General features: G+C 49.6%; 52 protein-coding genes, 7 tRNA genes and 1 other RNA gene (1 of these 60 running past the window's edge). 8 read left to right on the top strand and 52 right to left on the bottom strand.

Annotation, left to right across the window (positions count from 1 at the left end; all coding sequences use genetic code 11):
- The 7 genes from A7K91_RS01535 to A7K91_RS01505 all read right to left on the bottom strand — a co-directional run.
- Nucleotides 1–2,064 carry the 5' portion of an AraC family transcriptional regulator gene (locus A7K91_RS01535; protein WP_068678971.1) on the bottom strand. The gene continues 186 nt to the left of window position 1, outside the view, so only the first 2,064 of its 2,250 coding nucleotides appear in the window; it begins with the start codon at nucleotides 2,062–2,064; its stop codon lies beyond the left edge, outside the window.
- A 22-nt stretch (nucleotides 2,065–2,086) separates the two neighbouring features.
- Complete coding sequence (locus tag A7K91_RS01530; protein WP_068678969.1) at nucleotides 2,087–3,265, bottom strand: MFS transporter; 1,179 nt, start codon at nucleotides 3,263–3,265, stop codon at nucleotides 2,087–2,089.
- On the bottom strand, nucleotides 3,262–4,032 hold the full coding sequence (locus A7K91_RS01525) for an alpha/beta hydrolase (protein WP_068678967.1): 771 nt from the start codon (nucleotides 4,030–4,032) through the stop codon (nucleotides 3,262–3,264). Before A7K91_RS01525 ends, A7K91_RS01530 begins: the two co-directional genes overlap by 4 nt.
- A gap of 31 nt (nucleotides 4,033–4,063) precedes the next feature.
- Nucleotides 4,064–4,861, bottom strand: a complete 798-nt coding sequence (locus tag A7K91_RS01520) for an alpha/beta hydrolase (protein WP_068678965.1) — start codon at nucleotides 4,859–4,861, stop codon at nucleotides 4,064–4,066.
- Nucleotides 4,862–4,874: 13 nt separating this feature from the next.
- Nucleotides 4,875–5,756, bottom strand: coding sequence for a carbohydrate ABC transporter permease (locus A7K91_RS01515; RefSeq protein WP_068678963.1), 882 nt, complete (start codon nucleotides 5,754–5,756; stop codon nucleotides 4,875–4,877).
- Nucleotides 5,757–5,768: 12 nt separating this feature from the next.
- The gene (locus tag A7K91_RS01510; protein WP_068678961.1) at nucleotides 5,769–6,671 is read right to left on the bottom strand and encodes an ABC transporter permease; all 903 of its coding nucleotides are present in this window, start codon (nucleotides 6,669–6,671) and stop codon (nucleotides 5,769–5,771) included.
- 72 nt (nucleotides 6,672–6,743) lie between these two features.
- The gene (locus A7K91_RS01505; protein ID WP_068678959.1) at nucleotides 6,744–8,399 is read right to left on the bottom strand and encodes an extracellular solute-binding protein; all 1,656 of its coding nucleotides are present in this window, start codon (nucleotides 8,397–8,399) and stop codon (nucleotides 6,744–6,746) included.
- A 424-nt stretch (nucleotides 8,400–8,823) separates the two neighbouring features.
- On the opposite strand from A7K91_RS01505, the gene A7K91_RS01500 reads away from it, so the two are divergent.
- Together A7K91_RS01500 and A7K91_RS01495 are read left to right on the top strand one after the other, a co-directional pair.
- The gene (locus tag A7K91_RS01500; protein ID WP_068678957.1) at nucleotides 8,824–9,360 is read left to right on the top strand and encodes an RNA polymerase sigma factor; all 537 of its coding nucleotides are present in this window, start codon (nucleotides 8,824–8,826) and stop codon (nucleotides 9,358–9,360) included.
- Nucleotides 9,347–10,795, top strand: a complete 1,449-nt coding sequence (locus A7K91_RS01495; RefSeq protein ID WP_068678955.1) for a hypothetical protein — start codon at nucleotides 9,347–9,349, stop codon at nucleotides 10,793–10,795. Before A7K91_RS01500 ends, A7K91_RS01495 begins: the two co-directional genes overlap by 14 nt.
- 189 nt (nucleotides 10,796–10,984) lie before the next feature.
- Here the strand turns inward: A7K91_RS01495 and A7K91_RS01490 are convergent, their stop codons facing one another.
- The 7 genes from A7K91_RS01490 to secG form a co-directional block, all read right to left on the bottom strand.
- On the bottom strand, nucleotides 10,985–11,377 hold the full coding sequence (locus tag A7K91_RS01490) for a type II toxin-antitoxin system death-on-curing family toxin (protein WP_068678953.1): 393 nt from the start codon (nucleotides 11,375–11,377) through the stop codon (nucleotides 10,985–10,987).
- Nucleotide 11,378: 1 nt separating this feature from the next.
- Nucleotides 11,379–11,672, bottom strand: coding sequence for an AbrB/MazE/SpoVT family DNA-binding domain-containing protein (locus A7K91_RS01485; RefSeq protein WP_068678950.1), 294 nt, complete (start codon nucleotides 11,670–11,672; stop codon nucleotides 11,379–11,381).
- A gap of 148 nt (nucleotides 11,673–11,820) precedes the next feature.
- Nucleotides 11,821–12,186, bottom strand: a transfer-messenger RNA (tmRNA) gene (gene ssrA / locus A7K91_RS01480).
- Between the two features lie 349 nt (nucleotides 12,187–12,535).
- On the bottom strand, nucleotides 12,536–13,018 hold the full coding sequence (gene smpB, locus A7K91_RS01475) for an SsrA-binding protein SmpB (RefSeq protein WP_068678948.1): 483 nt from the start codon (nucleotides 13,016–13,018) through the stop codon (nucleotides 12,536–12,538).
- Between the two features lie 289 nt (nucleotides 13,019–13,307).
- Nucleotides 13,308–13,508, bottom strand: coding sequence for a cold-shock protein (locus A7K91_RS01470; RefSeq protein ID WP_068678946.1), 201 nt, complete (start codon nucleotides 13,506–13,508; stop codon nucleotides 13,308–13,310).
- 411 nt (nucleotides 13,509–13,919) lie between these two features.
- Entirely contained in the window at nucleotides 13,920–17,237 is a 3,318-nt protein-coding gene (gene rnr / locus A7K91_RS01465) for a ribonuclease R (protein ID WP_068679004.1), read from the bottom strand.
- A 301-nt stretch (nucleotides 17,238–17,538) separates the two neighbouring features.
- A complete protein-coding gene (gene secG, locus A7K91_RS01460) occupies nucleotides 17,539–17,775 on the bottom strand; it encodes a preprotein translocase subunit SecG (RefSeq protein WP_068678944.1) in 237 nt (78 codons plus the stop codon).
- A 226-nt stretch (nucleotides 17,776–18,001) separates the two neighbouring features.
- Here secG and murC point away from each other — a divergent pair, with 226 nt between their 5' ends.
- Nucleotides 18,002–19,294: a UDP-N-acetylmuramate--L-alanine ligase gene (gene murC / locus A7K91_RS01455; RefSeq protein ID WP_068678942.1), complete on the top strand. Its 1,293-nt coding sequence runs from the start codon at nucleotides 18,002–18,004 to the stop codon at nucleotides 19,292–19,294.
- A gap of 190 nt (nucleotides 19,295–19,484) precedes the next feature.
- Here the strand turns inward: murC and A7K91_RS01450 are convergent, their stop codons facing one another.
- The 7 genes from A7K91_RS01450 to A7K91_RS01420 form a co-directional block, all read right to left on the bottom strand.
- Nucleotides 19,485–20,264, bottom strand: a complete 780-nt coding sequence (locus A7K91_RS01450) for a sugar phosphate isomerase/epimerase family protein (RefSeq protein WP_156739246.1) — start codon at nucleotides 20,262–20,264, stop codon at nucleotides 19,485–19,487.
- Between the two features lie 164 nt (nucleotides 20,265–20,428).
- Nucleotides 20,429–21,721 carry a phosphopyruvate hydratase gene (gene eno, locus A7K91_RS01445; RefSeq protein WP_068678938.1) on the bottom strand — a complete coding sequence of 431 codons (1,293 nt, stop codon included), beginning with the start codon at nucleotides 21,719–21,721 and terminating at the stop codon, nucleotides 20,429–20,431.
- A 108-nt stretch (nucleotides 21,722–21,829) separates the two neighbouring features.
- Nucleotides 21,830–23,371 (bottom strand): 2,3-bisphosphoglycerate-independent phosphoglycerate mutase, encoded by a 1,542-nt coding sequence (gpmI, locus tag A7K91_RS01440; RefSeq protein WP_068678936.1) that lies wholly within the window; start codon nucleotides 23,369–23,371, stop codon nucleotides 21,830–21,832.
- Nucleotide 23,372: 1 nt separating this feature from the next.
- Nucleotides 23,373–24,128 carry a triose-phosphate isomerase gene (gene tpiA, locus A7K91_RS01435; RefSeq protein ID WP_082967167.1) on the bottom strand — a complete coding sequence of 252 codons (756 nt, stop codon included), beginning with the start codon at nucleotides 24,126–24,128 and terminating at the stop codon, nucleotides 23,373–23,375.
- Nucleotides 24,129–24,152: 24 nt separating this feature from the next.
- On the bottom strand, nucleotides 24,153–25,337 hold the full coding sequence (locus tag A7K91_RS01430) for a phosphoglycerate kinase (RefSeq protein ID WP_068678934.1): 1,185 nt from the start codon (nucleotides 25,335–25,337) through the stop codon (nucleotides 24,153–24,155).
- A 122-nt stretch (nucleotides 25,338–25,459) separates the two neighbouring features.
- Nucleotides 25,460–26,470 carry a type I glyceraldehyde-3-phosphate dehydrogenase gene (gap, locus tag A7K91_RS01425; protein WP_068678932.1) on the bottom strand — a complete coding sequence of 337 codons (1,011 nt, stop codon included), beginning with the start codon at nucleotides 26,468–26,470 and terminating at the stop codon, nucleotides 25,460–25,462.
- A gap of 140 nt (nucleotides 26,471–26,610) precedes the next feature.
- Nucleotides 26,611–27,648: a sugar-binding transcriptional regulator gene (locus tag A7K91_RS01420; RefSeq protein WP_068678930.1), complete on the bottom strand. Its 1,038-nt coding sequence runs from the start codon at nucleotides 27,646–27,648 to the stop codon at nucleotides 26,611–26,613.
- Between the two features lie 233 nt (nucleotides 27,649–27,881).
- Here A7K91_RS01420 and A7K91_RS01415 point away from each other — a divergent pair.
- A tRNA-Arg gene (locus A7K91_RS01415) sits at nucleotides 27,882–27,956 on the top strand.
- 337 nt (nucleotides 27,957–28,293) lie between these two features.
- Nucleotides 28,294–28,797 (top strand): hypothetical protein, encoded by a 504-nt coding sequence (locus tag A7K91_RS01410; RefSeq protein WP_156739244.1) that lies wholly within the window; start codon nucleotides 28,294–28,296, stop codon nucleotides 28,795–28,797.
- 553 nt (nucleotides 28,798–29,350) lie between these two features.
- On the opposite strand, the gene A7K91_RS01405 is transcribed toward A7K91_RS01410, so the two are convergent.
- Nucleotides 29,351–30,208, bottom strand: a complete 858-nt coding sequence (locus tag A7K91_RS01405) for a metallophosphoesterase family protein (protein ID WP_068678926.1) — start codon at nucleotides 30,206–30,208, stop codon at nucleotides 29,351–29,353.
- A 27-nt stretch (nucleotides 30,209–30,235) separates the two neighbouring features.
- A complete protein-coding gene (locus A7K91_RS01400; protein ID WP_068678924.1) occupies nucleotides 30,236–31,018 on the bottom strand; it encodes an HAD family hydrolase in 783 nt (260 codons plus the stop codon).
- 355 nt (nucleotides 31,019–31,373) lie between these two features.
- Here A7K91_RS01400 and clpP point away from each other — a divergent pair, with 355 nt between their 5' ends.
- The 3 genes from clpP (at nucleotide 31,374) to A7K91_RS01385 (ending at nucleotide 33,864) form a co-directional block, all read left to right on the top strand.
- Nucleotides 31,374–31,955, top strand: coding sequence for an ATP-dependent Clp endopeptidase proteolytic subunit ClpP (gene clpP, locus A7K91_RS01395; protein ID WP_068678922.1), 582 nt, complete (start codon nucleotides 31,374–31,376; stop codon nucleotides 31,953–31,955).
- A 196-nt stretch (nucleotides 31,956–32,151) separates the two neighbouring features.
- Entirely contained in the window at nucleotides 32,152–32,934 is a 783-nt protein-coding gene (locus tag A7K91_RS01390) for a formate/nitrite transporter family protein (protein WP_068678920.1), read from the top strand.
- A 15-nt stretch (nucleotides 32,935–32,949) separates the two neighbouring features.
- The gene (locus A7K91_RS01385; RefSeq protein ID WP_068678918.1) at nucleotides 32,950–33,864 is read left to right on the top strand and encodes an L-lactate dehydrogenase; all 915 of its coding nucleotides are present in this window, start codon (nucleotides 32,950–32,952) and stop codon (nucleotides 33,862–33,864) included.
- Nucleotides 33,865–33,942: 78 nt separating this feature from the next.
- Here the strand turns inward: A7K91_RS01385 and A7K91_RS01380 are convergent, their stop codons facing one another.
- From A7K91_RS01380 to A7K91_RS01240, 29 genes are all read right to left on the bottom strand, one after another.
- Nucleotides 33,943–34,212, bottom strand: a complete 270-nt coding sequence (locus A7K91_RS01380; RefSeq protein ID WP_068678916.1) for an HPr family phosphocarrier protein — start codon at nucleotides 34,210–34,212, stop codon at nucleotides 33,943–33,945.
- Between the two features lie 92 nt (nucleotides 34,213–34,304).
- Nucleotides 34,305–35,246, bottom strand: a complete 942-nt coding sequence (gene whiA, locus A7K91_RS01375; protein ID WP_068678914.1) for a DNA-binding protein WhiA — start codon at nucleotides 35,244–35,246, stop codon at nucleotides 34,305–34,307.
- Nucleotides 35,247–35,252: 6 nt separating this feature from the next.
- Nucleotides 35,253–36,242, bottom strand: coding sequence for a gluconeogenesis factor YvcK family protein (locus A7K91_RS01370; protein WP_068678912.1), 990 nt, complete (start codon nucleotides 36,240–36,242; stop codon nucleotides 35,253–35,255).
- A 14-nt stretch (nucleotides 36,243–36,256) separates the two neighbouring features.
- Entirely contained in the window at nucleotides 36,257–37,144 is an 888-nt protein-coding gene (rapZ, locus tag A7K91_RS01365) for an RNase adapter RapZ (protein WP_068678910.1), read from the bottom strand.
- 12 nt (nucleotides 37,145–37,156) lie between these two features.
- Complete coding sequence (locus tag A7K91_RS01360; RefSeq protein WP_068678908.1) at nucleotides 37,157–38,107, bottom strand: ROK family glucokinase; 951 nt, start codon at nucleotides 38,105–38,107, stop codon at nucleotides 37,157–37,159.
- 167 nt (nucleotides 38,108–38,274) lie between these two features.
- The gene (gene trxB, locus A7K91_RS01355; RefSeq protein WP_068678906.1) at nucleotides 38,275–39,222 is read right to left on the bottom strand and encodes a thioredoxin-disulfide reductase; all 948 of its coding nucleotides are present in this window, start codon (nucleotides 39,220–39,222) and stop codon (nucleotides 38,275–38,277) included.
- A 426-nt stretch (nucleotides 39,223–39,648) separates the two neighbouring features.
- Nucleotides 39,649–41,394, bottom strand: a complete 1,746-nt coding sequence (locus A7K91_RS01350; protein WP_068678905.1) for a tetratricopeptide repeat protein — start codon at nucleotides 41,392–41,394, stop codon at nucleotides 39,649–39,651.
- Nucleotides 41,395–41,533: 139 nt separating this feature from the next.
- Nucleotides 41,534–42,484 carry a ribose-phosphate diphosphokinase gene (locus A7K91_RS01345; protein ID WP_068678903.1) on the bottom strand — a complete coding sequence of 317 codons (951 nt, stop codon included), beginning with the start codon at nucleotides 42,482–42,484 and terminating at the stop codon, nucleotides 41,534–41,536.
- Nucleotides 42,485–42,599: 115 nt separating this feature from the next.
- Complete coding sequence (gene hisIE / locus A7K91_RS01340) at nucleotides 42,600–43,283, bottom strand: bifunctional phosphoribosyl-AMP cyclohydrolase/phosphoribosyl-ATP diphosphatase HisIE (protein ID WP_068678901.1); 684 nt, start codon at nucleotides 43,281–43,283, stop codon at nucleotides 42,600–42,602.
- Nucleotides 43,280–44,038 carry an imidazole glycerol phosphate synthase subunit HisF gene (gene hisF / locus A7K91_RS01335; RefSeq protein WP_068678899.1) on the bottom strand — a complete coding sequence of 253 codons (759 nt, stop codon included), beginning with the start codon at nucleotides 44,036–44,038 and terminating at the stop codon, nucleotides 43,280–43,282. The genes hisIE and hisF overlap by 4 nt, the downstream gene beginning before the upstream one ends.
- Nucleotides 44,028–44,657, bottom strand: a complete 630-nt coding sequence (hisH, locus tag A7K91_RS01330) for an imidazole glycerol phosphate synthase subunit HisH (RefSeq protein WP_068678897.1) — start codon at nucleotides 44,655–44,657, stop codon at nucleotides 44,028–44,030. Before hisH ends, hisF begins: the two co-directional genes overlap by 11 nt.
- Nucleotide 44,658: 1 nt before the next feature.
- Nucleotides 44,659–45,258, bottom strand: coding sequence for an imidazoleglycerol-phosphate dehydratase HisB (gene hisB / locus A7K91_RS01325; RefSeq protein ID WP_068678895.1), 600 nt, complete (start codon nucleotides 45,256–45,258; stop codon nucleotides 44,659–44,661).
- Between the two features lie 163 nt (nucleotides 45,259–45,421).
- On the bottom strand, nucleotides 45,422–46,714 hold the full coding sequence (hisD, locus tag A7K91_RS01320) for a histidinol dehydrogenase (RefSeq protein ID WP_068678893.1): 1,293 nt from the start codon (nucleotides 46,712–46,714) through the stop codon (nucleotides 45,422–45,424).
- 52 nt (nucleotides 46,715–46,766) lie between these two features.
- Nucleotides 46,767–47,420, bottom strand: a complete 654-nt coding sequence (gene hisG / locus A7K91_RS01315) for an ATP phosphoribosyltransferase (RefSeq protein ID WP_068678891.1) — start codon at nucleotides 47,418–47,420, stop codon at nucleotides 46,767–46,769.
- Nucleotides 47,417–48,637, bottom strand: a complete 1,221-nt coding sequence (locus tag A7K91_RS01310; RefSeq protein ID WP_068678889.1) for an ATP phosphoribosyltransferase regulatory subunit — start codon at nucleotides 48,635–48,637, stop codon at nucleotides 47,417–47,419. Before A7K91_RS01310 ends, hisG begins: the two co-directional genes overlap by 4 nt.
- Before the next feature lie 332 nt (nucleotides 48,638–48,969).
- Nucleotides 48,970–49,488: an acyltransferase gene (locus A7K91_RS01305; protein WP_156739242.1), complete on the bottom strand. Its 519-nt coding sequence runs from the start codon at nucleotides 49,486–49,488 to the stop codon at nucleotides 48,970–48,972.
- Nucleotides 49,481–50,143 carry a pyrophosphatase PpaX gene (gene ppaX / locus A7K91_RS01300; protein ID WP_068678885.1) on the bottom strand — a complete coding sequence of 221 codons (663 nt, stop codon included), beginning with the start codon at nucleotides 50,141–50,143 and terminating at the stop codon, nucleotides 49,481–49,483. The genes A7K91_RS01305 and ppaX overlap by 8 nt, the downstream gene beginning before the upstream one ends.
- A gap of 49 nt (nucleotides 50,144–50,192) precedes the next feature.
- A complete protein-coding gene (gene lgt, locus A7K91_RS01295) occupies nucleotides 50,193–51,338 on the bottom strand; it encodes a prolipoprotein diacylglyceryl transferase (protein ID WP_082967165.1) in 1,146 nt (381 codons plus the stop codon).
- 70 nt (nucleotides 51,339–51,408) lie between these two features.
- A complete protein-coding gene (hprK, locus tag A7K91_RS01290) occupies nucleotides 51,409–52,347 on the bottom strand; it encodes an HPr(Ser) kinase/phosphatase (protein WP_068678883.1) in 939 nt (312 codons plus the stop codon).
- A gap of 170 nt (nucleotides 52,348–52,517) precedes the next feature.
- Nucleotides 52,518–53,474 (bottom strand): hypothetical protein, encoded by a 957-nt coding sequence (locus A7K91_RS01285; RefSeq protein ID WP_068678881.1) that lies wholly within the window; start codon nucleotides 53,472–53,474, stop codon nucleotides 52,518–52,520.
- A gap of 115 nt (nucleotides 53,475–53,589) precedes the next feature.
- Nucleotides 53,590–54,264: a Crp/Fnr family transcriptional regulator gene (locus A7K91_RS01280; RefSeq protein ID WP_068678879.1), complete on the bottom strand. Its 675-nt coding sequence runs from the start codon at nucleotides 54,262–54,264 to the stop codon at nucleotides 53,590–53,592.
- A 129-nt stretch (nucleotides 54,265–54,393) separates the two neighbouring features.
- The gene (locus A7K91_RS01275) at nucleotides 54,394–55,515 is read right to left on the bottom strand and encodes an ABC transporter ATP-binding protein (RefSeq protein WP_068678877.1); all 1,122 of its coding nucleotides are present in this window, start codon (nucleotides 55,513–55,515) and stop codon (nucleotides 54,394–54,396) included.
- Between the two features lie 89 nt (nucleotides 55,516–55,604).
- A complete protein-coding gene (locus A7K91_RS01270) occupies nucleotides 55,605–56,726 on the bottom strand; it encodes a PucR family transcriptional regulator (protein ID WP_068678875.1) in 1,122 nt (373 codons plus the stop codon).
- A 152-nt stretch (nucleotides 56,727–56,878) separates the two neighbouring features.
- Nucleotides 56,879–56,954, bottom strand: a tRNA-Lys gene (locus tag A7K91_RS01265).
- A gap of 13 nt (nucleotides 56,955–56,967) precedes the next feature.
- Nucleotides 56,968–57,052: transfer RNA gene (locus tag A7K91_RS01260), tRNA-Tyr, on the bottom strand.
- A gap of 38 nt (nucleotides 57,053–57,090) precedes the next feature.
- Nucleotides 57,091–57,166, bottom strand: a tRNA-Phe gene (locus tag A7K91_RS01255).
- A gap of 20 nt (nucleotides 57,167–57,186) precedes the next feature.
- A tRNA-Asp gene (locus A7K91_RS01250) sits at nucleotides 57,187–57,263 on the bottom strand.
- A gap of 9 nt (nucleotides 57,264–57,272) precedes the next feature.
- Nucleotides 57,273–57,348 (bottom strand) — tRNA-Val (locus tag A7K91_RS01245).
- Nucleotides 57,349–57,351: 3 nt separating this feature from the next.
- A tRNA-Met gene (locus A7K91_RS01240) sits at nucleotides 57,352–57,428 on the bottom strand.
- Nucleotides 57,429–57,671: the final 243 nt, after the last annotated feature.

Below are 57,671 nucleotides of genomic sequence, written 5' to 3'. Positions count from 1 at the left end.
TCCTCTATATTGCTTGTATACCTGCGACAAATAGGAGTTCGAGAGATGTACATAATCGGCCAGCTGCTGCACACTAAGAGAAGGATTGGCATAATGAAGCTCGATATAACGGTCGATGATTTCGATTTTCTGCTCCGTCGATTGCTGCTTCTCATCATAATGCGTAATCATTGCCTCAATAATTTGCATGATTTCAACTTTCAGACTATGAATGGTCGAAGCGCCGAGAAGACGCTGTACCGGATTCATATCCATGTAGAAATGCTCCTCCAACGGCGTTTTTTTGATCTCGATGGCATTAAGCACCAAATTGATCAGTCCAAACATCCTGCACTGCAATAGCTGAATCGAGGCTCCATCCGTATATTCGTAATAACCGGTAATGACCTCCAGCTTCGCCTTGGCCATCTCAAAGTTCCGTTCCATCATGTACGACATAAAGTCCTGTTCGGCCCGGATGATATCCATGTGGTGCCATGCCGGAGGCAGCTTAGTATAGCTTTCATCAAAAGGAATCATTCCCGACTTGCCGGTCATTCTTGCATAATCCAGCGATTCCCGCGCCTGAAGGTAGGAGGAAGCCAATGTAGATGTGGCATCACAAAGCTTACTAAGTGCAAATTGAAGGTCAACATCGAAATATCGCTTAATGCTGGTTCGAATCTGCTCCAGAATCGTCGTTATATACAGAGCCGTTGTTGCTTCGTCTATTTTGTCGGACCAGACCACGCCCGTCATGTCTACGTCCTTCCAGAAGTAACAAGCATATTGAGCGCCGAGCAGCTCCATGCCGATGTTATTGAGGCATAGCAGAATGATATTTTCCTGCTCTTGTGACGATAGATTGCCCAGCTTTTTTCCTATTTGCTCCACATGAATGATACAAACCATCCCTTGATTGAAGGACAAGCCAAAGTTATTCCGAAACAAAGACTGGTCCTTGTCGGGTTTAGCGTGCTCACGGATCATCTCGGTAAACTGCTGCTTGAGCAAGGCCTTCTGGTCTTGCTGTATCAGGGACGTTAACCTGGTATTGTTGGCAACGATGGTCTGTATCGTGTCCTGCAGGTTTTCGAAAATATCCCGATCATGACGAATGGCGACATTCCGGCTCAGCGTCAGCACGGGCCGGTAGCGCCGTCGCGTCTCAAAATACACGATGCAGGCCGCCAGAATAAAGCTGATGCCGATATATCCGTACAAGACAAGGCGAAGATCATACACTTCCTTCAAATACTGGTTGACCGGAGCAACCGAGATATACTCCCAATTGGCTTGCGTCATGCTTTGGCTGGTGACTACGTTTTTGTCGATATAGTTTTCGCCGGACTTCAATTCGCCATAGCCGTAAAGCACTGTCGCTGGCAAGTTTCCTGTGGAAGCAATGACCTCCCCGTTGTCTGCGATAATATAGCTGTAGCTATCCAGGGAAGCAGGCATGCTAAACAGCAGCTCGCCAAGGTCGTCGGGCTCCAGCTCAACGATAGCGAGGCTTGCCGCCTCGCGCTGGCCATTTCGGCTCAGCGGACTTAAGAAGTACAGCGTATCCTGCATGACAACAAACGCGCTGCTGGTCTGCCGCTGCGCATAATGAGCCCATTCCTTGCGCTTCATGCCGAATTGGCTTTCCGTGAAGCTATCCGATTCATCGGCTTTCAGCTGGTACGCGCTTATAAAGCTGTCGGAGCCGGCAAAATAAACAAAGCTGTCGCGAACATTGCCATATAAATAGATGCCGCGCAGCTCCTCGCGAGCCTGGTGCAGATTATAATAATCCGCGTTGTCGAGCGGCCTTGTAATAAAGGAGGCGGAGAGCAGGCGGTCATTAAATGCGAGCGCCGAAACATCCTTTTTGATATCCAGCAGCTTCAGATCAATCAAGCTTTTCGTTTGCTCCGCCGCTTGCCTTTGCGCCATGACTACCGCTTTTTCGGTTGTATATAAAGCAATCATGTACAAAAGAAGACCAATAACGATAAAAATCAAGATGACGCACATGGAGCTTATAAACCATTTGCGAAACGTATGCTCAGCGAAAAACAGATTTTTACGCAGAAAATTCATCTGGCCATTCGCCCCTTCGCCATCATCTTGATGTCATTCTACTCTTGCGTATCCGCATAAAAAAGCCGTACCCTATCAGGACCGCCGCGAGAGGCAGTATAAACACTCTGAACATCGACGGGTATCCGCTGCTATCTATGACCTCGCCGGCGATTACCGGCGCTGAAGCCTGCCCCAGATCCGCCCCGATGTAGAAGGTGCTGGTTGCCGCACCCCTGCGCTCGGGAGAAACGGCATTCATAACAGAAGCCTGCAGCGCAGGCTGAACGGCTCCAACTCCAAGCGCCTTGAGCACAGCCGCAATAGCAAATATCGCAACCGGATTGAAAGCGCTTGCCCCGCTCAGCAGCCATAACGCTAATGCGACGCAAATCAAGCCGGGATACAAAACAAACGAAAAGCCCTTTCGGTCTACCAGCTTCCCGCAAAACAGGCGGGAGAGGAGCAGAACTGCGGCGCTTAACGTAAAATACCAGCCGGCGTTCGGCATACCCAGCTCAAGGCCATACAAAGCAATAAAGCTTGTCTCTATTGCATTAACCGAGGATAGAGCAAACGAGATGACACTGAACAGCAAGGCTTGTTTGACAAAGATAGCGCTCCAGCTTAAGGGCAGCGCTTTGCGCTGTTCGGGGCTTCGCTCCCCTCCCGAATCTTGAAGGAATAGCAATGAAATCATTGAAACTATAACACAGAACGAGGCAAAAAAGAACATCGCCTGGGTATTGAAGTAATGAGCCAGCGCCAGGCCCGCTCCGGGCCCGACTGCCATTGCCAGTGTCTGGCCCACCCCGAAGTAGCCCAAGCCTTCCCCCATTCGTTCCTTCGGAATGTAAGAAGCAATGAGCGCCATCGTAACCGTGGTCGTTATGCTGAATGAAACGCCGTGCAGCAATCTTGCCATCAAATAAGCCGCGTCAGAAGCTGCGATGCCGTAAGCCGCAATACACAGGCCATTTAGCATCAGAAAGATAAGCATCAGCCTCTTTTTGCTGAAACGGTCGCAAATCCAGCCGCTGAAGGGGCGAATCAGCATCGCCGCCATCGGCATCGCTCCAATAACGGCGCCTGCGGTCGCAACGGTCATGCCTCTATCGGTCAGATGAACAGATAAAGTCGTCGAAATCATGTAAAAGCTAATATTAAGTATGGCATTCAACAAAAAGATAGCGGTATACTGCCGATTCCAGATTCGCGTCATGGCCGGTAGACAGAAGTCCTGCACCAGTTCATTACTTCGGGCAGCATCCGGCCCCAAAACGTCCAGTCATGTCCTCCCGCCCCCTCCTGCCACATCCCCTCCACACCAAGCTCTTCCGTAATATACCTGTATGTGTTTCGTGCGCTTTCAATGGCCAGATCCTCGGTCCCGCAGCTGGCAAACAGCTTGGGCAGCGGGACGCCTTTGCGTGCTGCCAACGAGGCCAGATGGGAAATATCATGCTCCGTGCCCCTGAGCTCCTCGGCAATTGTGGTCCGAAACAGCTTCCTGTGCACGTCCTCCTGAAAACCGCCCGGCGGAGGATTGCCTAGATCAAGGAAGTTGCCGGCCGACAGCACCGCCATACCGGCATATCGCTCAGGGTTAGTAAAGCCGAATTTATAGGCGCCATGTCCGCCCATCGATAATCCGGCCACAACCTGATCCTTGGGCGCCGTGCTCAATGGGAACATCCCGCCAAGAAGCTCCGGCAGCTCGAAGGCAATATGATCATAATAACGGCCCAGCGGACCATTCGCGTAGAAGCTAAGATCAGCGGTTGGCATCACGACGGCGATACCGTACTCCTCCGCGTACAATTCAACGGCCGTATTTCTCCACCAGCCGCTATGATTGTCGCATGCCCCGTGAAGCAGCCAAAGGACGGGATATGCCGCGGACGGTTCACCGCGCTCCGGTATGACCACAGCTATTTCCGTCTGGCGCGTCAGCATACGTGAATAAAGATCCAATTGCATAAAAGCCATATTCCGATCACCTCTTTAGTTGGTATGGAATTTAGTTGGTATGGAATGATAGAGAGTTCAGAAAAACCTGTATCCACTTATCCCAGAAGGGCCATGTATGACCCGCCTGTTCAGTGTAAAATTCATAGCGGTAGGGATTGTTTTTGATGCCCATAAAATGCTGCCGCAAAGCAAGGCCTACTTCAAATGCATGATCCTCCGTACCAACCGCATGAAAAATACGCGGCAGCTTTTTCCCCTCTTTGATATTCTGAATGGATTGATGCAGCACATCGTATTTCGTCCCCTCCAGCTCATCAGGATCATCGACGCCAAGATGAATTTGTGGCAAGCTCGGCGCGCCTTCTCCGCCGGGCGGAGGCGGATAGCCCGATATGGTACGAAGATGCTCCAGGGGGATGACCGAGCTAGTCGACAGAATACAAGCCGCCGCATAATGCTCGGGGTACATCATCGCCAGCTCCAGTGCGCCGCCGCCTCCCATCGAAAGGCCTCCGATGAAGGTATGCTCTTGCTTAAGCGACGTTTGCGGAAAGAAGCGGCGGATCGTCTTTGGCAGCTCCTCCACGATATAATCGCCGTAATTCGGGCCCAGCGTCATGTTCAGCCACCGGCTCGGACCGGCAGCAGGCATAACGACCGCGATGCCTTTCTCTTGTGCATAACGCTCAATCCCCGTCTGACTAAGCCAGGTCATGCTGTTGCCGCTGCCGCCATGCAGCAGGTACAGAACCGGAACGGGCTCAACAGCCTTATCCGGCATGATAACGACCAATCGGGTTTGCAAATTCAACACCTTGGAATAGGTGAACATTGTAACCAATGCCATGAGCAACAACCTCCTATCCTTTGATTGCGCCAATCATGACGCCTTTTGCAAAATACTTCTGAATAAACGGATACACGCACAATATCGGCAAGGTACTCACCATAACCGTACAATACTTAATTAACGATTTATAGATGCTTATCGCAGCGTTTGCGCCGCCGGAGGTCATATTTGTGTTGCCTTCGATAAGAATCTCCCGCAATATAATCTGCAGCGGATATTTGGCCCGATCCGTGAGATATAGCGAAGCAGGGAACCAGGAATTCCAGTGCATGACAGCAATGAACAATACGATAACAGCAATCGATGCCTTCGACACGGGCAGAATGATCCGCAGAAAAATCTGCATCTCATTGGCCCCGTCCAGCTTGGCCGACTCCTCCAGCGCCGCTGGAACACCTTGGAACGCCGCGCGCAAAATAATAAGATGAAATACATTAATAGCCGCCGGCAGAAGCAGAGCCCAAGCGCTATTGAACAATCCAAGCTTGAGAATCAGCACATAGTTAGGGATCATCCCGCCATTAAACAGCATGGTGAACACGATGAGCAGCATCAGCGTATTGGCCGGCATAAAATAACTGCGCGAGAGCGTAAAAGCACCCAAGGCGGTCATCGAAATACCTAATACAGTCCCGCCAACAACGTATATCAACGTATTCAGATAACTTTTCCAGATCGAGGGGTTGGCAAAAACAATCTCGTACCCCTTGAAGGTAATCTCTCCTACCGGAAAAAACATTAAGCCCTTGTTGGCGTTCAGCTCAACGGGCGAGGAGAGCGACGCAGCCAGCGTATGCCACATGGGCATCAGGCAGATCAAGGTGATCAGCCCTAAGAGTATATAATTGCAGATCAGAAACAGTCGTCTGCCCATATTGCGATCAGATGCCATACTTTCCCCCTCCTAAAACAGTCTCGTCTCCGAATATTTTTTGCTCACATAATTGGCGCTGACGATCAATAAAAGCCCGATCACAGAGTTGAATAAACCTACTGCGGTGCTGTATCCGTAATTATGGCTCAAGATACCTTGCCTATAAATATAAGTGGATATAACATCGGCCGTCTCATAGATAGCGCTGTTATAGAGCAGCAGCACCTTCTCGAAGTTGACGTTAAGCATCTGTCCGAGATTCAGAATGAGCATAATAATAATTGTTGACGAGATACCCGGTATCGTGACATGGATACACTGCTTCCAATGCCCCGCTCCATCGATTTTGGCCGCTTCGTATTGCTCTGAATCAACACGCGACAAAGCCGCCAGATAGATAATGCTGTTATAACCCATAAACTGCCAGATATTCGTAGTGACAAATATGGTCCGGAACATCTCCGGCAAGCTAAGTAAATTCGCTGTTTTCCCAAGCAGCGGAGCGATCATTGTTGTTATTGGACCGGTGGAGGATGTAAAATCATGAATCAGACCGGCTATAATAGCGGTGGAAAGGAAATAAGGCAAATAGCTGATCGTTTGTACCGTCCTTTTGAACAGCCGGGCTCGAATTTCGTTAAGCAGCAATGCCAGAATAATCGGCGCCGGGAAACCAAAAAGCAAATCCAGCAGACTCAAGGCCAGCGTATTTTTCAATACCCGAATGAAATTCGGACTATTAAAGAAGTCAATAAAGTTTTGAAAACCGACCCACTCACTGCCGAAAATACCGGTTTTGGGTGAAAAATTCTGGAAAGCCATAATGACGCCGGCCATTGGAAGATAATGAAACACGACAAAGTACAAAATAACTGGGAGCGTCATCCAATAAACCATCTTATGCCGCTTGTAATTTATATATAAGGCTCTCATGTAATCGCACTCCTTATCAGGGGGGAGGGCCGCCAAAGTCTAATCTGTGACGGCCCCGCCGCAGCAGGTAATCTATCGTGAGTTATAGCGATCCAGAGCCTTCTGGTATACCGCCATCGCTGTTTCAACATTCATGCTTCTAATTCTCTCTACAAAAGCATCATACTTATCGAACTTCTCAATACCCATAATAAATTTGATCTGCATTTCCTCGACATAGTCGATAATATTCGTCATGACGGAATTATAGGTTTTGGATTCCTCATCGTTTAAGGTTAAGGAGGAGCTGATTACATAAGCATTATCATTAATCGAATCATAGAGCTCGGCTTGCTCCAGCAGCCACGGGTCTGTAACTGTGCGGTTGCTGACAACAACGGCCGGCGCATCCGCTATCGACGTAATCATATCAATCGCGGCAAAGCCGTCTTCGTTGGCGTAAACCTTCTCATTGAACCGGTATGTCCCGTCCGGAAGCTTCTCATAATAGGACTCGTCCGGCCCGTAATTGCTTATGTGAATGACGTCCGGCGAGTAGAACAAATCCGCCCATTGCAACGCAAGGTCCAGATTTTTTGTCTTGGAGCTGATTTGCATCCCTGAACGGACCAGCCTGGATTCGGTGCCGACATGAATTTTGTCGCCTTTATTGACAACCGGATGCGGAACGGCAATATAATCCACATTTTTGTCAGGCGTCAGCTCCCGGATGACATTGACAACCGAAATCGGCGCAACCATCGAGCCGGTACGCGGGTCCGGATAAGCAGCAAACTCGGCATTGATGGAATTGAGAGACAGGAAGTCCTGATCGATAAGCCCTTCGGAGTACCATTTGTTCATCATCTCCAGGTACGTCCTGAACCCCTCCTCCAGCGGCGCATAACGAACCTTGCCGTCAACCTGATAGAACGGCTGGACGCTTCCGCCGTAATTCATATAACCAAATCCCAAACCGCCAATAAACATATTCAGCTTAGGGAAGCCGTCGCTGTTGAGCAGGTAAGGCTTCTCAAGACCGGCTTTCTTAAAAGCAGTCAGCACATCATACCATTCGTCATACGTCTGGGGAGCCTCCATATTAACCTTTTCCAGCATGTCCTTACGCATCAAGATGCCGTACCAGGTCGCATCCTGAACATCGTCTTGAGTAAAGCTGGATAAGGAGGCCATCTCTCCTTCATCGGAATAGCTTTCGATCTGACGGACTGAGCTGCGCTCAAGCTCTGTCTTATAGTTAGGCAGCTTGTCCAGATGCTTTGCGACGTCGATCACCACACCATCCTTTAGCAAGCCATAAGCCCCCGTCGGATACACCAGTCCCGCATCAAAGAACAAATCCGGATATTCGCCGGAGCTGATGAGCATTGCGAGATTGTCTCCCTCGGTTCCACTAACCGGAGTAATCCAATCAATGTGAACACCCGTCTGCTCCTCCATCCAGCGTTGGAACAACGTGTCATTCCAGCTTTCCATAAGCGTGCCGATCGAGGAGTGGGTTGGCCGCCAGGCCTTCAAGGTAACGGTTTTGCCCTCGGGAACTAATCGACGGAGCGACGTCGAGCCTTCCTGAGATTCAAGATGCTGCTGCAGCTCCTCCTGAGACGCCTTCTGCTGAGATGAATTGCCCGAGCATCCTGTAAGCGTTGCCATTAATAAGCTGCCGACGACTATGGTCGACCATGTCATGCGTTTGTTCCATGTCATACGTTTATTCTTTTGGTTCATGCTGCTGATCCCCGCTTTCGTTATGTTTTTGTCATTACATCCTGCGCCTTAAGTGTAGGCCATGCAGAATAGACAAGTAAATTCGCAGTATTTCTTTGTTATATCACATTTTTAACGTTTACACCTAGTCGTGAAATCCCTTATACAGCAACGATTCTCAGCGATTCGGCCCATAGCGGCAATGATCATTTTTTTAGTAGCGTAGAACGTTTTTTTCGTAAAAGTACTGACAATAACATCAATAACAACGTAAGTCCATCTACTCTGTAGCGGGCATGAATGACCGACAGAAGACAGATAACGAGGCAAGCGCCGATTATTAGGTTTCGCCTAAAATACCGATTAATTTAAAAACATGTCACAAAACAGCTCTTTGCACTGTTATAAGGGTACAGTCGACTGAGAAATAACAGGAGGTGAGCTTATGGAGGAAACAGATATTGGAAATAGGTTTGTTAAAGGCGGGGAAGATGAGCTGGAAGAGATAATTGCTCTTTATGGTGAAAAACTCCTTCGCTATGCAACGGCGATTCTATGTGATTATCATGAAGCGGAAAATATTGTACAAGAAGTCTTTCTTTCAGCCTATCAAAATCGGAATCATTTTGATGGCAAAAATCTATCCGCATGGTTGTACAAAATTACATATAATCGCTGTTTAAATCAACTGAAAAAACGTAAAATCCTATACTTTCAGGATATTCGTAGTGAAGCCGTTTTACCAGAGAGCGATAAAGAGTTGAGTGATGAGATGCTTCGTGCGTTACAGAAGCTTAAGCCTATGGAACGCGCCTTGTTATATGGGCATATTATAGACGGGCAAAGTTACGAGGAATTATCTCAGCTTACAGGAAGCTCTCCAGTTGCATTACGCAAACAATATCAACGAGCCAAAGATAAAATTGTTAAATATCTTACTATTGAATATGGTAAAAAGGAGTCTAACTATGGACAAATTTGATAGGGAAGAAAAACATATACATGAAAGGCTCTCCAAAATTACGGTTGATCCAAGTAAACTTGCAGAACAGGTAAAAAGCCAATTGCATGAAGGTCATGCAGGCAGTGCTGACATGCCTGCCAGACGCCGCAAACGGTGGACAAGGCCAACAATTGCAGCTATTGTAATGTCGTTCGTATTAGTTGCTAGTGCAACTGCTGCTTCTTTAGGGGATTTTGATTGGTTCATTCAAAGGTTTAATCCTGATTTTGGCAAGATTGTTGAGCCAGTTGGAATCTATAGTGAGGACGAAGGAATTCGCATGGAGGTTATCGGTGCACAGAAGTATGAGAATAGGGCGATTGTTTACCTGTCTCTTCAGGACAGAACAGGACAAAACCGATTGACGGAACAAACTGAGTTTAGAGACGGGTTCACTGTAAAAATGCATGCTGAAGCAAAAGCAGTAACCAGCGATGGGGACGAATTTTTAACATCCTCCATATCATGGAAGAAAAAAATGCTATATTTTAATACAGATACAAATACTATTTATTATGAGTTTAATATAACGTCTGATCCAAACTCACCATTAGCAGATCCGTTGGAGCTCGGCAGTTTCCTTATTTCTTTTAACCACAACACCTATACAGACGCACCTATTTCCGTATCCCTAACAGAGATTGATGATGTACAAACGATTCCTGTTGGAGAAACACAGATTTGGGGTGGCAGTAATATGTCAAGTGATTTCAATTCATTAACAGAAGCGCTTATGCCAGGTAATTATGCTTCAATGCCCCATGGCGAAAAAGATCAATGGGTTTCAAACATAGGTATTATTGATGGAAAATTGCATGTGCAGATAGGATCTATTTTTAATGAAGAGTTTGGTCCTACTGACCCCGCGCTTTCTCTAAAGGGTCCAGACGGCCATTTTATTTCCTATGATTATAGTTTGTTTTTTTTCAGTGATAAAAAATATAACCTTCTTGATAAAGAAAAAAACAATTATGGTGATGCTATTTATAAGCTTGAAGAATTTGTATTTCCTGCAATCAATGAAAATCTTAGTCATTACACTCTTACTTATACAGGTTCCGTTTATTCTGGGGTTGAAGGCAAGTGGAAAGTGGCAGCACATTTAAGTGATACAACTGCCAATTTACGGACTTGGAAAAATGATATTTCAGTTGAAGGTCATCTTTTTGAATATATAACCATCAGTCCATTAGGAGTACAAGTAATCGGCAGCTATACAGGTGAAGATTACATGGCCACTGATATGCTGCTTGAAATTGAAACAATAGACGGTATTATCCCGCTGGAGGGTGGTGGAGGAAGCCAAAACTCTGATAAGCATACCTTCAATGCAAGTTGGAATACGACTGCACCTTTAGATGTTGCCAAAGTTAAAGCAATCCTTATAAATAACACTCGAATACCGGTTAACTAACAAAATCAATAAGCTAAATATTCAACACACTAGTTTAAACAAAGCTTGTTAAACAGGAAACCCTTGATCTTGGATGGATCAAGGGTTTTTAATAGTGAGGTTAGGAGCCCCTGTCGGAATATCGCGCCACGCGGCTGTGTAGGGGTGTAGCTGCAGTTTTAATCCCACTTGAGCCGACGACACTATAAATTATCTGTCCACTGAATGTTCTTTCAAAATAAATGAAGCTGCCTCCAACGAATGAATTCCTTTTGCAATATCTACAATAAATTCCACAGCATATACACGTTCCATTCTTAGATGTTTACCATTTATCATTAGGAATGATTTGGTAACCAAATAAGCTGTCCGTTTATTGCCATTATGGAAGCAATGATTCTTCACCAAAGACTCAAGTAGGGCCGCAGCTTTGTCAAATAAATCTGGATAAGCATCTTCACCAAAAACACTTTGCTGCGGCCTATGTACCGCAGATTCCAGCAGGCCGTGATCCTTCACACCCGCTTGTTCTGCGTCATTCATTTTTTTCATCATGAAGTAGTGGGCTGAAATAACCTCTTCTTTGGTTAAGAATGTTGTCATTTCAGCGGTCCCTTAAGTCCTCAAGGATCCCTTCATCTTCTTCAAAAACATCAAAGAAAGCTTCAAGCACCTCTGGTCTTACATTATCAGGGAGCTGAGTTTGCCGAACCTTTTTCAATACAACTTCACCAAGATCATTTTCAATAAATTCGATCTCATCGCCTTGTGAGACATTTAACTTTTCAGCCAGACTTTTTGGCAAGCTTACTCCCAAGCTGTTGCCCATTCTGCCGATTTTTCGAGAATAACGCTTTACATTCCGTCTATCATTTGCCATTTTGATCACACCATTCATTTTCATTCTCCTTTCTATATTATGATCGACATTTAAAAAGTTATACCTTATAACTATTATTACTTTTATAACATATTTACATCTTATCAAATTTTTCTAGACTTATAAAGCAAAAATCCGACCTCACGAGGTCGGATTTTTCATGGTTTGGTGGAGGCGAGGGGATTTGAACCCCTGTCCGAAGATCACGCCACACGGCTTTCTACGGGTGTAGCTGCAGTTTTGATGTCACCTGAGGAGGCCCCCTGCAACGCGGTTCTTCTCAGGTCAGCCTGATTATCTTCTTCAGCACACCCCAGGCGGAGATGTTACAGCGTATCCCACTAAAGTTGGGCCCTCATCCCGGTACATGGGCGATACAGAGCGAGAGCACGCGAACAGGTTATTAAGCTGCTACAGCGTAGTTTGTTTGTTGTTTGCCATTTAATAGGCTTTAGCGTTGATGAAGCAGACGACTCCCTGCTACCCGCTGGCTCGCGCTCGTCCAATCCCCGTCGAATCCATAAACGCCCCCGAATTGGCATAAACGTTCTGAATCAACGTTTAGCTGGCCTTACGGGACATTAAGGATTAAGGCTAGACAATTGCTATGCTAGCTCAATCAAAATTTACTCAATTCATTCAACTACCTAAATTCTTGCGCATGCTGTTACTATCAGCCTGAACCTGACCCAGCATCTGCTACCCAGCGCGACCTGCAGATCATGTGGATTAAAGTATCCGCGAGTTATTAAAAATCAATCTACCTGCAGTCACCTCAACCGCGCTGTTATAAGCCGTCCGCCGTATCCCTAGTATACCACGTTCATCATACAAATGCCCGCAAAGGTTACTGGGAATGCTGGTTCAATATGCCGACAGTGCTATCTAGCTACCTTCTGCTTCTCGCGAAGTGCGCGCTGAATATCGCGCTGTGCGTCGCGTTTGGCGGCTGTGTCGCGCTTGTCGTATTGCTTCTTGCCCTTGCCGAGTCCAAGCAACAGCTTGGCGTAGCCGTTGCGAATATAAATCTTCAATGGCACGATGGAGTAGCCTTCCTGCTTGGATTGTCCCAGCAGCTTTTGAATTTGAGTCTTGTGCATCAACAGCTTCCGCGTCCTTGTAGGATCAGTCGGATTATGAATGTTGCCTTGCTCAAATGGACTGATATGCATGTTGTGGATGAAAATTTCGCCGTTTCGGATCGTAGCAAACGCATCGCTAATGTTTGCCCGGCCCGTGCGCAGCGATTTAATTTCCGTTCCCATCAGCACCATGCCCGCTTCAAAAGTCTCCTCAATGAAGTAGTCATGGGAAGCTTTTTTATTTTGGGCAAGCTGTTTGCCGTCATTTTTTTTCGCGCCCATTTTCCTTCACCTCGTCCCTCTTGCGTTATATCCAGGCTTTAGCCCTTTCGCTCAATCCCTCAGAGCTAGCCTTTACAACGTCCTTAACCTCTGCCTTCAAGCGGCTTCGGTACTTCATTTTAGCAACTTTAATCCCCAAAATCAAGAACGTCCGGGCGTACACTTTGGCTTAAAACATTCTTGCCTGAGAGGCTGATAAAACAACAAGGCATGGCAACAAAATCCTAAAGACACGAAAAACCGTCCCCCACTCGTGGTCGGGGACGGCCTTCTCGAAATTAAACTGTTATTACAGTTTAACTACGTTTTCAGCTTGAGGACCGCGGTTGCCTTCAACTACGTTGAACTCAACGCGTTGGCCTTCTTCAAGAGTTTTGAAGCCTTCGCCAACGATTGCGGAGAAGTGTACGAATACGTCGTTTCCGCCTTCAACTTCGATGAAGCCGAAACCTTTCTCTGCGTTAAACCATTTAACTGTACCTTGTTGCATGTGGAATTACCTCCAAAAATAAATTAATATGCGCCTGATTCGTTTTAGAAAACAAAAAATTCACACATTGAAAAAGGTGTCATGACGCTAATGATACCCTTTTCAATATGTGAATACAGGTTCATCTCATCCGATTGCCTTGAGTGTACTACAGCCGACGCCAAAAATCAAGCGACAAGCTCAAATATTTTTTCTAAATTCTCCAATTGCCGGATTATGCTGACAAAGAACGAGCTGGCCAGCCCGCGAAGCAGCCGACGCCGTTCAAAACGGCGCCGACAAGCACTCACGTTGCTCGCGCATTGGCTGCAACAGCCCCTGCACTTTAATAGCCTGATTACAGTATACCCGCTTTTTCAGGTTATATACCACATTACTCAAAATAAATTTTCAAGCCTGCTTGCGCTTGCTTTATTTGTTCTTTTTTCGCACAAATGCGGCAGTTGCATTATTGAGCTGGCTCTTTTTTTTCTTATTTTTCTGAACAGCCTCGTTTACCGGAAGGCCTTTAGGATTGGAGCCGCCGTCTTTTTCGGCAGTCCCATTTCCAGCCGCAGCTGCGTCAGCGGAACGGGATCGACTTGGCGAGTTTCCCTCAACAGAAGAAATTCCGCCTCCTTTGCCGCGTCTCCGACGTCCTTTCTTTTTCGCAGGCTGAGCGAGACCATCTACGCTTAAGCTGTCAGCAGCTGAGCCTTGGCCCTTCTGCTCAATAACTCCGCCAGCTTCGCCAGGCGTCAGATTTTTTTTGCCGCGAGAGCTGCCTCTTCCTGTTTTTTCACCTGTTGCTCCCGAGGAGCTGCGGCTGCCGCTTCCAGGCTTTGCTGAGCTATTACGTTTACTGAATCGGCCAGACTTTCCTTGCCCGCCTTGACTGCGGCCCCGTCTTCTGCGGCTTCCCGGAACGCCAAAACCGTCGTCATCTTCACCATGTCCGCCTTCACCGCCGTCATCCCGTCTAGGGGATAATGGCGCAATGGTAATCGGCAGACCCCACATATCCAGCTTAGGCGCTTTTCTGCCGTGTCTTCCCGAGTTTTCATGTGCAGCCGTTTCATCAACAATCACTTCTGCAGCGGCGCTTTCCTCGGAATGCCTGCCGTACTCTACCCAACGATTGTCTGCATCAAAGGCGCCGCCTTCCGATAGCCATGGATTAACGTCCTTTTCACCGGAACCCGTTCTGCCTGCACCCTTGCTTGCGTCTTCCTTCCGGCGTAACCCGCCATCCTGTTGCCGTCCCGCACCATTCTTGACGCTCCAAGCACTATTGCTGCTTCCAGCGCCTCCCCGGCCTCCTACACTTCCATTGCCGCGTCCTGCTCCGTCACGGCCGCCGCCACTTCCATTGCCGCGTCCCGATCCATCACGTCCGCCGCTGCGACCTGCGCCATCGCGGCCTCTGCCAGCGTTATTGCCGCGACCTGCGCCGCCTCGGCCGTCTGCCTCTCCGCGACGCCCGCCGCGCTGTCTTCCATCTCCGCCATCGCGACCGCGCTGCCCAGTCCCTCCGCGCTTGCGGCCTCCAAAGCCAAAACCGCTACCATCTCTAGGCTCGCCGGCGCCCCCGCGAGGTTTGGTATCCACCATCGCAAAATTGATATTGTAATCCATCATGTCAATGCTGGAAACCTTGATGCGTATTTCATCGCCGATACGGAACATCTTGGATGTCCGTTCGCCAATCAGCATCATATGCTGCTCATGGAAATGATAATAATCGTCGTGAAGATCGCCCAGGCGAATCAGCCCTTCAACGGAATTATCCAATTCAACAAAAATACCGAAATTGGTCACTCCGCTAATAATGCCGTCGAAATCCTCTCCAACCTTATCCAGCATATATTCGCATTTTTTCAGCTTCTCCGTATCCCGCTCCGCATCGGCCGCCGCCCGCTCCCGTTCCGAGGAGTGCTGGGCAATATCCGGCATTCTTGCCGTCAACGCCTCATGGCGCGCCTCCGTCAAATAACCGCCGTTTTCGATAACCTCGCGAATGATGCGGTGAATAACCAAATCCGGATAACGGCGGATCGGGGAAGTGAAATGGGAATAAAATTCCGCGGCAAGTCCAAAATGCCCCAGACTCTCTGCATCGTATTTCGCCTGCTTCATAGAGCGAAGCAGCATCGTAGAGATGACCGTCGCTTCCTTCTTCCCCTGAATCTCCTCCAGCAGCGTCTGCAGCGCCTTGGGATGCACCGTATTCCCCTTGCTCCCCTTGACCGTATAGCCGAAGTTTCCGGCAAACTGCATAAACGTCAGCAGCTTTTCCTGATCGGGATTTTCGTGAATCCGGTACAGGAAAGGCACCTTCATCCAATGAAAATGCTCCGCCACCGCTTCATTGGCCGCAAGCATAAATTCCTCGATAATCTGCTCCGCAATTGAGCGCTCGCGTTTTACGATATCAATGGCTTTGCCGTTTTCGTCCACGATGATTTTGGATTCCTGGAAGTCAAAATCAATCGCTCCGCGCTTCATCCGTTTGGACCGCAGCCGCATTGCCAGCTTCTCCATCAGGCCAAACATCTCCAGCAGCTCGCTATAACGCTCCTTAAGCTCCGTCTCAGGCTCCTCCGGCGTTGCCGTCAGAATTCGTCTGACATTGGTATAGGTCATACGCTCCTTCGTCCGAATGACGCTGGTAAAAATATCATGCCTCTCGCGCTTCAGCGTACGCCCGTTAAACTCCATCTCACAGGATAGCGTCAGCCGGTCCACCTGAGGATTCAGCGAGCAAATGCCGTTGGACAGCCGATGAGGCAGCATAGGAATAACCCGGTCCGTCAAATAAACGCTGCAGCCTCTGCGGAACGCCTCTTGATCCAGCGCGGATTTCTCCTGCACATAATAACCTACGTCCGCGATATGGACGCCCAGCAAATAATTGCCGTTTTCCAAAAGCTTGACATGAACGGCATCATCCAGATCCTTGGCATCCTCGCCGTCGATCGTTACGATAACCTCGTCGCGCAAATCGCGTCTGCCTTGCTGAACAATTTCCTCTTCGGAAATATGGTCGGGTGCATTTTCCGCTTCCGCCATAACCTCGTCAGGAAAGCTTTCAGGCAAGGAGTGCTTGCGGATAATGGAGAGAATATCGACGCCGGGATCATTTTTATGACCCAGAATCTCTAGAATTTCGCCTTCCGCGGCGGAACGGCCCTCGGGATACGTAACGATTCGGACAACAACCTTTTGCCCCGTTACTGCGCCTTTAAAGCCCTCCTTGGGGATAAAAATATCCCGATTAATCCGTTTGTCATCCGGTATAACAAAGCCATAGGCCTCATGATTTTCAAACGTGCCCACGATTTGCTCAACCGCACGCTTCACAACACGCACGACCTCGCCCTCCAGGCGGCCGCCGCCTTCGCTTTTGGAGGTGACGCGCACCAGCACGGTATCGCCGTTCATCGCGCTTTTCAAATCGTTGGCATGAAGATATACATCAGGATGATCCTTGTCATCAGGCAGCAGGAAAGCAAAACCTTTGGCATGAGCCTGGAGTCTGCCGCGTAATAAATTCATTCGCTCCGGCACTCCGTATCGGTCGGTACGAGTTCGAATAATTTGGCCTTCCGTCTCCAACTTGTTCAGCAATTGCAAAAATTGTTTAAACGCCGCCGCGCTATCAATCCCGAAATGGGCTTCAAGCTCCTGGTACGTCATCGGCTTATACGCCGTTTCCTTCATAAAATCAAGCAGCTCCTGCTCGCGTTCCATCATGTTCGGCTTACTCCTTATTAATCCCTTCTTGCTGCTAGCAGTCTTGCAAGAGGGTGGTAGATTATGCTATATCATGTAGTATACACGAAATGTATGTCCAACATCCGTATTTCCTGCGCTTTCTCTCCACAATATTCCTCGCTAAATGCAAATCTCACCCGCTTTTGACCCTTTTTCGCTTCAATAAACGCATATATGCATAAAAAAAGACGAGGATATTCATCCCCGCCTGTTTTGGCACGCTCATTTTTCGTTAAAGGCCTATTCCCAGCAACCCTTGATTCGGTTCCATTGTTTCTTATTTATTGACAAAATAAGATACAACAAGAGCCAGAATGAAGAAGCCGGAAGCCAAGGCAACCGTCAAACGTTGCAGGAACAAGTCCAGGCCACGCGCTTTTTGCTTTCCGAACAAATGCTCAGCGCCGCCTGTAATCGCTCCGGACAACCCGGCGCTTTTACCCTTCTGCAGCAATACAACGGCAATCAGACCAATCGCAAATATAACAAGCACAATTTTCAATGCGACATCCATTCTATCCACCTCCAACAGCAGTCCGTAAAAACACGTAGTTTGATTGTACCATAGCTGCCATCAATATTCAATAGCACGTCCTAACCCAAACAAACTCAGAACTGAATAGAACAGGCACTCTTGCTGAGCTTATGTAAAACACCGGGCAACATTGTATAATCAAAATAAGCATCGGCATTTACTCCATTTAAACATCTGCTTGTCATTATTTTTTCAGGAGGCAACTATGGGAAATTACCACATGATTGGGATAAAAGGCAGCGGCATGAGTGCGCTGGCGCAAATTCTTTTTGACCTTAACCATAATGTTCAAGGTGAGGACATTGAAAGCTATCTTTTTACGCAGGCAGCCCTTGAATCACGAAATATTCCGCTTTACACGTTTGGGAGTGCGCCGCTTGCCCCGGACATGACTGCCATTGTATCCAATGCCTTTGATGAAAACCATGCATCCATTAGGAAATGCAAGGAGTTAGGCATTCCCGTATACCGGTATCATTATTTCCTGGGTGAATTCATTAAGTCGTACAACAGTATTGCTGTAACAGGATCTCACGGAAAAACCACAACCACCGGCATGATCGTACATACGTTAAACACCGAAAATCAGTTATGCAGTCTGATTGGAGACGGCACTGGCTTTGGCCATCCCGATTCAAATCTGTTTGTATTTGAAAGTTGTGAGTATAAGCGTCATTTTTTAGCTTACAAACCCGACATAGCTGTTATTACAAATATAGATTATGATCATCCAGATTATTTTTCGGATATAGATGACGTCAGACATGCCTTTCAGGAAATGGCTTTCCTGGCATCAAAGCATATTGTAGCTTGCGGAGACGATGAACAGGTGCGTTTACTAAACACCAACACGGAGGCCCTTTATTATGGCTTTGATATGCAAAATGAACTTAGAGCTTGCAACCTAACAACAGAAAGCCAGCAAACTTCTTTTGATGTCTATTATAAAGAAACCTTGTTGGACAGATTTCACATCCCGGCCTTCGGCAGGCATAATGTATTAAATGCCTTGGCAACCATTGGAGTTGCCCTAATACTTGATACGAATCTGAACATGGTGAAAGATCGCCTTGCTATCTTTTCAGGAGTTAAGCGACGATTTACCGAAAAGCTGTGGGGAACCAACGTTGTTATTGACGACTATGCCCATCATCCATCCGAGATTAAAGCAACGCTTGAAGCGGCAAAAAGTAAATATCCCGATAAAAAAATTGTTGCTATCTTTCAGCCTCACACATTTAGCCGGTTGGAGAAATTGTTGGATGACTTCGCAATGTCGCTTAAAGGTGCTGACGAGGTCTTTCTTTGTCCGATATTCGGTTCTGCGCGTGAGCATGCAGGGAATATCTCCATTGGCGACTTGAAAGACCGAATTCCCCATGCTGAATTAATTTCCGATAACGCGATGGCTGATTTAAGCGCCTATAGCGATACCATCCTTGTATTTATGGGGGCCGGAGACATTCAAAAATATCAAGAACAACTGCTCCAATCTTGACCGACAAGAATCAGTCTGCACATGAGGATGAACACGGGGCTGTCCGAAAAGTGGAACGAATAACTATTCAGCAGGCAGGGCCGGACCGGAAAGGGTGTCTTGAGGGCGAGTTTTTTTGCCTACTTATGTTTGAAGCTTCCAAGACGCCCTTTTCCGGGAGGGACCCTCACTCATAATCACTTAAGCAGGATTACGCAAGCCCAAGCTTCTGGAGAAATTGATAATTGGCTTTGGCGCTTTGCAAAGAAGAACCCTCGAAATTTTCCTGCTCCACAAACAAATAGTCTACAGCAGAGCGCTCAAGCTCCTTGATGTATTCCTCGCAATGCAGGACGCCTTCGCCCAATTCCGTATCCATCCTGCCATTTTTGAAATCCCGGATATGGGCAATCGGAACCCTTCCCCTGTACCGCTCCAGAAAGTCCGGCAAATCCCCTCCCGCCAGCATTAAATAACCAACGTCAAGCGCTGGAGCGAGCAGTTCCGACTCTTCGCAGACAGCTTCCATAATACGATCATAAGCCGGCCTGCCATCCACAAGCTTCCATTCATATTCATGATTATGCAAAGCCAGCTTCATGCCCGCCTTTAAGGCCTGCTCCCCGCAGCGCTTTAGAACACCGCTCAAAAATTCGATATCCTCCATAGAAGGACTTTCCTGCAAAGGGATCCATGGAACAACGATATAGCTTACGCCAAGCTCGTCGGCCATCTTCACCTGTCTGGCAAAATCGCTTTGCAGCTTGTTCAGCTCCTTGAAGTTTAACGCTACCAGCGTCGATGGGATGCTGATGCCCAGGGACTCCGCTCTATCCCTCAGACATTCCGGCTTGGCATTAAAATATCCCGCGGCTTCAATCGTTGCATAGCCGATCTCCGCTACCTTTTCCAGCGTGCCCATCATATCCCTTTCAATTTCATCCCTGAGCGAATACATCTGTAGACCTGCTGTCGGCTTCTTTTCCCCCACCTATACCGCCCCGCTTTTTTAACCTCATTATGTGCAGAAGAGCCGCATTTCATGATGACAACATCAAAAAGCCGCTTCCAGACAATGGCTTATGCCAATGTCCAAAAGCGGCTTTCTTGTTAAGCTTTAAGCAAAGCGTTGCTTAAGGGCTTGCTTATTTTTGCTTATTTGAAGCTTTTCAGGTTGTAGAACGCTGTTTTGCCGCCGTATTGAGCGGTGGAGCCCAGTTGGTCCTCGATGCGAAGCAGTTGGTTGTACTTCGCTACGCGGTCCGTACGGGAAGGAGCGCCTGTTTTGATTTGGCCAGCGTTTGTAGCAACTGCGATGTCAGCGATTGTGCTGTCTTCGCTTTCGCCGGAACGGTGGGAGATAACTGCTGTGTAGCCAGCGCGTTTTGCCATTTCGATAGCGTCGAAGGTTTCAGTCAGCGTGCCGATTTGGTTAACTTTAACCAGGATGGAGTTACCCACGCCTTTTTCGATACCGTCGGACAGACGCTCAGTGTTGGTTACGAACAAGTCGTCGCCAACCAGTTGAACTTTGTCGCCCAGTTTATCGGTAAGCAGCTTCCAACCTTCCCAATCGTCTTCGGAGCAGCCGTCTTCGATTGTGATGATTGGGTACTTCTCAACCCAGGAAGCAAGCAGATCAACGAATTCAGCTGGCGTGAAGGATTTGCCTTCGCCGGACAGCACATATTTGCCGTCTTTGAAGAACTCAGTGGAAGCAACGTCCATGCCCAGGAATACGTCAACGCCTGGCTTGTAGCCGGCTTTTTCGATTGCGGAGATGATGGTTGTGATCGCTTCTTCGTTGGAGCCCAGGTTAGGAGCGAAGCCGCCTTCGTCGCCAACAGCCGTGCTCAAGCCTTTGCTGTGCAGTACGGATTTCAGGTTGTGGAAGATTTCAGCGCCGATGCGAAGAGCTTCCTTGAAATCAGGTGCGCCAACAGGCAGGATCATGAACTCTTGAACGTCGATGTTGTTGTCGGCATGCTCGCCGCCGTTGATGATGTTCATCATTGGTACCGGAAGCGTTTTGGCATTGAAGCCGCCCAGGTACGTATACAAAGGCACATCCAGAGCGTCAGCAGCAGCGCGCGCTACAGCCATCGATACAGCCAAAATAGCGTTGGCGCCCAGCTTGCCTTTGTTTGGCGTGCCGTCCAGCGCGATCATTTTGCGGTCGATTGCCACTTGATCCAGCGCGTCCAATCCGATGATTTCCGGTGCGATAACCGAGTTCACATTGTCGACTGCTTTGGTTACGCCTTTGCCCAGGTAACGGGATTTGTCGCCGTCACGAAGCTCAACAGCCTCGTGAGCGCCGGTAGAGGCGCCGGATGGCACGATTGCGCGGCCTTTGCCGCCGGATTCCAGGGATACTTCAACTTCGACTGTAGGATTCCCGCGGGAATCCAGCACTTCGCGTGCGTATACGTCAACGATTACTGACATAATTGAATACACTCCTTTTGGTCTGAAAAAGTTTGGGTTGGTCATGCCTTTTATGCTAGCTCAAAAAGTCCGGCTTGAGGAGCTTTTTGGATAACCTCTTTTAGTCTACTATTTCTTGTCTACCAATGTCGAGCCAGTCATTTCCTCTGGCTGCGCAAGACCGATAAGATCCAGCAGCGTTGGCGAAATATCCGCCAAAATGCCGCCTTCGCGCAAGCTGAGGCCTTCACGGGTTACTATAAGCGGAACCGGATTTGTCGTATGCGCCGTATGAGGACGGCCATTTTCGTCAAATACCATGTCGGCATTGCCGTGATCCGCTGTAATGATGCAGACGCCGTCTTTGGCCAAAATAGCTTCTACAACCTTGCCCAGACATTCATCCGTTGCTTCAACCGCCTTGATAGTTGGCTCCAGCATACCGGAGTGGCCCACCATATCAGGGTTGGCGAAGTTCAGAATGATAACGTCATGCTTGTCAGCTTCGATCTCGCGAACTGTCGATTCCGCCAGCTCGTAAGCGCTCATCTCAGGCTTCAGGTCATACGTCGCAACCTTTGGCGAATTGATCAGCACGCGGGTTTCACCAGGCAATTCCTTGTCGCGTCCGCCGCTAAAGAAAAACGTAACGTGCGGATACTTTTCGGTCTCGGCTGTGCGAAGCTGGGTTTTGCCATTTTGCGCAAGCACCTCGCCAAGCGTGTTGTCCAGGTTTTTTGGCGAATAGGCAACAAAGCCGCCTACTGTCTCGCTGAACAGTGTCAAACATACAAAATGCAAGTTGACAGGACGTCCTTCGCCTCGCTCAAAGCCGCGGAAATCCTCGTTCGTGAATACTTGAGACAATTGAATGGCGCGGTCAGGACGGAAGTTGAAGAAAATAACGGAATCCTCGGACTGAACCAATCCTACCGGCTTGCCGTCTTCACCCGTAATAACCGTCGGCATAACGAATTCATCATAAACGGATTTTTCGTACGATTCAACGACCGCTTTAAGCGGATCCGTATACTGAGGACCTTCGCCATACACCATGGCGCGGTACGACTTCTCTACCCGCTCCCAGCGCTTGTCGCGGTCCATCGCGTAATAACGGCCTTGAACCGTTGCGATTTGGCCTACGCCAACCTCTTGAATCTTCGCTTGCAGACGCTCGACGTAGCCTTTTGCACTGTCCGGCGCTACATCGCGGCCATCCAGGAAAGCATGGATAAACACCTTATCCAGGCCTTCGCGTTTCGCCAGCTCCAGCAAAGCGAACAGGTGCTCAATATGGCTGTGTACGCCGCCGTCGGACAGCAAGCCGTACAGATGCAGGTTTTTGCCGTTGGCTTTGGCATGGCGCACCGCTGCAAGCAGCGTTTCGTTCTCGAAAAATTCGCCATCGCGGATCGACTTGGAAATGCGAGTCAAATCCTGATAAACGATACGGCCCGCGCCGATGTTCAAATGGCCAACCTCGGAGTTGCCCATTTGACCTTCCGGCAGGCCTACCGCTTCGCCGCTGGCTGTCAGCGTCGTATGCGGATATTGATTCCAGTAGCGGTCATAGTTCGGTTTTTTCGCTTGAGCAACCGCATTGCCCGTTACATCGTTGCGAAGTCCGAATCCGTCCAGGATGATCAGCGCTGCAGGTTTGCGGGAGGCCATCTTACTTAGCCCCCTCGATCAGAGCGATGTAGGAGGCTGGCTCAAGGCTGGCTCCGCCTACAAGCGCGCCGTCGATATCAGCTTCGCCCAGATATTCTGCAACAGTGTTTGGCTTCACGCTGCCGCCGTATTGGATACGCACTTTTTCTGCAACCGCTTCGTCGTACAGACCCGCGATAACACTGCGGATGTAGCCGATAACGTCCTGCGCGTCAGCCGCATTGGAGGATTTGCCAGTGCCGATCGCCCAGATTGGCTCGTAAGCAACAACAACCTCGGCTGCTTGCTCAGCGGACAGGCCTTTAAAAGCTCCCTCCGTCTGCACTTTGCAAACGTCCTTCGTAGCGCCGCTTTCGCGCTCCTCCAGCTTTTCGCCTACGCAAACGATTGGAGTCAAGCCGTGCTTGAATGCCGCATGGGTTTTCTTGTTGACGATTTCGTCGCTTTCCAGGAAATATTCACGACGCTCGGAATGGCCGATAATGACATATTTCACACCGAGGTCCTTCAGCATTACGCCGCTGATTTCTCCTGTGAATGCGCCATTGTCCTCAAAATGAAGGTTTTGCGCGCCGATTGCAATTGTGGTGCCTTTAGCAGCTTCAACGAGCGCCGGAAGCGCCGTAAAAGGAGCGCAAATCACGCTTTCCACGCCAGCTACTTCCGCTTTGCCTTTTACTTCTGCAAAAAAGGAAGTTGCTTCGGAAACCGTTTTGAACATTTTCCAGTTGCCTGCAATAATAGGTGTTCTGCTCACTCAAATGACCTCCTTCAAAAAAATTTATTTATCGTTAAGGGCAACAACGCCTGGAAGTGCTTTGCCTTCCATAAACTCCAGGGAAGCGCCGCCGCCTGTGGAGATAAAGTCCATTTTGTCAGCCAGGCCGAATTTCTCAGCAGCTGCAGCGGAGTCGCCGCCGCCGATTACGGTGTAGCCAGTTGTGTCGGCGCAAGCTTGTGCCACTGCAATAGTGCCGTGAGCGAATGGCTCGATTTCGAATACGCCCATAGGTCCGTTCCAAACAACCAGCTTGGAGTTTTTGATCACGTCTGCATACAGCTCGCGAGTTTTAGGACCGATGTCGATGCCTTCCCAGCCGGCAGGAATGCCGCTTGCATCAACGACTTGCGTGTTTGCGGAAGCGCTGAAATCATCGGAAGCTACAATGTCAACCGGAATCAGGAAGTTTTTGCCCAGCTTTTTGGCTTTTTCGATAAACTCAAGAGCCAGGTCAAGCTTGCTGTTGTCAACCAGGGAGTTTCCGATTTCATGGCCTTGAGCCTTGAAGAATGTATAGGACAAGCCGCCGCCGATCAAAATGTTGTCAGCGATCTCCAGCATTTTGTCGATAACTGCGATTTTGTCTTTTACTTTGGAGCCGCCAACAATAGCCGTGAACGGACGCTCAGGGTTGTTCAGCGCTTTGCCAAGTACATCCAGCTCTCTCTCCATCAGCAGGCCGGATACGGCAGGGAGGATATGCGCGATGCCTTCTGTGGAAGCATGAGCACGGTGAGCCGCGCCAAATGCGTCGTTCACGAACAGGTCAGCCAGTTCTGCAAATGCTTTAGCCAGCTCAGGATCGTTTTTCTCTTCGCCCGGGTAGAAACGAACGTTTTCAAGCAAGAGCACGTCGCCGTTGCCAAGCGCCGCAATTTGGCCTTTAACTGTATCGCCAATCGCTTCGTTAGCCTTTACAACCGGTTTGCCCAGCAGCTCGGACAAACGAGCAGCGGAAGCCGTATGGCGAAGCTCTTCAACCACTTTGCCGTCAGGACGTCCAAGATGGCTTGCCAAAATAACTTTAGCGCCTTTTTCAATCAGAAAGTTGATTGTAGGCAGCGTTTCGCGAATCCGTTTGTCGTCGGTAATTTTGCCGTTTTCGATTGGAACGTTAAAGTCGACGCGCACAAACACTCTTTTGCCAGCCAGTTCCGCTACATCACGAATACTTTTTTTGTTCATCGTATGTTCCCCCATACCCTGAATTTTTGGTTGCCGTTATATAAGTTCAACGCCCATATATAAAGAGCGGAAACAATAACGACTGTTTCCGCTCTATGGCGTTGCTTACGTGTTGGCTGTTATTACTTAGCCAGTTTTGCGAAATGCTCCAATGTGCGAACCAATTGAGCTGTGTAGGACATTTCGTTGTCGTACCAAGCTACTGTTTTAACCAGTTGTTGGTCGCCAACAGTCAGAACTTTAGTTTGCGTAGCATCGAACAGGGAACCAAAAGTGATGCCCACGATGTCGGAAGAAACGATTTCATCTTCTGTGTAGCCGAATGTTTGAGCGTCGGAAGCTGCTTTCATAGCTGCGTTAACTTCTTCAGCTGTTACTTTTTTCTCCAGAACCGTTACCAGCTCAGTCAGGGAGCCTGTAGGCGTAGGAACGCGTTGTGCAGCGCCGTCCAGCTTGCCTTGCAGTTCAGGGATAACCAGGCCGATTGCTTTAGCAGCGCCAGTTGTGTTAGGGATGATGTTTTCAGCAGCTGCGCGAGCGCGACGGAAGTCGCCTTTAGGATGCGGAGCATCCAAAGTGTTTTGGTCGCCAGTGTAAGCGTGAATAGTAGTCATCAGGCCTTGAACGATGCCGAATTTGTCTTGCAGCGTTTTAGCCATAGGAGCCAGACAGTTGGTTGTGCAGGAAGCGCCGGAGATTACAGTCTCGGAGCCGTCAAGGATGTTATGGTTAACGTTGTACACGATGGTTTTCATGTCGCCAGTTGCAGGAGCGGAGATAACGACTTTTTTAGCGCCGCCTTTAAGGTGCTTTTCAGCAGCTTCTTTAGTTGTGAAGAAGCCTGTGCACTCCAGAACGATGTCTACGCCTAGGTCGCCCCAAGGAAGCTCTTCAGGGTTGCGGTTAGCCAGAACTTTAACTTCTTTGCCGTTCACTTTGAAGAAGCCGTCATGAACTTCAACTTCGCCGTCGAAGCGGCCTTGTGTTGTGTCATATTTCAGAAGGTGCGCCAACATTTTAGCGTCGGTCAAATCGTTGATTGCAACTACTTCAATGCCTTCTACGTTCTGAATGCGACGGAATGCCAAGCGTCCAATACGTCCAAATCCGTTAATACCAACTTTAACTGTCATGAGTGATTGCCTCCTAAGCATTTTTAAAATGCAAATATATTTCAAGACGTTCCGCATGCAGCGCCGATTGGCGCCTTCGCTTCGCGTCATGATGCCTTAAGTACTTCCCAGGCCGGGCAGCAGCACGGCTGCCATGGTGCTTATTTTGTTTCCTGTTCGATCAATTCGACAATTTCCAAGGCTGCGGCTTCGTCTGTGACAAGAACGTCATCCTGGCCGAAACGCATAATCGCCGCGATAGCTTCACCCTTATTTTTACCGCCCGCAACGGCAATCACTAACTCAGTGTTCGCAATATCCTCCAGACGTAACCCTACCGTCTGCATTTTGTGAACGACCGAGCCGTTACGGTCAAAATAAAACCCGAATGCCTCCGCCAAAGCGCCTTCCGCAGTCATTTCCTGTACGGCGCCTTGTTCCAGCTTTCTTCGCCTCGCCATAACCATCGCATCGCCGATGCCGTGCACAACGATTCTTGCGCTTCGGATCACATCCACGATTTCTCGGATATTGGGCTCTTGCATCAGGGAAGCAAAGGCTTCTTCCCCCAGATGGTCCGGCACATGCAGCATCCGGTATTGCCCGCCGATCCGCTTCGCCATCATAGACGCCAGCGTGTTGGCCTGGTAATCCAGACTTTCGCCAAGACCGCCTCGGGCAGGGACAAACCATACATCCTTCATTGCGGTTCCGGTAGTCAGCTGGCTGGCAACCTGCGCCATCGTAGTACCGCCCGTAATCGCCACAACATCGTTGGAGCGAAGCTCTCCTCTAAGCACATGGCAGGCGGCTTTTCCAAGCTCCCGCTTGCTTACAATGGAAGCCTCCGAATCGCCCGGCACAACTGCAACCTGCTTAAGGCCGTAATGCCGCTTGATTTTCTCTCCAAGCTCCGAGAGGCCAAACAGGGATTTGTACATTGGCTCCAGCTCTTCCAGCACCATCTTGCCGGCTTCACTAATCATCATGCCGGCGGGATGAATCTCCAGCAGGCCTTGCTCCTTCAGGAAGTCCGTTTCAGCGCGAAGCATCCTTTCCGTCATCTGCAAGGCATTAGCCAACGTACGGCGACCAATGATATCAGACAGCATAATCTGGCTTAAAATCAGATATCGCTTCCTCATCACTTCCAGAAGTTCCGGCACAAGCTGCTGCTGCAGTTCAATGAGCTGACGCATCTCTTATCCTTCACTCCATCGGTAAAGCGCCTGGACAATTTCTGTCCCGCATACTCAATTTTAGTCCCACCTCTATTTTAACCAAAATGCAAAGCCCCTGCAAGTAGCAAAAAGGACATGTAAGCGATTACCGTCATCATTTTCACAAAATTAATTTTGCCAGACGCCTTGATTTACATACTGATTTATTATATAATCACTTTTGCTACTGTTTTTTGTTGCAATTTCAATATGCGCCCGTGGTCCAATGGATATGACGTAGGCCTCCGGAGCCTGAGATCTAGGTTCGATTCCTAGCGGGCGCGCCATAATAACTTCAACAACAATTTCAACAGCAGCATTGTCCGCATCATATTAGCTTTTACTTACATAATCACGCTGCTTAACGTACACCTAAACATAACCACAACTAGCATGAATCAGGTTTATGACCTGCGTTCATGCTTTTTTTATATCCATTCATCCTTTCTTTTATCTTGTGCACACTTTTTCTCGTATCTGTACACACTTTCTTTTACCCTGAATGTTCCTTCCTGTAACGTTGCGTTTTCTGCTTTCCAGTTTATCCCTTTGTATGCTATACTCCCTGCGGGAGAGTGATTTCTTATTTATAAACAGAAGCTTTCAATGGAAGAATTAGCGTCAATGCCGCAGGAAAAACTTGGAGCGTTTTGCTTCAGGCCCATGATTGGGGCGTACAAGGAAAAAATGTCCGTTACGGAGCTGGAAGAAAGCGCGGCGGTTAAAGAACAGTTTTACAATGAGTTGACGACCGATCAACAAGCGCTGTTCTCATTTTTTGTTTATTATTATCACGCCGTTGATCCGCTGGACGAATACTTTTGGTGGAATGCCTATTTCCTGGCACAACCCAAAATATGGTCCGGTACTAAAGCAGCGCTGAACTATTTTGACGACACTGTGCAGTTGCAGCTGCTCGAAAAGGTGGAGGGCGCATTGCTGAGCTGGGGGCAGCCGACAAGTTTAACGGATTTCCAGACCACACGCGAGGATCTGGCCAAACACGAGGAATGGCTGGCGGCCATGAGCTCCTTTCACCTCTCATTCCTAGAGGCGGCTCCAAACAGTCTGAGGCTGATTGGTGCGCATATATTGACTCGTCCCGAATCTTTTTTTGATTTGGAATAAAGCCTACCGTCTTTGGCAAAAGGAAAAGTTGTCACTTTACTCTAACGGACATTTGCGGCCTTTAAACGTTACTTTTTACACGAAAACAGTTTCTAATGGTCATTGGCGACCGTAAAAGCCTATTTCCACCCCCTTATGCCCAGCTTTTCATTGGCAAAGGACAAAAGTGACCGTTACAGATTAGGAAACTAGCCATTTGAGGTTCTGGCGGTCATAAATGACCGTTACAGAACAGGAATATATCCATCTGAGGCTCAGACGGTCGTAAATGACCATTACAGAACTGGAATATATCCATCTGAGGCCCTGCGGTCATGGACGACCGATGGTTTGCTGCGGGGGTAGTTACAGCGATAGATATGAAACAAGCGTGTCCGGCAAACCGCCAGGCACGCTTGTTTGTTTCTCTCCGCATATAAGCTTTACCAAACGCAAGCTATCCGCTATGCCAATAAAATATGTACCCAAAAGATAAGTTCCAAAAGATAAGCCTCAAAAGATAAATTCTCATTTCCAAAAATGAACTACAGCAATATTAACCAACGCTTACGAATCAATACTTCACTTCAAACTGCGCATTCTTCACCCATTCGCCGCGAAGAAAGTCACGTCCTTTTACGCAAACACGATTGGGATACACCTCTACATAAAAGCCTTGGCTGCCTGTAATGGTTTCACCCTCGTCGCTCCACAAATAAGCGACGGAAGCCGCGTTAAACATATCCGGCAGACGGTTTCCCCCTTCAAAATGCGTGTGCTCCGATTCCAGCTGCCAATGGGTATGGCCCGTGAACAAAATGGCGTTGGGATATTTCCCTAGCACCTTCCGCAGCTCCTCGTCCTCAACCACTCCGTGCCACTGCTGGCGTTCAAGCGATCCGGCGACTGTATTAAGCAATGGCTGGTGCAGAAAAACAAATACAGGACGATCAGGCGTCCCTTGGTCGCACAGCTTTTGATCCAGCCATTGAAGCTGCTCACCGGATAACGAGCAATGCAGCTCCAGATTTTTTTCCGTTCCCAGAAAAATAAAGTGATACCCCCCGATCCAATGATCATGATAGGGACCAGACATGCCGGAATGCCTCAAAAAGCGTTGGAGCCGGTCCTCCCAAACGCCAAGACGAACATCATGGTTTCCCATCGTTGCGTATAGGGGCGGCAATTGAGCCTCAAATTTCCTCCAGATAGAGGCCATCGCATCGTATTCAGATGGAAAACCGTTATCCGTCAAATCGCCTGCATGCATAATACCGCAGGAATTCACTCCGTTTGCCGCAATATCACGAAGCGCCAGTCCAAAATGCCTGTTATAGGTTAGATCGCCCTCTGCACGAATATGGGTGTCCGTAATGACCTGAAACGACAGTATCGGCTTATCCTCCAGCGCATTGCTGTTAAATCCCTTCATTGGGTTCCCTCTTTCTTTTTTAACACTTCATGCCTCATCCTCGCTTATGGCCAATTCCTGATATCCCGTTATGCAGACATCCGCACCTTCAAGCGGAGCCGCATCTCCCCCGGGACCGTCTTGAATACCGATGGCGATAGCAATTCCAGCACTTTTGGCCATTGCCATATCGCCTCCGGTGTCGCCGATAACGGCTGCACGCGAGGGGTGCACGCCCAACTTCCCGCACGCCAGAAGCGCCATATCGGGAAACGGCTTGCTGCGCTCCACTCCATCGGCTCCAATGCACACATCAAAATAATCACGAATGCCTAGCCATGCCAAATGCTTTTCTGCTGCTGCAGTATCATCCGCGGTAACGACGGCCAGCTTCAGCCCATGGGAGCGGCAGTGCTCCACAAAGGAAAGAGCGCCTGGTAGCGGCAGCGCCGGACGCTCTGCCTCTAACGTTTTATCAGCATCCTGCTTGCTGGCGTATGCCTCCTCCATCGCCTGAGCCCAGGACGCCCCGGCCCGGTAGCCTTGCCACGCCAGCACCGCCAGCAGCTGATCGATCGTTCCCATCGCAAGCGGTCCGTTCCGGTCATAATCCGCAGATCTTCCGTTTTCAGCATCGCTAACACCCAATATGCTGGCTCCGTCCAGCGAAACCTCATTTCCAAGCTTTTCCGTTAAACGGGCCGAGTAGGAGGCCAACAAATGCCGGCTCCATACTCCCCAAGTGCCCATAAATTGCAGTAATGTACCGTCCTTATCGAACAAAATGGCGTCAACCGGATAACGTCTGTCTTTTACTACAAGCTGCGGCATGCCCATCTCCCTTTCTGTCCAATCGTCGCCACACGGCCTAGATGCCGCAACGACTTCCCCGTTTATTGCTATTCAGCCTGCCCAGCTCACGCTGCGCGGTATTAATGCCGTTTTTTCTATGGTATCCTTACGATAATACATCAGTTGAGCCTTTCCGTACATCTCGCTGCTCGCAAAGCAGAAGTCAAATAAACCGCCGTATTCTTCGGTATTCGTTTAATGAAAATTAGTGCTCAGACCACTCTTAATCTAATTGACTTTGACCTTCTTTGACTTTTTCAAAATAATCCGTTATTATAAATTTACACATCACCAAATCCATTACGTTTATGATGAAGAGGAGGCTTGGTTAAGCATGAATTTTGTGCCTATGGTTATTGAACAAAGCAATCGCGGAGAACGTTCCTACGATATTTACTCCCGCCTCTTGAAGGATCGTATTATTTTTCTGGGCTCGGGTGTTAATGATGTGGTAGCCAACTCCATTATTGCGCAGATGCTGTTCCTGGCAGCTGAAGACCCGGAGAAGGATATCTCGTTATACATCAACAGCCCCGGCGGCTCCATTACAGCCGGCATGGCTATTTACGATACGATGCAATACATTAAACCTGATGTTTCCACTATCTGCGTAGGCATGGCGGCTTCCATGGGCGCATTCCTGCTGACGGCAGGCGCAAAGGGCAAGCGTTATGCGCTGCCTAACAGCGAAGTGATGATCCATCAGCCGCTGGGCGGAGCCGAAGGCCAGGCAAGCGATATCGAAATTCGCGCTCGCCGCATCCTGAAGATGCGCGATAAGCTGAACCACATCCTTGCAGATCGTTCCGGCCAGCCGCTGGACCGTATCGAAAAGGATACCGACCGCGATTACTTCATGAGCGCGGCCGAGGCTCAAGAATACGGCCTTGTTGATAAAGTAATCGAAAGAGTCTGATCATACGCTGTTTCAATTAAATCCCTAGTTGCCCCTCGGCGGCTCGGGATTTTTTTGTATTTCGCGAGATTGTGACGCGTTTCATTGACAATTATAGAAAAAAGGGAATTTCCTCCGTGATTTTATTGCATTAGCAAGTTGTTCCAACCTATAATCAGAAGTGTCGGAACTCACAATCGCATCCTGAGGTGAATTTATGGAAGTAGAAGCGTTAAACAAGGTCGAGCAGCTTGCCTTGAAGAAGTTTCGCGTTTATCAGAACAGCATCTGGCGTTATTTGTCCCGCTCCATGCTTGCCAGCATGTTTATCGGGTTTGGCGTCATCGTTGCGTTCAAAACAGGCAGCTTCTTCTATATGGAGCATTCTCCTCTGACCTACCCCATGGCGGCGATTACCTTCGGAGCAGCTATCATCCTCATCAGCTACGGCGGCGGCGATCTTTTCACCGGCAACACGTTTTATTACACCTATGCCACGCTGCGCAAGTCGATGAGATGGCGTGATACCGTCCGGCTGTGGTGCCTCAGCTACCTTGGCAACATTATGGGAGCGGCTGCCTTTGCGCTGCTGATCTGGACAACCGGCTTGTTTGCCAGTACCGACGTCAACGCCTTTTTGCTGGAGGTTGTCCACAAAAAAATGAATGCCCCCGTATCGGAGCTGTTTTTCCGGGCCATTCTATGTAACTGGCTGGTGTGCCTCGCTTTTTTTGTTCCGATGTCCATGAAAGGCGACGGGGCCAAAATGTTTTCCATGATGCTGTTTGTTTTCTGCTTTTTTATTTCTGGCTACGAACACAGCATCGCCAATTTATGTACGTTTGCTATCGCATTTGTGCTGGATCCTGCTAATTTCTCCTATGTCGGAGCTTTTCGCAATATCATTCCGGTTACGGCGGGCAATCTCATTGGCGGAGGCTTGCTGATGGGGGTTATGTATCATTACGTCAATAAGCCGTATTTTGAATCTGACAAATAAGGGGAGTGTCATGACATGAAAAAATCTAAAATCGTCGTTATTGGAACGGGAGCCGTTGGCTCTACTACTGCTTATACGCTGCTGCTTCGCAATCGCATGGACGAGCTGGTCCTCATTGACGCCAATCATAATAAAGCGGCGGGCGATGCGCTGGACATGAACCATGGCATGGCGTTTCTGGGACAAGCCGATGTATGGGCGGGCTCCTATGCCGACTGCGCAGGCGCGGATATCATCATCATTACGGCTGGAGCCGCACAAAAGCCGGGTGAATCCCGTACCGATCTGCTGAAGCGGAACGTCGCTATTTTTGACAGCATTATCGAGCAGGTGCTTCCTTACAATAAGGACGCCATTCTCCTCATTGCCTCCAACCCGGTTGACATCATGAGCTACATGGCTTACCGCAAAGCTGGCTTGCCGGTAGAGCGCGTCATCGGCTCCGGCACATTGCTGGACAGCGGCCGTTTCCGCTACTTGATCGGGCAAAAGCTGAACATCGACCCACGCAGCGTTCACGCCCACATTGTCGGCGAACACGGCGATTCCGAGCTGCCGCTGTGGAGCTTGGCCAACGTTGCAGGCTCTGAGCTTCAGCTAACGGATGCCGAGCGCGAGGAAGTATTTTCGAATACGCGTGACGCCGCCTACCAGATCATTGAAGCAAAAGGCGCAACCTATTATGCCATCGCCTTGGCGCTTGACCGGATTTGTACAGCGATTCTCAGCGACGAAGGCGCTGTGCTGAATGTCTCTACTTTGCTGAACGACTACCATGGCGTATCCGACGTTTATCTCGGGGTACCTTGCGTAATCGACCGTAGCGGTGTGAGAAAAATTATGGATATCACGATCTCCGAGGAAGAAAAAGTGCTATTCCACAAATCCGCGGATAAAATTAAAGGCCTGATTGCCACTCTTCAACTGTAAGGACTAACGAAAAAAGAGCCTTCAACCGCCGCTTGGCTGCGTTTGAGGGCTCTTTTTTCCGTACATGTATAGTTCGAGCTATTGGTTCTCAAGCTCTTCCTTGCTCACCAATGCCACTAAAGCGTTAACAGCTTGCTCGGCATCCGAACCTTCTGCACTAATCGAGATTTCAGTACCGGAACTGATCGCAAGGCTCATAATGCCCATAATGGACTTGGCATTAACCTTCTTATCGTCCTTTTCCACAAATACCTCGGAGGAAAATTTGTTCGCTTCTTGTACGAATAGCGCTGCTGGTCTCGCATGAAGCCCCGTCTTCAGACGAACGACAACCGGTAGCCTTGTCATGTAAAACATACCCCCTATATTTTACTAAATCATTAGCATGTGATGTATAAAAACCCATTTCGTCTTATTATATCATTATACAAGCGGTTGCACTAGGTTAAAGTTATGCCGCCTCTGATTTTTTCCGCCAGCTCGTCGATTTTTCTCAATCGGTGATTAACGCCGGATTTGCTGACCTTGCCGCCCAGCATCTCCCCTACCTCCGTCAGGTTGGAATCGGGATGCAGCAGCCTGATTTCCGCTACCTCGCGCAGCTTATCCGGCAAATTTTCCAAGCCGATTTCTTTTTGAAGAAGCTTGATGTTATCAATTTGGCGCACAGCCGCGCCGATTGTTTTATTCAGGTTAGCCGTCTCGCAGTTTACAATCCGGTTAACCGAATTGCGCATATCGCGCATAATTCTAACATCCTCAAACTTGAATAACGCCTGGTGAGCCCCGATAATATTCAGCAGCTCGATTATTTTTTCGCCTTCCTTAATATAGAACACAAACCCTTTTTTCCGTTCAATGCATCTGGCGTTTAAATCAAATTTATTCGCCAGCTCCACCAGCGCTTCACAATGCTCCTGGTACATGGAAGCGATTTCCAAATGATACGAGGAGCCCTCCGGATTGTTGACCGAGCCACCTGCCAGAAATGCGCCTCTCAAGTAAGAACGCTTGCAGCAGGGCTTGCGAATCATATCCTTGTCTATGCCTGCGCTGAACAGAAATCCTTCCGATACAATGCGTAGCTCCGCAAGCACCTCTTGCACCATGGAGGGCATTCTGACGATGTACACATTATTTTTTTTGAGCCGCATTTTTTTGCGCACAAGAAGCTCTACATGAACATTAAAATGCTTCTTCACAAGCGAATATATTCTTCTTGCGATAGCGGCATTTTCTGTGGAGATGTCAAGAACGACCTTGCGGCTGGATAAGCTGACTGAACCGTTCATCCGTATAAGCGCCGACAACTCAGCGCGCTCACAGCATCCGTCCGCTTCAATCAGGGTCAGTTCCTTTTTTGTCTGCGCCGCAAAAGACATTCTGCTTCACCTCTTTCGTAACATCCAGTTTTCCACAAGCTTATAAATATGATGACTCAGCCGCTCCGCATCATGCCTCAGGAACGTCCTGAATAAAACGAGACGGTCGGCGATGACCTTATACCCCCGCCGCGTCACTTCATCAATATCCAGATGAACAGCCTTGGAACCCAGCTCTGCGTATTTGCTCTCCACTTGTGGAGGAATTTCTCCGTCGTTGACAATAACATAATCAAATAAATGATGGCCGATATGATCATGAATGGCATCCAGATGGTCGCTTACGGAATAATTATCCGTTTCGCCAGGCTGCGTCATCACGTTGCATACAAACAGCTTAACCGCTTCCGATTGAACGATCGCTTGCGCCAGCTTCGGCACAATCAGGTTTGGCATAATACTGGTATATAAGCTGCCAGGCCCAATGAGAATAGCATCTGCGCTTTCAATCGCTTCTACTGCCTCCGGCAGCGGCTCCACGTCAGCCGGTTCCAGGAATACGCGCTTAATACGCCTGCCTGCTTTAGGAATCATGGATTCCCCCGTAATGATGGTGCCGTCCACCATTTCGGCGTTCAGCACAATCGCCCGGTTCGCGGCAGGGAGAACCATGCCTCGTACGGCAAGCACTTCGCTCAGTCGTCGTACCCCTGTTACAAAATCCCCGCCGCTAATATCCGTCATGGCGGCCAGCATCAGATTGCCCAGGCTGTGTCCCGCAAGTCCTGTGCCGCTGTTGAAGCGGTACTTCAACACCTCGGTAAGCAGCGGCTCTGCGTCCGCCAGCGCCATCAGCACGTTTCGGATATCGCCTGGGGGCGGAATCTGCAGCTCGTTGCGCAATACGCCTGAGCTGCCTCCATCGTCCGCCACCGTTACAATCGCCGTAATGTCCAGAGGCTTTTCTTTAAGCCCCCGCAGCATGACGGATAGTCCCGTACCGCCGCCAATGACAACGATTTTGGGACGGCGGACTATTTTTTGAATACTCTGCATCCTCTCACCTCGCGTCAATGCTTATCCCGTTCGGAATCGCGATGGCTGACGCGCACACGCTCCGTATCGCTGCTGCCGAGCATCCGGCCCAAATATTCCGCTATTGCGACAGAACGATGCTTGCCTCCCGTACACCCGATGCCAACAACAACCTGGCTTTTCCCTTCCTTGCGGTACAACGGAATGAGAAATTGCAGCATATCCAGAAGTTTGGTCAAAAACTGCTGCGTCTCCGGCCACTTCATGACATAGTCGTATACATCGGGATGTTGTCCCGTGTTCGGCCGCAACTGCTCCACATAATGGGGATTCGGCAAAAAGCGTACGTCATAGATCAAATCCGCATCAATCGGAATGCCGTATTTAAACCCAAAGGAAGTCACATTAATGGAAAGACTGCTTTGCTCCTGATTGGTAAAATGGGAAATAATGCGTTCCTTGAGCTGAAGAGGCTTAAGCTTGCTCGTATCAATGACCTGCGAAGCCGAACCCTTCAAATCCTCCAGCATGCGGCGCTCAGCATGGATCCCCTCCAGGGGAAGGCCCTGCTGCGCAAGCGGATGCCGTCTCCGGCTTTCCTTATACCGCTGAACAAGCACATCATCCGTAGCGTCCAGGAACAAAATTTCGCAGCTGATCGTATGATGATCCTTGATATAAACCAATGACTCCGCCAGTGCCGTAAAAAATTCCCGTCCGCGCAAATCAATGACAAGCGCAACCTTCCCGATTTTGCCATTGGACTGTTCAATCAGCTCCGCAAATTTCGGGATAAGCACCGGAGGCAAATTGTCCACGCAAAAAAAGCCGAGATCCTCCAGACTTTGAACCGCAATCGTTTTTCCCGCACCCGACATGCCGGTTATAATGACCAGCTTGGCCAGCGTAGCTGATGTATCCATAGAAAGCACCTGCTATCCTCTTAGAATAAGTCCTGCCGCTCCTACAACACCGGCGTCATTGCCCAATACGGCCGGTACAATGCGCACGCCTTCCTTCGCCTGATCCTGCGTATATTTCTCGAATACCTCGCGAATTTGGTCAAACAGGAAATCTCCCGCTTTGGAAACGCCCCCGCCAACAATAAAATATTCCGGATTAAGCACAATCGCCATAATAGCCATCGATTTGCCCAAATAATAAGCAGCTCGGGATACGATGCGGCTTGCAACCTCATCGCCGGCCTTGGCGGCGTCAACAACGTCCTTCGCCATAATGTTTTCGACCTGGGACAATGAAGTGCGGTCGCCCCGAGCCACTGCATCCTTGGCCATGCGAATAATGCCCGTAGCAGAGGATACCGTCTCCAGACAGCCCATCTTGCCACAGCCGCATTGAATCGCTTCCAGATCCGGCACGATTGCAATATGGCCAAGCTCACCCGCCATGCTGGCGAAACCTTCCACGATTTTGCCGCCGATAATAATACCGCCGCCCACGCCTGTTCCGAGTGTATAACATACGCAATCGGACACGCCGCGGCCCGCTCCGGCCCACGCCTCGCCCAGCGCCGCCACGTTGGCGTCATTGTTGATCTTGATTGTTTTGCCCAGCTCTTGCTCCAGGATACCCTTTAAATCCGTATTTTCGATCTTCAGGTTAGCGGAAAATTTCACATAACCGGCCGGAATGTCGAGAAAACCCGCAATGCCGATGCCTACGCCGTCCACCTGCTCCCATTCATAAGGAGATTCCTCCACGATCGCCCGCGCGTACTTTGCAATATTGTGAAGGATCGCATCCGTTCCTTTGCTCACTTCCGTATCGCCTTCATACGTGCCCAGCAGCTTACCTTCAGAATCGCAGATGCCTACCTTAATTGTAGTGCCGCCGACATCGACTCCAACATAAATCTTCTCAGACATTCCCTGCCACCTCATTTATAAAGTTAACGTTCTCTGTTCCCACTATAAGGGTTGTAACTGCTCCGGTCAAGCGAACAGAAAGCCTCTACATAGCCCTAAAAGCAGGGGCTGCAGCCCGCGGCTATATGCCTTTTCGGGTGCAGCCCCAGGTCTAGCGCTAGGCGCAATTACAAGGATTGACTCCAGTCATGCGTGATGCTGCCTTCCAGGAATCGCTCGCAGTCCAGCGCCGCCATACAGCCGCTGCCCGCCGCCGTGATCGCCTGACGGTATTTGCTGTCCTGCACATCGCCGCAAGCGAATACGCCTGGCACATTGGTTTCCGATGTTCCCGGCTTCACCTTGATGTAGCCGTGCTCATCCGTCTCCACTGCTCCTCCAAGGAACGCCGTGTTCGGCGTGTGTCCGATTGCAACAAATATGCCGTCCGTTTCCAAAACCTCTTCTTCGCCGGATGTGTTGTCGCGGACCTTGAGGCCTGTTACGCCCATGCCCGTCGCCACAACCTCAAGCGGTGTTTTGTTCAGGCTCCAGCCAATTTTTTCATTTTCGCGGGCGCGGTCCTGCATAATCTTGGACGCACGCAGCTCATCGCGGCGATGGACAAGCTCCACGCCCGTGGCAAACCGGGTCAGGAAGTTGGCTTCCTCCATAGCGGAGTCGCCGCCGCCAACCACGATGATTTTTTTACCTCTGAAGAAAAAGCCGTCGCAGGTTGCGCAAGTGCTCACGCCTTTGCCTACATTGTCCCTTTCCCCTGGAATACCGAGATATTTAGCGGATGCCCCTGTTGAAATAATAACGGATTCACCAATCATTTCTCCGTGACCGTCCACCTGCAGTTTAAAAGGGCGCTGGCTCAGTTCGACGCTTTCGACCCAGCCCGTTACAAACTTGGCTCCGAAGCGCTCCGCTTGCTTGCGCATATTGGCCATCAAATCCGGCCCCATAATGCCCTCGGGGAAACCGGGGAAATTTTCAACCTCGGTTGTTGTCGTCAATTGGCCGCCCGGTTCCGGACCTTCAATAATGAGCGGATTCATGTTGGCCCGCGCCAGATAGATAGCGGCCGTCAGACCTGCTGGGCCTGTGCCGATAATAATGGACTTGTACATGTTCCTCACCTCATCTTCATGATATAAACGTTACAAACGTTGTTCTAAACGGCCGTTTTGGAGAAGCATGGCTGACGTCATGACCGGCATTAAACAACGTCGAATACGAAACAAAGCCGTAATAAGCATATGCCCGCAACTGTGTAATCTGTCCTGCTTTGAGGTTTAGTGTTTAGCGGTCACATTTGTCCGTTAAAGCCCGAAAACACTGAAATCTCTTTCAGCAACGGTCACTTCTGTCCTTTAGAGGACAAAAAGTGTGATTTGGTAGGTGAAAATGAGCTGGAACGGTCGCCAATGTCCTTTAGAAACTGATTTCCTGTACAATGAAGCTTGTAAAGGTCACCGATGTCCGCAAGCACACAGTTCGTTCCGCGTTCGGAGGATTACCCAAGTAAGGCCGCCTCTGCAAGCGAGCCGCCATATTCACTTCAAATCCTGGCCAAAAAAGACCGAGCTGATGCTCTTCATCTTTTCCTTGATTCCGCATACGCTGTCGATCAGCTTGACATGCTTGCTGACGGTAGCAATTGAAGTTCCGTACCTTACTGAAACTTCATGGTACGATATGGCGCGCCTGTGCATCTTTGCCGTCAAATATTCCAGCGCCGCCGCCCAGCCCTCCGGCTTCGACAGCTTAGGCACATCGGGATAAAGACGGGTCAGAAACTCCACCCATAACGTCATCATATCATGCTGCTGCACCAAATCATAATGCTTGCTCATCCGGCTGATAGCCGCTTGAGCAACGGCCTCCCATTTGTCGTCCCACTCCGGCAGCCGGGACGGCATCTGGCGCGGCTCGATAACGGCGGCTTTGCCCTCCAGCACCGCATGCAGCGGCTCCTGGACACCGATGGTTCTCAAAACAAACACCGCTATATTTTTCAAATAATCGTCTTCGTCGGGCTCCAGCAAAAACGCGCGCAGCACATCCTTGACCTCGTTGTCGGCAATCATGCCGAACGCCTGAATGACCTGCAGCTTCGTGCTTTGATCGCCATGCCGCAGCGCCCAGAAAAACGATGAGCGGACAAGGGGATCGCGCTTCAAATGATCCGGCATGCCGTCCGACGATTTCTCCCACAGCTTGAACTGCTCCTCAAAGGGCAAATGATAGTGGTAGCTTACCGCCGGACCCCCGTTCCCGGAACGGATCAGTTCCAGCTGGCTCATATAATAATGAGGAATACCCGATGCAGGATCAAGCTTCAACGTTGATTTCCACAACCGCTCCGCTTCGTCGTAACGGCCGATATTACAGGCCGCAACGGCGGCGTAATGATAGAGACAGGGGTCCTGATGCACTTCTCCGTCCTTCAATAAGCGGATAAAGTGGCGGTAGGCAATGCCGTGTTCTCCCAAGATCCCCATAGTAGTCGCCAGCTTAAACACATGCTCTTGATGAAAAGGCACAGTTTTCACCAGCAGCTCCAACAGCCCCGCCAGCTCATCCGTATTGCCTTCATGCTGATAGAAAATAGCCAGATTGCAAAGTGCATGCAAATTGCCCGGCTCATGCTCCAGCACGCCGGCAATGGACTCCATAGCTTTGTCAAACATGCCCATATAATAATAAGCAAGCGCCAGATTATTGCGGGCTGCCAGAAATTCAGGCTGCTTCTCCGCAATGCTTTCCAGAATGCGCACCGCTTCTGTAAACTTGCCTTCCTCCAGCAAGGCGCGAGCCTGGTCATGCTCCACCATGCCCTCTCTGGATTTAATATTCGTCAGCGTCATGGGCCGCTCCAGCTCGTAATGAAGAAGCTCCATCATTTCTTCCGCTTCATCCAGGTATTGCCCCTCCGGGTCTTCCTGCAAATATTGAACAAGCGAACCTTCTGCCGCCTCGTACATTTCCATGTTGGCATAATTGTTCGCCATATAGAAGTGACATTCCGTCATCATCGGATCTAATTCATCCAGAATCCAGCCAAGGATCCGATTGGATTCCTCGTAATTGCCCATCTCCGACAAAATCCCTGCCATATTGCAATGATTGACGGGATTGTCCGGCTCATATTCAATCGCCTTGCGAAAATATTTAAGTGCCTTGTCGTAATGGAACCGGTCCAAAGAGCGCACCGCCCGCTCGAAAAAAAACGTGGCGTCCCATTGGATGGATATGATTTTTGCTTCTCCGCCTGCAGCCGCCGCTTTTTTTTCTTTCACTTGCAAGGCACCTCCTTTTTAACGATTATAACATAGCCGCCGCAACTCCACAGAAAAGAATATGTGGCAAATCGCGGACAGCACAGGGCCGTCCGCGATTTTTTCACGGGAAAAACTATGGAATTATATTTATTTCCGGTTAAACGCCTTTGTTCTTGAAGAGGGTGCTGATGGAGCCGCCATCCAGAATAATGCGCGTCGCTTCCGCCAGAAGCGGCGCCACCGACAAAATTCGGAATCGGTCCGGCGTTGTCTCCGGCAGCAGAATGGAGTCCGTTACAATGACTTCCTTGATGCTGGAGTGATCCAGACGCTGAATCGCATTGCCGGAGAAAAGAGGATGAGTGGCGCATACGTAGACGTCTTCTGCTCCCCGCTCCTTCAAGCTTTCCACAACATTTACGATTGTTGAGCCCGTATCGATAAGATCCTCGATAATAATCGGCGTTTGCCCCTCGACATCCCCGATGACATGCGTAATGGATGACTCATTGTGCGCGGGACGTTTCTTAATCATGATGGCGAAGGACGTATCCAGATAATTGGCAAGCTTTTCGGCTGTCGAAGCGCGTCCGGCATCCGGCGATACAACAACCGGATTCTTAATATTTTTGGATTTCAGATAGTCGCTGATGAGATCCAGCGCCGTCATATGATCCACTGGAATATTAAAGAAGCCTTGGATTGCCGGGGCGTGCAGGTCGATCGTAATGACGCGCGTCGCTCCTACCGTCGTCAGCACATCCGCCAGCATTTTTGCCGAAATTGGCTCCCGCGGCGCAGCCTTGCGCTCCTGGCGGGCATAGCCGTAATAAGGCATGATAATATTGACCGTGCGTGCGGATGCCCGCTTCGCCGCGTCGATCATGACCAGCAATTCGACAAAATGCTCGTTGATGGGATGCGAGAACGACTGAACAAGAAAAACATCGCAGTTCCGAATCGTTTCTTCATAGTGGACGTAAATCTCTCCGCTCTTGAAACGTGACAATTTGATGGAACCAAGGTTCAGACCAAGCTCTGCACTAATCTTTTGAGCCAGCACCGGATTTGATGAACCCGAAAAAATACGTACCTTGTCGCTTAACATGATACCCTCCTGAGCGTTTCAACCAAATAATTTAAAACTTCGATCAATGCTTACTGTCCTATTATACATACATTTGTTGAGATTTCAAAAAGGTATTGTTAATATTTTCGACAAATCACCGCATTTTATTGGTGGTGGGCTTGCCATCGCGCTTCGCCAGCTCGCTCATAATGTCGTCAAGCGGCAATCCGCGCTCCTTAAGCAATACCATGAGATGGAAAATAAGGTCGCTGGCTTCGCTGCGCAATTCGTCGTTATCGGCATTTTTGGCAGCGATAATAACCTCGGCTGCTTCTTCGCCGACCTTTTTCAATATTTTGTCCAAACCCTTGTCAAAAAGATAGGAGGTGTACGTGCCCTCCGGACGTTCCGCGTATCGCTCCGCAATGACGGATTCCAGCTTGCCCAGCACCTCGAAGCGGTCTCCGCCCTCCGCATTGGCGTCTTGAGAAGCCTCGCCGGATACCGGAATATCATTGAAGAAGCAGCTGTATTTGCCCGTATGGCATGCCGGCCCCTTCTGCACCACCTTAACTAGCAGCGTGTCGCCGTCGCAATCGTAGGCCATAGATACAATACGCTGGGTATGACCACTGGTCGCTCCCTTGTTCCACAGCTCGTTCCGCGAGCGGCTCCAGAACCAGGTCGTGCCGCTCTGGATCGACAGCTGGAGCGATTCAGCATTCATATACGCCATCATCAGCACTTCCTTGCTGACAGCATCCTGCACAACGGCCGGCACCAAACCGTCCGCTCCCCACTTGATTTTCAGTCCGATATCCAAACCAACTTCCGTCATCGCACCTCTACTCCTTTTGCACGCAAATCGTCCTTCACTTCGGCAATCGTCATTTCCTTATAGTGAAAAATGGTGGCTGCAAGCGCCGCATCCGCATTCGCCTCGCTGAACACCTCGCCAAAATGGTTGATGGAGCCCGCTCCGCCGGATGCAATGACAGGTATGCCGACACGCTCGGATACCGCCTTCGTCAACGCTATGTCAAAGCCGTCCTTTGTGCCGTCCGCATCCATGCTGGTCAGCAGAATTTCGCCAGCTCCAAGCTTCTGAATGTCGGAGGCCCATTCCAGCGCGCGGATGCCGGTGGATTGTCTGCCGCCGTGCGTGTAGACCTCCCACTCGCCCCACTCCGGATTATAACGCGCATCAATGGCAACCACGATGCATTGCGAGCCAAACTTTCTCGCTCCCTCGGACACCAGAGCCGGATTGCGCACCGCAGCTGTGTTGATTCCGATTTTGTCCGCGCCCGCCCGCAGCAGCCGCTTCATATCGTCCACATGAGAGATACCGCCGCCAACGGTAAAGGGAATCGTAATTTCTCCCGCCGTCCGCTTGACGACCTCGATCATGGTGGCTCTGCCCTCTACCGAAGCTGAAATATCCAGAAAAACCAGCTCGTCTGCGCCTTCGCGGTCATAGGTAGCGGCAAGCTCCACGGGGTCGCCAGCATCGCGCAAATTAACAAAATTGACTCCTTTTACAACACGTCCGTCCTTTACGTCCAGACACGGAATAATTCGTTTAGCTAACATGCGCCTCTCCCTCTCTTCCCGTCAACCGCAAAAAATTGCCCAGCAGCTTCATGCCAAGCTCTCCGCTTTTTTCCGGGTGGAACTGCATGCCGAACAGACTCTCCCGTCCAACTATCGCGGTGACATCGCCGTAATAGTCGCAGGTTGCCAGCAAATCGCCCGCTTGCCCCGTCTTGACGTGAAACGAATGGACAAAATAGACATGTCCCTCTTCCAGTCCTTCCAGCAGCGGCGAGTCTGCTTGCCTGAATTGCAGTTTATTCCAGCCCATATGGGGAATTTTGAAATCGCCGCTAAAGCGCGTCACTTCGCCCGGAAGCAGGCCCAGTCCTTCATGGCTTCCATATTCCTCGCTTTTATCAAAAAGCAGCTGCATGCCAAGACAGATGCCAAGCAGCGGCTTGCCTGATCCTGCATAAGCCTTCGTTACGGCATCAAGTCCGGTTTCCCTCAGGTTCTCCATCGCGTCGCCAAACGCCCCGACCCCGGGCAGGATAGCTCCGTCAGCCTCCGCGATAACCGCTGGATCAGCCGTAACAACGGCATTGTAGCCCAAACGCTCAACCGCTTTGCTCACGCTGTGCAAATTGCCCATGCCGTAATCGATGATCGCGATCATCCTACAGCACTCCCTTCGTGGAAGGCACTCCTTGCACGCGCGGGTCGATGATGGTCGCTTCGTCAAGCGCCCGTCCCAAAGCCTTGAACACCGCCTCGATTATATGATGGGTATTTTGTCCGTAATGCACAATAACGTGAAGCGTGATGCGGGCTTCCAGCGCCAGCTTCCACAGAAATTCCTGCACCAGCTCTACCGTAAAGCTTCCCACCTGTTGGGACGGATACTCAGCCCGGTACTCAAAATGCGGACGGTTGCTAATATCCACCACCACTTGCGCCAATGCTTCGTCCATCGGCACAAATACGCTGGCATAACGCTTGATGCCTCGCTTATCGCCCACAGCTTTGCGGAATGCGTCGCCCAGGCAAATGCCGATATCCTCAACCGTATGGTGATCGTCAATTTCGATGTCGCCTTTGGCATCCACCTGCAAATCAAATTGCCCGTGCTGCGCAAACAAATCCAGCATATGGTTCAGAAACGGCACATCCGTTTCCAGCTTGCTTTTGCCGCTGCCATCTACCGCAAACGTCAACTTAATATCAGTTTCGTTTGTTTTGCGCTCTATGGATGCCGAACGAATCTCTTTTTCACTCATGTCAATCCCTGCTTTCTAAAAATAATAGTGTAACTGCATTGACTCGTCGACTGCTTACAGTCATGTATTCCCTTAATCCGTTGGCTTGCCGCAGCTGATGGTTATTGCCCAATCGCTTATCAAATCAGCGCTAGCAAGCCAGCGTTAGAAAGGGAACATTTTTTTAATGAATGTCCCGTTCTTTTTCCAGACGAATCTCGATCGCCCGTGCATGACCCTCCAGGCCTTCATGGCGCGCCAGCGTCATAATTTTGTCTCCGTTCGCCATAAGCGCTTCCTTGCTGTAGTAGATCAAGCTGGACTTTTTGAGAAAATCATCGACGTTAACAGGCGAAGAGAACCTGGCCGTGCCATTGGTTGGCAAAATATGATTAGGTCCGGCGAAATAATCGCCAACCGGCTCCGAGCTGTACGGTCCCAAAAAGATCGCTCCCGCATTTTCAATATAGGCCAGCAGCTTCATGGGGTCTTCCGTCAATATTTCAAGGTGCTCGGGAGCAAGCTGATTGACTACGTCGATGCCTTCCGCCAGCGTTTCTACCAGCAGCACGGCGCCGTAGTTGTCGATGGAGCTGCGGGCAATCGCCTGACGCGGCAGATCCGCCAGCTGGCGCTCCACCTCTGCCGCTACGGCATCCGCCAGCTCTCTGGACGGCGTAACCAGAATGGAGGAAGCCATTTCGTCATGCTCTGCCTGGGAGAGCAAATCCGCGGCAATATAAGCGGCGTCCGCGCCAGCATCCGCCAGCACCGCGATTTCGCTCGGTCCGGCAATGCTGTCGATATCTACAACGCCAAAAACGGCTCTTTTCGCCAGGGCGACATAAATGTTGCCGGGACCGCAAATTTTATCAACCGGAATAATAGTCTCAGTGCCATAGGCCAACGCGGCTACTGCCTGCGCGCCTCCAACGCGGTAAATCTCCTTGACTCCCGCTTCCGCAGCGGCGACCAGAATGAAGGGGTCTATGCCCTCCTTGCCGCCTGTTGCCGGAGGAGTCACCATTACGATTTCCGGCACGCCGGCAACCTGCGCCGGTATGACATTCATCAGCACGGAAGACGGATACGCCGCCTTCCCGCCCGGCACATATACGCCAACCCGCTTTAGCGGCCGCATGATTTGTCCCAGAAGCGTACCGTCCGGCTGCAAATCCATCCATGAATTGCGCAGCTGCTTTTCGTGGAATTTGCGTATGTTGGCCGCAGCCTCCCTTATTGCAATAAGGAACGCTTCATCCACCAGCCCATAGGCCGCATCAATATCCTCCTGTGTAACACGCAGTTGGGAGGCCGTTAGCCTGGAGCCGTCAAATTGCTCAGTAAAGCGGAGCAATGCCGCGTCGCCCTCTTTTTTGACGCCATCAACTATGTCAAGCGCTGCCTTGTTTTGCTCCGGCGTGCCGTATTCCACTTCCCGCTTCAAGCCAAAGTCCTTTGGAGACATGATTCTCATATCCGGTCTCTCCCTTCATTTGAATCCATTCAAGCCTGGCTTAATACTGTTTTTAATTTAGCGCTTGGTTGCTCACAATAATCTCTTGCAGCCGGTCGCACAGGCTTTGAATCCGGTCGTTTTTTAAACGGTAGCTGACCCGGTTGGCGATCAGGCGGCTTGTGATGCCGAAAATGGATTCCATTTCGACCAGTCCGTTTTCTCTTAACGTTTGTCCCGTCTCCACCATATCCACAATCCGATCGGCCAAGCCAATAAGAGGAGCCAGCTCGATAGAGCCGTTCAGCTTGATGACCTCCACCTGCTGTCCACGCTCCCGAAAATAAGCCGATGCTACGTTTGGATATTTAGTTGCGACCCGGGGATGAATCGTTGGTTTCCAATCCGCCAGGCCGATGACGGACATCCGGCATTTGGCAATGCCGAGATCCAGCAGCTCATATACATCCTTGTTTTCTTCCATGAGCACATCCTTGCCGACAATACCGATATCCGCAACTCCGTATTCTACATATGTCGGTACATCGACGGGTTTGGCCATAATAAATTCCATTCCCGCCTCCGGCAGCTCAATGATCAGCTTTCTTGTATCGTCAAAATCGCTAGGTATCGGAAGGCCGGCTTCACGAAACAATTTGGAGGCTTGCTTGTATATGCGGCCTTTAGGCATAGCTACCTTCAGCAAGTCAGACCCTATTCCGCTCATGATGTGGTTCCTCCCTTCGTACCCTCAGCGGGCAAATAAACAGCAAGACCGGTATAGCTCAAGCCTTTGTAGAGGAATGGCGTTGCCGCCCCGTCAAGCCCGGAAGGCAAGGAATCGGCTTTCTCCGTAACAGCAGCTATGCCAAGTCCGCGCAGACGCTGCGCTTCCGCCAACGCCTCGCGCCGCCCTTTTTCATTGTAAACAAGAAGAGTACGCTCCTCCTGCTCCGTCTCCTCTATCCCAAGCAGCTCCAGCACGCGGGTTGTTTTGATCGCAAAGCCGGTAGCAGGAGCCGGACGCCCGAATTGGGCAAGCAAATTGTCATAACGCCCGCCGCTGACAACGGGAAAACCAAGATCGGCGGCATACCCCTCAAACGTCATGCCTGTATAATAGGAGAAATCTCCAATCATCGTCAGATCAATCAATACATGCTCGCAAACGCCATAGGCATCCAGAACATCCCAAATCTGGCATAGCTGCGTAATCGCCTTTTGCGCCTCTTCGCCTCCGCCAAGCTGCTGCGCCTGACTGCAAATCTCCACGCCGCCGCGCAGCCGGAGAATGCTTTCCAATTCGCCTTGTACAGCGTCTTCCAGATTAAAGCGCTTGAGCTGATCGCGGTACCCGACATAATCGCGTCCAAGCAAACAGGACTTCAGCGTTTCCTGCGCATCGTTCCGGTCCTTCAGCAGCTCTCCGAACAAGGCATTCAGAAAACCGACATGACCAATCGCAATTTTAAAGCGTTCCGCGCCTGCGGCCTTTAACGAAGCAATAGCCAACGCTACCACTTCCGCATCCGCTTCCGGCGAGGAGTCTCCTACCAGCTCAACGCCCGTCTGAAAAAACTCGGCGTCTCTTCCCGATTCCTCCTCAATGGAGCGAAAAACATTGGAATGATAAGAAAGCCGCAGAGGAAAATCAGACTCCCGCAGCAACGACGAAACGACGCGGGCAATCGGAGCTGTCATTTCGGAGCGCAGCACCAGAGTTGTTCCACGGTTATTTAACAGTTTATATAGCTTGTGATCCGAGGTGGAGCTGGCAACGCCCACTGTATCGTAAAATTCCATCGTAGGAGTCATAATCTGCTCATAGCCCCAGCCTTGCATGCAGGCTAAAGCTTTATTCTCAATATAACGCAGCTTCTTGACAGCCGCTGGCAAGTAATCCTTGACGCCGGCAGGCTTCTCGAACATCTTTGGCTTCGTCATTTAAAATCTCCCTTAGTCGCTTTAATATATTAAAGTGCTACCATGTTACCATGCTAATAAAATAAAGAATGTAGAGCATATCTTAGCACGGGAAGTGCTATTCGTCAAGCTAAGACAGCGACAGCTGAACCGTAGGCCAGTTTCAATAGAAGGCTTAACCAACCTCTGACATGACGGCAGCAAAAATGTCCCTTGGCGGGCTTCGCGGCGTATCCGCTTCCTCCTGTCCAAGAGACATTTTATGGCTGGCGCCTCTCTTTAAGAAGCTGGGCATTTTCCATCTCCATCCGAAATCTGTCTACGACTAATATCTTTTATCTACTGTCTTTCATCTACTGTCCTTCATCTATCTTACCGTCCACCTGATTTGCCGCCCGCTTCAGAACCTGCATGGGGTTCCCCCCAACAAAAGCGCCGGGCGGTACATCCTTATGGACCAGCGTGGCAGCTGAAACAACCGCACCATCGCCGATCGTAACGCCTGGCAATATCGTGCAATTGGCTCCAATCATCACATCATCGCCAATGATCACATCGCCAAGCCGATATTCGCGCACCAAATATTCATGCGTCAGAATCGTAGTGTTATACCCGATAATACTGTTCCGCCCAATGGTTATCCGCTCCGGGAAAAAGACATCCACCATAGCCATCAGCCCAAAGGCGGTATATTCCCCCACCTTCATACCCAACACATGGCGATAAATGCCGTTTTTCCAGGATAATACGGGACAATATCTCGCCAGCTGAATAAAAATGAAATTACGAACGCCTTTTACAAAGCTGACACTTGAATAAATTTGCCACAACGAATTTGGCCCCTCAACGGGATAACGCTCTACCTTACGCACGAGCTTCCTTCTCCAGCCCGGCCAAGGCATACAGCTCTCTCATATCGTCGATAATGTAATCCGCCCCCGCTTCCCGCAGTATCTCGGCCCCTTTTAACGACCAAGCAACCCCGACGGCCGCAACGCCGGCGGCAACCGCCGACTTCATGTCCACCGCACTGTCGCCAACCATCAACGCTTGAGACGGCTCCACGCCGAGCTGCTCCAGCGCTTTAAGCACCGGTTCCGCATGCGGCTTGGGATTCACAACGTCATCAACCGTCACGATTGCGTCCACGTAGTTGTTAATGCCAACAAAGGCCAGACCTTTTTCTGTTGTAAGCCTGATTTTTGTCGTTACAACACCTATCCGGATGCCTGCGTTATGCAGCTTCTCCAACACTTCATTAACAAAAGGAAAAGCCCGCACGTATTGGTCATGCAGCCGCAAGTTCACTTCACGATAAGCCTTAATCAAATGTCCAACATCCTGCTGGCCCGAGAAGTGCTTCAACTGATCCTCCAGAGTCAGCCCCATATGAGGAATGATGTGCTCCTTCCCAAAGCCGGGAGGCACAATTCCTTTTAACGCCTCCATGAAGGAGGTCATAATTAATTCATTCGTATCCAGTATCGTGCCGTCCAAATCAAATAAAACCGTGTTGTATGCTTTCATCTTGAAGTTAGATCCTCCCAGTTGTTGCGTCTTCGCCTGGCCGCGTTAGTTAGTCCCCACCTCCGCCGTCGCCGCCGCTATCGGAACCTCCGTCACTTCCGCCATCATGGCTGTTATCATCGTTGCTTCCCGTTTTTTTGCCGCTGCCTAACTTATGGCTAGAAACACCGGATGAAGTATCCACAGCCGATGAAGAATAATCAGCGCCTTGACGTTTGGAGCCTTTTTTGTTTTTGGTAACCTCCGGCTCGGCATTACGTTCCGGCTTGGTTGATACTATGGGATCGCTATACCGAACATTAGCCGCTCCAGTCATACGCCGAACAACTATGAATACAATAGCTGCTACAATTAACAACAACGCCACCAGTTGCGAAATTCGGATATTCCCGTAAGCCGGGTCCAAATAACCCGGTTCAAAAACAACCGTCATCGGCGACCATAGCCCGCGCATCATTTCAGCCAGCCACTGCGGGCCGATAAAGGCCAAGCTATCAATGCGGAGCGCCTCAATGTAAAACCGTCCAATGGAATACCAGATAAAATAGGATGCCATCAGCTCCCCTGCACGGAGAAACCTTTGCCGCCTCAGCAGGAACAGAATCCCTAATCCAACCAGGCTCCAGAGCGATTCGTACAGAAAAGCGGGATGGCGGAAGGCTCCATCAGGCACGGCAGAATCAACAATATACATATTGTTGACGATAAACGAAGGAAGGTGCAGCGTGTCGCGCAAAAACGACTCCTGAACAGGAGCGCCATAAGCCTCCTGATTCATAAAGTTGCCCCAACGGCCAATCATTTGGCCTACCAAAAGCGATGGAACCGAAATATCTACAATCCGCCAGAAGCTATAACCCTTATAGCGGGAGTAGATAATACCGCATATAAAAGCACCGATTATAGCGCCGTAGATGGCTATGCCGCCATTCCATATTTTGAATACGTCAACGAAATTTCCCTTGTAGTCCTCCCACTTGAAGGCAACATAATAGATCCGGGCTGCGATAATGGCCGATGGCGCGCCAAAAAGCAGCAAATCCATAAAAAATTCCGGCTTTATGCCAAAACGTTTTCCTTCCTGTACCGCGAGCAGCAGGCCAGCTAGGGCAGCTAGTCCCAGGATGACGCCATACCAGCGTACCTCCAGGCCGCCCAGTTGGAAAAAAATTGGGTTAATCGCAAACGTATGCATCTTTTTTATCTTCTCCTTGCTATGTAAGGTTGATTGCGGCCAAAATCATGTCAGGAAACATCCGCGATCATCAATCGTAATCATCCATGTCGTCCGCGATTGTTTCTGTCAGCTTGTTCGTAAACTGCAGCGCCGCATTGTATCCCATCCGTTTCAAACGGAAGTTCATGGCGGCAACCTCGATAATAACGGCAAGATTTCGTCCGGGACGTACCGGAATCGTCACTAAAGGCACATCTGTATCAATAATTCGCGTTGTTTCCTCATCCAGTCCCAGCCGGTCATATTGCTTGTCTTGCTGCCAATTTTCCAGCTTGATGACAAGCCCGATCCGCTTCTGCGTCCGGACAGCCCCTGCACCAAACAGCGTCATAGCGTTAATAATGCCCAAGCCGCGAATTTCGAGCAAGTGGCGGATCAGCTCGGGAGCTGTACCGTGCAATTGCCCGTCCGAGGTTTGACGGATTTCAACCGCATCGTCCGCAACCAGCCTGTGACCGCGTTTAACCAGCTCCAGGGCCGTTTCGCTTTTACCAATGCCGCTACCCCCGGTAATCAGCATGCCAACACCATAAACATCGACCAAAACGCCATGAATCGTAGCCGTTGGCGCCAGCTTGCGCTCCAGAAAATCCGTGATGCGGCTGGACAAAATAGTAGTCGCCACATTGCTTCTCAGCACAGGCGTGTTAGTGGCATTGGATTGATCTACCAGTTCCTTCGGCGCTTCCAAGCCGCGCGTCAAAATAATACATGGCGTCTCCTCATGGCACAAACGAACCATACGGCTATTTCGCTCTTCGCTGTCCAGCATGTTCAAAAACGATATTTCCGTCCGCCCTAGCAGCTGTACGCGCTCGCTTGGATGATAGTGGAAGTAACCTGCCATCTCCAGACCGGGACGATATAAATCATCAACTGTAATTTTACGCTTCAAACCATCTTCACCCGAAATAATCTCTAGCTGAAAATGCCGCACAAGCTCAGAAACCTTTACTTTTTTCGGCAAGGTTAAGCCTCCTCAAGCGCTGTTGTCTGCACTAGCGCCGTTATTATGTATGATAGCATTCCGCCTGCGGACGGAATCCCTATTTCCAATGTCTTCATCGTAATGCAAAAAGGCGCCGAACGCAACGTTTCCGCTACGGGCGCCTTTCACAATATTGCCGCAACGCGGCTTTAGAGAACACCCGAGGGGCTAAGGACACGAGGCTTGGTCATTCTGCACATTTCCAGACATTCCTTAACTTCTGTTAATGACGAACAGGATTCCATTTGGATCCGGTTCAGCAGCAGTTCTATTTCTTCCGTGCTTTTTGCGAATATACCTGCCCCAGCCAGTGCCTGCCCCATCTCTTCAGCATTTATGCTTCCATTTATGTCAGCCAGTCTCGCACTTGCATCCTCCGCCAAGCTGGCAGCTTCTCCCGACAGCGGATAATGCGGATCGTTCCACAAGTCAAAGATGCTGCCGCCTTGCGCATTCAGGCATATTTCCGGAGCCATCAGCTTAAGCGCACCGCTGATAACGGCGCCTTCCTCAAGCCTCAAACGCAGCCTGCTGGCAGTCGGGGATACCAGCACATTCCCATAACCCCCGCTTAACGACAACGGACCGGACAAGTGTACAGCCACCTCCGTTGAGCTCGCATCACCCTCCAAATGCACATGTAGCAAATGGCTTTGCAGCAAAATAATTTCCTCGCCATGCTCGGCGCAGCTCCTGAATGAAAGAACTGATTGTCCGCTGTTATTCATTTCAAATCCCTCTGTCCCGGTTGCAGCTATGGGGTCTCCTGCGATGACCAGCGTTGTCCCAGCTACCTTTACGCTGTCCAGAAGCGTAACTCCGCCAGAGGGAAGATGAATAACGAGATCGCCATCCACTTCGATATTTTGCAGAGTAAACTCCCCTTCACCCTTAATAATAAGAAGAGCTTTATCCCCGGCCACAATCAGTTTCCCGTCACTTGGTCCCGCCAATATTCCTTTTTCATTACTTGAGGCTTCAACTTCCAGTTTGCCATTAAATAACCCAGGCTCTTTAAACCAGCGCACAGCCGAACTGTAGCCTTCCGTTCTCCGTCCCACTACCCCATCGCCATTCATCGCATAGCTTATTGATTCGTTATGCATGCGTTATCCCCCTTACGCAGCTTTATCAACAAAAAAATGAACCGCACTCATTCAGCACGATTCATTCTACCATGTTCGATTTCAAAAAAATGTAATCCAGCATACAAAAAAATCATTATTCAAGTGAAGCGCAGGCCTTCAGCTCTTCGGGGTCCGTAATGGTAATTTGCTTGCGAATGATTTGGATAATGCCTCTATTCTGCATGTCCGACAATATTTTGGTGACTGTTTCTCTTGTTGTTGCCGTCATATCGGCGATTTGATGGTGCGTCAGCTTTAATGGGATGACGTATTGGCCGGTTTGCTCCTCGCTCAACCGAAATAAAAGCCTCGCTACTCGAGAGTTTGCCGAGTTGAAGGCAAGATCCGCTATTAACTCGTTAGCTTTTCGAAGCCTCTCCAGCGTCGTATTTAATATTTTTATAAAAATATCCGGCTTCTTTTGTAGCAGCTCCAGAAAATGAACTCTTCTTAATATAAACACTTTTGTTTTATCCAATGTACTTGCTGATGCAGAACGAACGCTTTGATCGCCAAATAGCGCCATCTCGCCAAAATAATCATGCGCATGAAAGACGGTAAGGATGATTTCCCTGCCTTCTTCCTGACGATATATTTTAACGGCGCCGGATTGTATGATATAAAGCTCGTTGCCCTCTTCCTTCTCCCAAAACAGATTGCTGCCTTTGTCATATTCCTTAATAACCAACAAAGAAGCAATTTCGGCTATCTCTTCTTCACTTAACTGTTCGAACAGCGGGAGTTTTCTTAAAAATAAAATCTCCTTCATTTTGCCGCTCCTTTCATCAATTCTGGCTAGCAGCAGCAATTCCTATTATAGCATATAATCCCACTACATTCCGATAGATACAGAAAGAGCCTTCGGAAATCCGAAGGCTCCTTCACCCTTAATGAGGGATTAGTTTTCGTAGATGTTCAGTTCTGTTTCTTTATCGAAAAGGTGAGTTTTGTTCATGTCCAGCGCCAGCTTAACATTAGAACCATCACGTACGCCGGAACGTCCGTCAACACGGGCAATTACAGTGTCAGTACCGATTCCGTTCAGGTACAGGTACATTTCGTGGCCAAGGTTTTCAGCAACCTCTACGTTTGCATTAACAATCGTGTTAGGGGATGCTTCCAGGAATACCGGCTCTTCATGCATATCCTCAGGACGAATACCCAGAATTACCTCTTTGCCAATGTAGCCTTTAGAGCGCAGTGTAGCTGCTCTGCCTTCAGGTACAACAACATCAACGCCGGAAGCTTTGAAACGGACAGTGCCGCCTTGCTCGCTCAAAGTGCCATTTACAAAGTTCATGGAAGGAGCGCCGATAAAGCCGGCTACGAAAATGTTAACCGGATGGTTGTAAAGCTCTTCCGGAGAAGCTGTTTGTTGAATAAAGCCGTCTTTCATAACAACGATGCGATCGCCCATTGTCATGGCTTCGATTTGGTCATGCGTTACGTAGATTGTAGTTGTTTCCAAACGTTTAGTCAGTTTGCTGATTTCCGCGCGCATTTGACCACGCAGCTTGGCGTCAAGGTTGGAGAGTGGTTCGTCCATCAGGAACACTTGCGGTTCGCGGACAATCGCACGACCCAAGGCAACCCGTTGACGTTGACCGCCGGAAAGGGCTTTAGGCTTACGCTCCAGCAAATGCTCAATATCAAGAATTTTAGCAGCTTCACGAACGCGTTTGTCGATGTCTGCTTTTTTGAATTTACGAAGTTTAAGACCAAATGCCATGTTTTGATATACGTTCATATGCGGATACAAGGCATAGGATTGGAACACCATCGCGATATCGCGGTCTTTAGGAGCAACGTCATTGACAAGACGGTCGCCGATAAACAATTTACCCTCAGAGATTTCTTCAAGGCCTGCGATCATACGAAGAGTTGTCGATTTACCGCAGCCGGATGGGCCTACCAATACGAGAAACTCTTTGTCCTTGATATCGAGGTTTACATCAGTTACCGATGCTTTATCGGATCCCGGATATTTTTTGTAAATGCCTTCTAAGCGTACGCCTGCCATGATTTGTTTCCCCCTAAAAAGAATTTTCGATATGCATCTATCTTATCCCACATACGGACAGATGACTATGCACATACTTTACAAAAAAACTAATTCCTTTTCGTAACTTTATACAATAGCATTATAATTTTGACTAATACCGCATCACGGAACTGCCGTACATCAAGCCCCGTCTCCTGCTTCAGCTTATCCAGCCTGTATAAAAGCGTATTCCGATGAATATAAAGCTTCTTTGCCGTTTCGCTAACATTGCAGTCTAATGAGAAAAAAGCATCCAGCGTTGCCTGCATCTCCGTGTCAACGAATAAATCCGCTCTTTTTAGCGATTGCTCCAAATATTTGGCGCGATGCAGCTCCGGTATGGCGTTAAGCAGCCGCTCCAGCTGCATCATCCATGGCAGATGAATGTTTGTGCCAACATGAAACTTTCGGCCAAGATTGATTGTTTCTCGCAGCATCAAGGTTGTTTCAACCATCCCCTGAGACGGAATGACGGGGTGCGTAACCGCCAGATGACATTCGCCAAGCCATTCGCTTGCCAGCATTTCATGCAAACCAGACGCAATCGAAGCCAGGCTGTCCTCAACGCTTTCCTCCTCCGTTCCGTCGCCAGAGTCCGCCTCCTCATCCTTGAGAAGCGACATCGGCGCCCAGATCAGCCATTCCTGGCTTTTGAGCGGGATAAGCAAAACCTCATCCGAAAGAAATGAACGGAGAAGCTTCTCAAGCTCGACGTACCCGGTCCCCTTTGCATTCCCTTGCTCCGCAATAAGAAGAAAAGGCAACATCTCATGATAAAGCCGGCTGCCTACAGTCAAATGATCCGGCAGCGAAAATGCAGGTTTTTCGGCTTCCAGCTGCTTTTGCAGCCATTCGCTTAACTTAAGAGCAAATTTTTCTGATTCAGATATCGAAGGGTTTTCAACACCACTATTTAAATTCCCATTAGCAACCTGTAGGCTCCAGCCCACTAATTTAAGCTCCGTAGATGACAGGCTGTCGCCATGCACCTCGAGGATTTTCAGCTTATCTCCTTCAACATCGGCTACAAACCAGGTAACTCCGTCTCGATTGAGATAATCTCCAGGCCTCGGCTCGCCTCTTATTTCACCTGACGATATTGTTTTCCATTCTTGAACAGTCTTGGTACTAAGCCCAATGGGGCCTTTCAAAATGTGCTGCAGCGGCTTCAACCAATCTGTTGTGCTCATCGCTCTCTGTCCACACTCCATCCAAAACGCTCTTTTCCGCAATTGTACCATAAATGGATGCCTCAGTTCAGCAAACGCTTTGCCGGCCTTATATAAAGAAAACACAAAAAAAGAGAGGGAAACCTCTCTTGACTTTACGTATGAAATAGAACTGGTGAGCCATGAAGGACTCGAACCTTCGACACCCTGATTAAAAGTCAGGTGCTCTACCAACTGAGCTAATGGCTCCTGATGTAGGAAATGGTGGAGGGCGATGGATTCGAACCACCGAACTCAGAGAGAGCAGATTTACAGTCTGCCGTGTTTAGCCACTTCACTAGCCCTCCACATTTGCGATTCCGTCTGCCAATAGCAAAAGAATCAATGGTGGCTCGGGACGGAATCGAACCGCCGACACGAGGATTTTCAGTCCTCTGCTCTACCGACTGAGCTACCGAGCCTAATGATTATGAAATTATAATGGCGGAGCTGACGGGATTCGAACCCGCGGTCTCCTGCGTGACAGGCAGGCATGTTAGGCCTCTACACCACAGCTCCGGATTATAATGGTGGAGGATGACGGGATCGAACCGCCGACCCTCTGCTTGTAAGGCAGATGCTCTCCCAGCTGAGCTAATCCTCCATATGGTAGCGGCGAAGGGGATCGAACCCCCGACCTCACGGGTATGAACCGTACGCTCTAGCCAGCTGAGCTACACCGCCACATGTTCCCGAATAAACATTTCTTACGACGTTCGGGACCGTCTGCAAGATCAGGAAATGACATAACCAAATGTCATGTGCAATTCGTATTATCTTCACGAAGCTTGTCCGCTTAATAATACGTTTTGCGCCCTGAAAACCGGATACGAAAGAATGCTTAACGTTACTTTAGCTGGTGCTTGATGTCTGTATGAACAATCAAGACAATAGGATAAGCCCTCGACCGATTAGTATTCGTCAGCT

Origin of the sequence: Paenibacillus oryzae, from assembly GCF_001675045.1 — a bacterium.
In the GTDB taxonomy this organism is placed as follows: Bacteria; Bacillota; Bacilli; order Paenibacillales; family Paenibacillaceae; genus Pristimantibacillus; species Pristimantibacillus oryzae.
Note: the sequence above shows the minus strand (reverse complement) of the source record. Positions and strands in the feature narration are given on the sequence as shown.

Excerpts from the sequence above, each read along its gene's own strand:
- lgt (WP_082967165.1), bottom strand. The coding sequence starts at position 51,338 with ATGCATACGTTTGCGATTAACCCAATTTTTTTCCAACTGGGCGGCCTG.
- A7K91_RS01405 (WP_068678926.1), bottom strand. The coding sequence starts at position 30,208 with ATGAAGGGATTTAACAGCAATGCGCTGGAGGATAAGCCGATACTGTCG.
- clpP (WP_068678922.1), top strand. The coding sequence starts at position 31,374 with ATGAATTTTGTGCCTATGGTTATTGAACAAAGCAATCGCGGAGAACGT.
- A7K91_RS01505 (WP_068678959.1), bottom strand. The coding sequence starts at position 8,399 with ATGAACCAAAAGAATAAACGTATGACATGGAACAAACGCATGACATGG.
- ppaX (WP_068678885.1), bottom strand. The coding sequence starts at position 50,143 with ATGAAAGCATACAACACGGTTTTATTTGATTTGGACGGCACGATACTG.
- A7K91_RS01520 (WP_068678965.1), bottom strand. The coding sequence starts at position 4,861 with ATGGCATTGGTTACAATGTTCACCTATTCCAAGGTGTTGAATTTGCAA.
- rapZ (WP_068678910.1), bottom strand. The coding sequence starts at position 37,144 with ATGGATACATCAGCTACGCTGGCCAAGCTGGTCATTATAACCGGCATG.
- eno (WP_068678938.1), bottom strand. The coding sequence starts at position 21,721 with ATGTCAGTAATCGTTGACGTATACGCACGCGAAGTGCTGGATTCCCGC.
- gap (WP_068678932.1), bottom strand. The coding sequence starts at position 26,470 with ATGACAGTTAAAGTTGGTATTAACGGATTTGGACGTATTGGACGCTTG.
- A7K91_RS01370 (WP_068678912.1), bottom strand. The coding sequence starts at position 36,242 with ATGCAGAGTATTCAAAAAATAGTCCGCCGTCCCAAAATCGTTGTCATT.
- A7K91_RS01345 (WP_068678903.1), bottom strand. The coding sequence starts at position 42,484 with ATGTTAAGCGACAAGGTACGTATTTTTTCGGGTTCATCAAATCCGGTG.
- A7K91_RS01280 (WP_068678879.1), bottom strand. The coding sequence starts at position 54,264 with ATGAAGGAGATTTTATTTTTAAGAAAACTCCCGCTGTTCGAACAGTTA.
- hisH (WP_068678897.1), bottom strand. The coding sequence starts at position 44,657 with ATGATCGCGATCATCGATTACGGCATGGGCAATTTGCACAGCGTGAGC.
- hisB (WP_068678895.1), bottom strand. The coding sequence starts at position 45,258 with ATGAGTGAAAAAGAGATTCGTTCGGCATCCATAGAGCGCAAAACAAAC.
- A7K91_RS01360 (WP_068678908.1), bottom strand. The coding sequence starts at position 38,107 with ATGTCTGAGAAGATTTATGTTGGAGTCGATGTCGGCGGCACTACAATT.
- A7K91_RS01380 (WP_068678916.1), bottom strand. The coding sequence starts at position 34,212 with ATGACAAGGCTACCGGTTGTCGTTCGTCTGAAGACGGGGCTTCATGCG.
- A7K91_RS01495 (WP_068678955.1), top strand. The coding sequence starts at position 9,347 with ATGGACAAATTTGATAGGGAAGAAAAACATATACATGAAAGGCTCTCC.
- A7K91_RS01430 (WP_068678934.1), bottom strand. The coding sequence starts at position 25,337 with ATGAACAAAAAAAGTATTCGTGATGTAGCGGAACTGGCTGGCAAAAGA.
- A7K91_RS01400 (WP_068678924.1), bottom strand. The coding sequence starts at position 31,018 with ATGCCGCAGCTTGTAGTAAAAGACAGACGTTATCCGGTTGACGCCATT.
- hisG (WP_068678891.1), bottom strand. The coding sequence starts at position 47,420 with ATGAGCGGAATAGGGTCTGACTTGCTGAAGGTAGCTATGCCTAAAGGC.
- hisD (WP_068678893.1), bottom strand. The coding sequence starts at position 46,714 with ATGAGAATCATGTCTCCAAAGGACTTTGGCTTGAAGCGGGAAGTGGAA.
- A7K91_RS01275 (WP_068678877.1), bottom strand. The coding sequence starts at position 55,515 with ATGGCAGGCGTACGCTTAGAAGGCATTTACAAAAAATATCCGGGATCC.
- A7K91_RS01515 (WP_068678963.1), bottom strand. The coding sequence starts at position 5,756 with ATGGCATCTGATCGCAATATGGGCAGACGACTGTTTCTGATCTGCAAT.
- A7K91_RS01310 (WP_068678889.1), bottom strand. The coding sequence starts at position 48,637 with ATGACGAAGCCAAAGATGTTCGAGAAGCCTGCCGGCGTCAAGGATTAC.
- gpmI (WP_068678936.1), bottom strand. The coding sequence starts at position 23,371 with ATGGCCTCCCGCAAACCTGCAGCGCTGATCATCCTGGACGGATTCGGA.
- A7K91_RS01390 (WP_068678920.1), top strand. The coding sequence starts at position 32,152 with ATGGAAGTAGAAGCGTTAAACAAGGTCGAGCAGCTTGCCTTGAAGAAG.
- smpB (WP_068678948.1), bottom strand. The coding sequence starts at position 13,018 with ATGGGCGCGAAAAAAAATGACGGCAAACAGCTTGCCCAAAATAAAAAA.
- trxB (WP_068678906.1), bottom strand. The coding sequence starts at position 39,222 with ATGTACAAGTCCATTATTATCGGCACAGGCCCAGCAGGTCTGACGGCC.
- hisIE (WP_068678901.1), bottom strand. The coding sequence starts at position 43,283 with ATGACGGAAGTTGGTTTGGATATCGGACTGAAAATCAAGTGGGGAGCG.
- rnr (WP_068679004.1), bottom strand. The coding sequence starts at position 17,237 with ATGGAACGCGAGCAGGAGCTGCTTGATTTTATGAAGGAAACGGCGTAT.
- A7K91_RS01530 (WP_068678969.1), bottom strand. The coding sequence starts at position 3,265 with ATGACGCGAATCTGGAATCGGCAGTATACCGCTATCTTTTTGTTGAAT.
- A7K91_RS01270 (WP_068678875.1), bottom strand. The coding sequence starts at position 56,726 with ATGAGCACAACAGATTGGTTGAAGCCGCTGCAGCACATTTTGAAAGGC.
- A7K91_RS01420 (WP_068678930.1), bottom strand. The coding sequence starts at position 27,648 with ATGCGTCAGCTCATTGAACTGCAGCAGCAGCTTGTGCCGGAACTTCTG.
- A7K91_RS01525 (WP_068678967.1), bottom strand. The coding sequence starts at position 4,032 with ATGGCTTTTATGCAATTGGATCTTTATTCACGTATGCTGACGCGCCAG.
- A7K91_RS01385 (WP_068678918.1), top strand. The coding sequence starts at position 32,950 with ATGAAAAAATCTAAAATCGTCGTTATTGGAACGGGAGCCGTTGGCTCT.
- A7K91_RS01500 (WP_068678957.1), top strand. The coding sequence starts at position 8,824 with ATGGAGGAAACAGATATTGGAAATAGGTTTGTTAAAGGCGGGGAAGAT.
- A7K91_RS01510 (WP_068678961.1), bottom strand. The coding sequence starts at position 6,671 with ATGAGAGCCTTATATATAAATTACAAGCGGCATAAGATGGTTTATTGG.
- A7K91_RS01485 (WP_068678950.1), bottom strand. The coding sequence starts at position 11,672 with ATGAATGGTGTGATCAAAATGGCAAATGATAGACGGAATGTAAAGCGT.
- A7K91_RS01470 (WP_068678946.1), bottom strand. The coding sequence starts at position 13,508 with ATGCAACAAGGTACAGTTAAATGGTTTAACGCAGAGAAAGGTTTCGGC.
- hisF (WP_068678899.1), bottom strand. The coding sequence starts at position 44,038 with ATGTTAGCTAAACGAATTATTCCGTGTCTGGACGTAAAGGACGGACGT.
- A7K91_RS01285 (WP_068678881.1), bottom strand. The coding sequence starts at position 53,474 with ATGCATAACGAATCAATAAGCTATGCGATGAATGGCGATGGGGTAGTG.
- secG (WP_068678944.1), bottom strand. The coding sequence starts at position 17,775 with ATGGATGTCGCATTGAAAATTGTGCTTGTTATATTTGCGATTGGTCTG.
- A7K91_RS01490 (WP_068678953.1), bottom strand. The coding sequence starts at position 11,377 with ATGACAACATTCTTAACCAAAGAAGAGGTTATTTCAGCCCACTACTTC.
- A7K91_RS01410 (WP_156739244.1), top strand. The coding sequence starts at position 28,294 with ATGCCGCAGGAAAAACTTGGAGCGTTTTGCTTCAGGCCCATGATTGGG.
- whiA (WP_068678914.1), bottom strand. The coding sequence starts at position 35,246 with ATGTCTTTTGCGGCGCAGACAAAAAAGGAACTGACCCTGATTGAAGCG.
- murC (WP_068678942.1), top strand. The coding sequence starts at position 18,002 with ATGGGAAATTACCACATGATTGGGATAAAAGGCAGCGGCATGAGTGCG.